Annotated in this window: 45 protein-coding genes, 6 pseudogenes and 1 riboswitch (2 of these 52 running past the window's edge); of the genes and pseudogenes, 23 read left to right on the top strand and 28 right to left on the bottom strand. The window is 68.1% G+C overall.

The window, feature by feature from the left end:
• The 4 genes and pseudogenes from ABR738_RS34650 to ABR738_RS34635 all read right to left on the bottom strand — a co-directional run.
• On the bottom strand, positions 1-658 hold the 5' portion of the coding sequence (locus ABR738_RS34650) for an ornithine cyclodeaminase family protein (RefSeq protein ID WP_350233918.1). It extends 332 nt beyond the left edge of the window; the window shows 658 of its 990 coding nt (coding positions 1-658); its start codon is at positions 656-658; its stop codon lies beyond the left edge, outside the window.
• A 303-nt stretch (positions 659-961) separates the two neighbouring features.
• Positions 962-1,519, bottom strand: a complete 558-nt coding sequence (locus ABR738_RS34645) for an RlpA-like double-psi beta-barrel domain-containing protein (RefSeq protein ID WP_350233917.1) — start codon at positions 1,517-1,519, stop codon at positions 962-964.
• Between the two features lie 140 nt (positions 1,520-1,659).
• Positions 1,660-2,355 carry a DUF4232 domain-containing protein gene (locus tag ABR738_RS34640; protein WP_350233916.1) on the bottom strand — a complete coding sequence of 232 codons (696 nt, stop codon included), beginning with the start codon at positions 2,353-2,355 and terminating at the stop codon, positions 1,660-1,662.
• 288 nt (positions 2,356-2,643) lie between these two features.
• Positions 2,644-2,874: pseudogene (locus ABR738_RS34635) on the bottom strand (zinc-binding dehydrogenase); the annotation flags it as partial.
• A gap of 891 nt (positions 2,875-3,765) precedes the next feature.
• Between ABR738_RS34635 and ABR738_RS34630 the strand changes: the two are divergent.
• Together ABR738_RS34630 and ABR738_RS34625 are read left to right on the top strand one after the other, a co-directional pair.
• Positions 3,766-5,985 carry a hypothetical protein gene (locus ABR738_RS34630; protein WP_350233915.1) on the top strand — a complete coding sequence of 740 codons (2,220 nt, stop codon included), beginning with the start codon at positions 3,766-3,768 and terminating at the stop codon, positions 5,983-5,985.
• Positions 5,986-6,267: 282 nt separating this feature from the next.
• The gene (locus tag ABR738_RS34625; RefSeq protein ID WP_350233914.1) at positions 6,268-7,041 is read left to right on the top strand and encodes a hypothetical protein; all 774 of its coding nucleotides are present in this window, start codon (positions 6,268-6,270) and stop codon (positions 7,039-7,041) included.
• Here ABR738_RS34625 and ABR738_RS34620 read toward each other — a convergent pair.
• The 4 genes from ABR738_RS34620 to ABR738_RS34605 form a co-directional block, all read right to left on the bottom strand.
• Positions 7,005-7,820 carry an alpha/beta fold hydrolase gene (locus ABR738_RS34620; protein ID WP_350233913.1) on the bottom strand — a complete coding sequence of 272 codons (816 nt, stop codon included), beginning with the start codon at positions 7,818-7,820 and terminating at the stop codon, positions 7,005-7,007. The genes ABR738_RS34625 and ABR738_RS34620 overlap by 37 nt on opposite strands.
• Positions 7,821-8,024: 204 nt before the next feature.
• Complete coding sequence (locus tag ABR738_RS34615) at positions 8,025-8,924, bottom strand: aldo/keto reductase (protein WP_350233912.1); 900 nt, start codon at positions 8,922-8,924, stop codon at positions 8,025-8,027.
• Positions 8,921-9,832, bottom strand: a complete 912-nt coding sequence (locus ABR738_RS34610) for a helix-turn-helix domain-containing protein (protein ID WP_350233911.1) — start codon at positions 9,830-9,832, stop codon at positions 8,921-8,923. Before ABR738_RS34610 ends, ABR738_RS34615 begins: the two co-directional genes overlap by 4 nt.
• 629 nt (positions 9,833-10,461) lie before the next feature.
• Positions 10,462-10,779, bottom strand: coding sequence for an ArsR/SmtB family transcription factor (locus tag ABR738_RS34605; RefSeq protein WP_350233910.1), 318 nt, complete (start codon positions 10,777-10,779; stop codon positions 10,462-10,464).
• Positions 10,780-10,877: 98 nt separating this feature from the next.
• Between ABR738_RS34605 and ABR738_RS34600 the strand changes: the two genes are divergently transcribed.
• Entirely contained in the window at positions 10,878-11,222 is a 345-nt protein-coding gene (locus ABR738_RS34600) for a putative quinol monooxygenase (RefSeq protein ID WP_350233909.1), read from the top strand.
• A 295-nt stretch (positions 11,223-11,517) separates the two neighbouring features.
• Positions 11,518-11,754 (top strand): DUF8825 domain-containing protein, encoded by a 237-nt coding sequence (locus ABR738_RS34595; RefSeq protein WP_350233908.1) that lies wholly within the window; start codon positions 11,518-11,520, stop codon positions 11,752-11,754.
• 61 nt (positions 11,755-11,815) lie between these two features.
• On the opposite strand, the pseudogene ABR738_RS37815 reads toward ABR738_RS34595, so the two are convergent.
• From ABR738_RS37815 to ABR738_RS34580, 4 genes and pseudogenes are all read right to left on the bottom strand, one after another.
• Positions 11,816-12,103, bottom strand: a pseudogene (locus ABR738_RS37815) (WapI family immunity protein); the annotation flags it as partial.
• Between the two features lie 32 nt (positions 12,104-12,135).
• Entirely contained in the window at positions 12,136-12,396 is a 261-nt protein-coding gene (locus tag ABR738_RS34590) for a hypothetical protein (protein ID WP_350233907.1), read from the bottom strand.
• Between the two features lie 351 nt (positions 12,397-12,747).
• Positions 12,748-13,815 (bottom strand): S1 family peptidase, encoded by a 1,068-nt coding sequence (locus tag ABR738_RS34585; RefSeq protein WP_502964192.1) that lies wholly within the window; start codon positions 13,813-13,815, stop codon positions 12,748-12,750.
• A 570-nt stretch (positions 13,816-14,385) separates the two neighbouring features.
• Positions 14,386-14,730 carry a hypothetical protein gene (locus ABR738_RS34580; protein ID WP_350233906.1) on the bottom strand — a complete coding sequence of 115 codons (345 nt, stop codon included), beginning with the start codon at positions 14,728-14,730 and terminating at the stop codon, positions 14,386-14,388.
• A 594-nt stretch (positions 14,731-15,324) separates the two neighbouring features.
• Between ABR738_RS34580 and ABR738_RS34575 the strand changes: the two genes are divergently transcribed.
• Both ABR738_RS34575 and ABR738_RS34570 read left to right on the top strand, forming a co-directional pair.
• Complete coding sequence (locus tag ABR738_RS34575; protein WP_350233905.1) at positions 15,325-16,335, top strand: hypothetical protein; 1,011 nt, start codon at positions 15,325-15,327, stop codon at positions 16,333-16,335.
• 579 nt (positions 16,336-16,914) lie between these two features.
• A complete protein-coding gene (locus ABR738_RS34570) occupies positions 16,915-17,304 on the top strand; it encodes a hypothetical protein (RefSeq protein ID WP_350233904.1) in 390 nt (129 codons plus the stop codon).
• A 118-nt stretch (positions 17,305-17,422) separates the two neighbouring features.
• Here ABR738_RS34570 and ABR738_RS34565 read toward each other — a convergent pair.
• Positions 17,423-17,638: pseudogene (locus ABR738_RS34565) on the bottom strand (IS5/IS1182 family transposase); the annotation flags it as partial.
• A gap of 858 nt (positions 17,639-18,496) precedes the next feature.
• Positions 18,497-18,669: riboswitch (M-box (ykoK) riboswitch) on the top strand.
• A gap of 343 nt (positions 18,670-19,012) precedes the next feature.
• Between ABR738_RS34565 and ABR738_RS34560 the strand changes: the two are divergent.
• Entirely contained in the window at positions 19,013-20,359 is a 1,347-nt protein-coding gene (locus ABR738_RS34560; RefSeq protein ID WP_350233903.1) for a magnesium transporter MgtE N-terminal domain-containing protein, read from the top strand.
• The gene (locus ABR738_RS34555; RefSeq protein WP_350233902.1) at positions 20,356-21,687 is read left to right on the top strand and encodes an NRAMP family divalent metal transporter; all 1,332 of its coding nucleotides are present in this window, start codon (positions 20,356-20,358) and stop codon (positions 21,685-21,687) included. Before ABR738_RS34560 ends, ABR738_RS34555 begins: the two co-directional genes overlap by 4 nt.
• Before the next feature lie 199 nt (positions 21,688-21,886).
• Here the strand turns inward: ABR738_RS34555 and ABR738_RS34550 are convergent, their stop codons facing one another.
• From ABR738_RS34550 to ABR738_RS34540, 3 genes and pseudogenes are all read right to left on the bottom strand, one after another.
• On the bottom strand, positions 21,887-22,816 hold the full coding sequence (locus ABR738_RS34550) for an anti-sigma factor RsbA family regulatory protein (RefSeq protein ID WP_350233901.1): 930 nt from the start codon (positions 22,814-22,816) through the stop codon (positions 21,887-21,889).
• Positions 22,813-23,109: an STAS domain-containing protein gene (locus tag ABR738_RS34545; RefSeq protein WP_350233900.1), complete on the bottom strand. Its 297-nt coding sequence runs from the start codon at positions 23,107-23,109 to the stop codon at positions 22,813-22,815. Before ABR738_RS34545 ends, ABR738_RS34550 begins: the two co-directional genes overlap by 4 nt.
• A gap of 757 nt (positions 23,110-23,866) precedes the next feature.
• Positions 23,867-24,031: pseudogene (locus tag ABR738_RS34540) on the bottom strand (pirin family protein); the annotation flags it as partial.
• A 94-nt stretch (positions 24,032-24,125) separates the two neighbouring features.
• On the opposite strand from ABR738_RS34540, the gene ABR738_RS34535 reads away from it, so the two are divergent.
• On the top strand, positions 24,126-24,311 hold the full coding sequence (locus ABR738_RS34535; protein ID WP_350233899.1) for a hypothetical protein: 186 nt from the start codon (positions 24,126-24,128) through the stop codon (positions 24,309-24,311).
• Between the two features lie 1,100 nt (positions 24,312-25,411).
• Here the strand turns inward: ABR738_RS34535 and ABR738_RS34530 are convergent.
• From ABR738_RS34530 to ABR738_RS34515, 3 genes are all read right to left on the bottom strand, one after another.
• Positions 25,412-26,220, bottom strand: a protein-coding gene (locus ABR738_RS34530) for an IS5 family transposase (RefSeq protein ID WP_502964114.1) whose coding sequence is annotated in 2 segments (ribosomal slippage) — positions 25,412-25,872 and positions 25,872-26,220 — 810 coding nt in all. Because the reading frame shifts where the segments join, the coding sequence is not laid out codon by codon here.
• Positions 26,221-26,272: 52 nt separating this feature from the next.
• A protein-coding gene (locus ABR738_RS34525) for an IS5 family transposase (protein WP_502964191.1) occupies positions 26,273-27,081 on the bottom strand; the annotation gives its coding sequence in 2 pieces (ribosomal slippage) (positions 26,273-26,733 and positions 26,733-27,081; 810 coding nt in all).
• 1,064 nt (positions 27,082-28,145) lie between these two features.
• A complete protein-coding gene (locus ABR738_RS34515; RefSeq protein WP_350233896.1) occupies positions 28,146-28,736 on the bottom strand; it encodes a TetR/AcrR family transcriptional regulator in 591 nt (196 codons plus the stop codon).
• Between the two features lie 314 nt (positions 28,737-29,050).
• Here ABR738_RS34515 and ABR738_RS34510 point away from each other — a divergent pair, with 314 nt between their 5' ends.
• From ABR738_RS34510 to ABR738_RS34475, 7 genes and pseudogenes are all read left to right on the top strand, one after another.
• A complete protein-coding gene (locus tag ABR738_RS34510) occupies positions 29,051-29,962 on the top strand; it encodes an SDR family oxidoreductase (protein ID WP_350233895.1) in 912 nt (303 codons plus the stop codon).
• A gap of 878 nt (positions 29,963-30,840) precedes the next feature.
• The gene (locus ABR738_RS34505) at positions 30,841-31,224 is read left to right on the top strand and encodes a hypothetical protein (protein WP_350233894.1); all 384 of its coding nucleotides are present in this window, start codon (positions 30,841-30,843) and stop codon (positions 31,222-31,224) included.
• Positions 31,221-35,540, top strand: coding sequence for a polymorphic toxin type 28 domain-containing protein (locus tag ABR738_RS34500; protein ID WP_350233893.1), 4,320 nt, complete (start codon positions 31,221-31,223; stop codon positions 35,538-35,540). Before ABR738_RS34505 ends, ABR738_RS34500 begins: the two co-directional genes overlap by 4 nt.
• 61 nt (positions 35,541-35,601) lie before the next feature.
• The gene (locus tag ABR738_RS34495) at positions 35,602-36,015 is read left to right on the top strand and encodes a contact-dependent growth inhibition system immunity protein (protein ID WP_350233892.1); all 414 of its coding nucleotides are present in this window, start codon (positions 35,602-35,604) and stop codon (positions 36,013-36,015) included.
• A gap of 933 nt (positions 36,016-36,948) precedes the next feature.
• Positions 36,949-38,976: pseudogene (locus ABR738_RS34485) on the top strand (virulence factor); the annotation flags it as partial.
• A 112-nt stretch (positions 38,977-39,088) separates the two neighbouring features.
• A complete protein-coding gene (locus ABR738_RS34480) occupies positions 39,089-39,355 on the top strand; it encodes a hypothetical protein (protein ID WP_350233890.1) in 267 nt (88 codons plus the stop codon).
• Entirely contained in the window at positions 39,348-39,737 is a 390-nt protein-coding gene (locus tag ABR738_RS34475; RefSeq protein ID WP_350233888.1) for a hypothetical protein, read from the top strand. Before ABR738_RS34480 ends, ABR738_RS34475 begins: the two co-directional genes overlap by 8 nt.
• A gap of 286 nt (positions 39,738-40,023) precedes the next feature.
• Here the strand turns inward: ABR738_RS34475 and ABR738_RS34470 are convergent.
• The 5 genes and pseudogenes from ABR738_RS34470 to ABR738_RS34450 form a co-directional block, all read right to left on the bottom strand.
• A pseudogene (locus ABR738_RS34470) lies at positions 40,024-40,854 on the bottom strand (IS5 family transposase).
• A 59-nt stretch (positions 40,855-40,913) separates the two neighbouring features.
• A protein-coding gene (locus tag ABR738_RS34465) for an IS5 family transposase (protein WP_502964114.1) occupies positions 40,914-41,722 on the bottom strand; the annotation gives its coding sequence in 2 pieces (ribosomal slippage) (positions 40,914-41,374 and positions 41,374-41,722; 810 coding nt in all).
• Between the two features lie 104 nt (positions 41,723-41,826).
• The gene (locus ABR738_RS34460; RefSeq protein WP_350233887.1) at positions 41,827-42,510 is read right to left on the bottom strand and encodes a DUF6308 family protein; all 684 of its coding nucleotides are present in this window, start codon (positions 42,508-42,510) and stop codon (positions 41,827-41,829) included.
• Positions 42,511-42,853: 343 nt separating this feature from the next.
• Positions 42,854-43,057 (bottom strand): hypothetical protein, encoded by a 204-nt coding sequence (locus tag ABR738_RS34455; protein WP_350233885.1) that lies wholly within the window; start codon positions 43,055-43,057, stop codon positions 42,854-42,856.
• Between the two features lie 1,461 nt (positions 43,058-44,518).
• The gene (locus ABR738_RS34450) at positions 44,519-45,484 is read right to left on the bottom strand and encodes a pirin family protein (RefSeq protein WP_350233883.1); all 966 of its coding nucleotides are present in this window, start codon (positions 45,482-45,484) and stop codon (positions 44,519-44,521) included.
• Between the two features lie 135 nt (positions 45,485-45,619).
• On the opposite strand from ABR738_RS34450, the gene ABR738_RS34445 reads away from it, so the two are divergent.
• Both ABR738_RS34445 and ABR738_RS34440 read left to right on the top strand, forming a co-directional pair.
• Entirely contained in the window at positions 45,620-45,994 is a 375-nt protein-coding gene (locus ABR738_RS34445; RefSeq protein ID WP_350233881.1) for a tetratricopeptide repeat protein, read from the top strand.
• Positions 45,995-46,162: 168 nt separating this feature from the next.
• Positions 46,163-47,212 carry a M4 family metallopeptidase gene (locus ABR738_RS34440; protein WP_350233880.1) on the top strand — a complete coding sequence of 350 codons (1,050 nt, stop codon included), beginning with the start codon at positions 46,163-46,165 and terminating at the stop codon, positions 47,210-47,212.
• Positions 47,213-47,350: 138 nt separating this feature from the next.
• On the opposite strand, the gene ABR738_RS34435 is transcribed toward ABR738_RS34440, so the two are convergent.
• The 3 genes from ABR738_RS34435 to ABR738_RS34425 all read right to left on the bottom strand — a co-directional run bounded on the left by ABR738_RS34435 (position 47,351) and on the right by ABR738_RS34425 (position 50,662).
• Positions 47,351-48,406, bottom strand: a complete 1,056-nt coding sequence (locus tag ABR738_RS34435) for a phosphodiester glycosidase family protein (RefSeq protein ID WP_350233878.1) — start codon at positions 48,404-48,406, stop codon at positions 47,351-47,353.
• A 594-nt stretch (positions 48,407-49,000) separates the two neighbouring features.
• Positions 49,001-49,528 carry a GNAT family N-acetyltransferase gene (locus ABR738_RS34430; protein ID WP_350233876.1) on the bottom strand — a complete coding sequence of 176 codons (528 nt, stop codon included), beginning with the start codon at positions 49,526-49,528 and terminating at the stop codon, positions 49,001-49,003.
• Between the two features lie 165 nt (positions 49,529-49,693).
• A complete protein-coding gene (locus tag ABR738_RS34425) occupies positions 49,694-50,662 on the bottom strand; it encodes an ArsR/SmtB family transcription factor (RefSeq protein WP_350233874.1) in 969 nt (322 codons plus the stop codon).
• Positions 50,663-50,722: 60 nt separating this feature from the next.
• Here ABR738_RS34425 and ABR738_RS34420 point away from each other — a divergent pair, with 60 nt between their 5' ends.
• Positions 50,723-51,904, top strand: a complete 1,182-nt coding sequence (locus ABR738_RS34420; protein ID WP_350233872.1) for an MFS transporter — start codon at positions 50,723-50,725, stop codon at positions 51,902-51,904.
• Between the two features lie 74 nt (positions 51,905-51,978).
• Here the strand turns inward: ABR738_RS34420 and ABR738_RS34415 are convergent, their stop codons facing one another.
• The gene (locus ABR738_RS34415) at positions 51,979-53,418 is read right to left on the bottom strand and encodes a dihydrolipoyl dehydrogenase family protein (RefSeq protein ID WP_350233870.1); all 1,440 of its coding nucleotides are present in this window, start codon (positions 53,416-53,418) and stop codon (positions 51,979-51,981) included.
• 126 nt (positions 53,419-53,544) lie between these two features.
• On the opposite strand from ABR738_RS34415, the gene trxA reads away from it, so the two are divergent.
• From trxA to pelF, 4 genes are all read left to right on the top strand, one after another.
• Positions 53,545-53,910, top strand: coding sequence for a thioredoxin (gene trxA / locus ABR738_RS34410; protein WP_350233868.1), 366 nt, complete (start codon positions 53,545-53,547; stop codon positions 53,908-53,910).
• A 294-nt stretch (positions 53,911-54,204) separates the two neighbouring features.
• On the top strand, positions 54,205-54,735 hold the full coding sequence (locus ABR738_RS34405) for a hypothetical protein (RefSeq protein WP_350233867.1): 531 nt from the start codon (positions 54,205-54,207) through the stop codon (positions 54,733-54,735).
• A gap of 562 nt (positions 54,736-55,297) precedes the next feature.
• Positions 55,298-57,409: a hypothetical protein gene (locus tag ABR738_RS34400; protein WP_350234871.1), complete on the top strand. Its 2,112-nt coding sequence runs from the start codon at positions 55,298-55,300 to the stop codon at positions 57,407-57,409.
• A gap of 99 nt (positions 57,410-57,508) precedes the next feature.
• A protein-coding gene (gene pelF, locus ABR738_RS34395) for a GT4 family glycosyltransferase PelF (protein ID WP_350233866.1) crosses the window boundary here: on the top strand, positions 57,509-57,671 show its beginning. Its footprint extends 1,385 nt past the window's final position; 163 of the gene's 1,548 nt are visible here — the first part of the coding sequence; its start codon is at positions 57,509-57,511; the stop codon falls past the right edge of the window.

The following is a 57,671-nucleotide window of genomic DNA, read 5'->3' as shown; positions in this document are numbered from 1 at the left end:
ACGTGATGTGCACCCCGGGTGTCAGCCATGGGCGCCGGATGACGGGTTCGATGGCGTGTGTCGTCGCCGCGGCGATGTCCGCGCCGTCCAGCGCCTCCGCGTAGCTTCCGGCGGCTTGGACGTCGGCCTCGATGACGGAGGCGAGCTCTTCGGCCAGGGCGGCGGCTCTCGCCGGGTCCCGGCCGGCCACACGGATCTGCCGGATCGGGCGGACCCGGCAGATCGCGCGAGCGTGGGACCGGGCCTGTACGCCAGTGCCCAGCACGGCCAGTACCGACGCGTCCTCGCGGGCCAGCAGCCGTGCCGACAACGCGGAACAGGCGCCGGTCCGCGCCGCGGTGATGGCCGTGCCGTCCAGCAGGGCAGCGGGCTCGCCCGTGTCCGGATCGAACGCCACGATCAGCGCCTGATGGGTCGGCAGCCGAATCCCGTCGTTGTGAGGAAAGAGTGACACCAGCTTGGTCATGAGCGTCCCGGCCGATGCCAGGAAACCCGGCATGGCCGCCAGAAATCCATCACGTTCGGGCACCAGGGCGGCGACGCGGTCCGGCACCGAGGCACGGCCCGCACTGAGGTCTGCCATCGCCGGGGCCAGGGAATCGATCAGCGAGTCCATGTCGAGCAGGTCCTCGACCTGCGAACGACTCAGCACGAGCATGCGTCTCAACTCCTATTGCCGGTCAGCGGATCAGCGGGTCAGGCGACCGCACGACCAAAGCGTCAAGCATCGGCCCTCTTCGCCTCAGCCACGACACGCCCGACTGCCGGAGCAGGTTCAGCCGTACGCGGCTGAGCACGTTCAGCCGCACGCGACTGAGCACCCGGCGTGTACGCCGACACCAGGTGCCCTCGCGGCAGCAGAGGCTCAAGCCGGGCCCACTCGCCATTCGTCACCCCCCGCCCGAACCCGGCCCCCGGACTCGGGAGCCGCCGGTCCCGGCGGGCCCCGGGCCGACCGTCCCTACTTCGCGAAGTGCCAGGTGACCTTGATGTCGCCGTCGTCCCGGGAGGCGAGCGCCGAGAACGCGCCCGGCGTCAGGTCGAGGCCGTTCTTCGGCGTGGTGGGAGACGCGTCGACGACCCGCAAGGTCACTGACTTCCCCTTGTACGTGACGACGACCTTCATTCCGCAGAAGGCACTGCGTCCGGCTCCCCCGGATTCGTACATCCTGTAGTCGAGGGCGACGGACATGTCGTTGTCCCCGATGCGCTCCCCGCACGCCCCCACGACGCCGTTCGAGGTGAACCAGCTCGCCATCCCGGTGAAGGTGCCCTTCGGCGGCTTCACCGGCTTGCCCGGGGCGGGCGGGGTCGTCGTCATGCTGGGCTTTGGAGTGGCGGTGGAATGGGGCGGCGGGGTGGAGGTGGGCTCGATGGGCTGCCCGGTGGAGGTCGGCACGGTGGCGACGGTGCTGGTGTGCTCCGCGGCGGAGGCGGTGGCGGCGGCCGCGGTGATCGTGGCTACGGAACTCACGGCCAGGGCGGCCGTTGCCGCGGTGATGGCGATTCTTGCTCTCATCGCGCCACGATGTCGAACATCGCTAACGGCGGGCTAACGTCCGGTCAGCATGCAACGCGTCACCGGGGCATCTCGCGAGGGCGGCGGGTGCGCACGGAAACCCACATTCCGCGCGCGGTTGCCACGGGCCAGCCGCTGGGTTACTTGCCGGAGCCGACGTGGTAGCCGACGGGGTCGACGACGACGTCCGGAACGGTGCTGCTCGTGGCGGCGACGGTGATGGTCACATGGCTGAGATTCACGATCTTCCCGACCGTCTCATTGGGCGGGGTGACCAGGAGGCGAGTGTAGGTCTTCCCGGAGCCGCTGGTGTCCGGGCTCACGTGCAGCAGGAAGCGGCTCTCCTCGCCGGGGCCGACGGTGACGGTGGACGCGGTGGCATCCGAGCGGGCGGCGTCGGGCCTGTTGTCGCCCAGACCGTCAGGGCCCACGAGTTGGACACCCGGGAAGCCGTGCATGCTGCACTTGCCGGCGCCAGTGTTCTTCATGTTGACGACTATCTCGTCCTTGACCCCACTCGCGGTGGCACTGAGGGCGAGATGTTCGGTCTTGCACGCGGAGCCCGACGTCGAGGACTCGGCCCGGCCAGTGGATCCGCTGCCCTTGCCGGAACCTGAGCCCCCGGTGGAAGTGGAGGAGGAACTTGAGGCCGCCCCCTGGCCACCGGTGGAGGTACCGGCAGTTGAGGCGCTGCTCGCGCCGCTGGAACTGTTCGCGTGGGCGGACGCGCTGGTGTCGGCGGAAGCACTCGATCCGTCGCTGCCGTTGCACGCGGTCAGCGAGAGGCCGGCAGCAGCGACGGTGAGGACGAGAGCAGACATCTTCTTGACGCGCATCAGTACTCCTGGAAGCGGTATGGCATCGGTCGCTCATTCCGGCTGAGCGGCCCCGGTTGTTTCATAGGAGGCCCGGGACCGGCCGATCCGTTGCGGGAGGAGTCACGCCGAGACACCGCTGTGACATGCGAGTCGACGCCCCGTTACGGAAAGCCACAGAAACTCGGACAGGACGGGCCCACGTCGGAGTGCCCGGGATCACGGGGTCCCCGGTGTTACTGGGGAAGGTCACCGAGGCGACGCCCTTATGTCCGGGACCGCTCACACCAGAGGGGCCTGAGCCATCCATCAGACGGTGAGGACGCGCTTGCCCTGGAGGTGACGGCCGTCGAGCAGCCGGCGCGCGTCGTGAACGCGCTCGAACGGAAACGTCTGCTGCGCGTGAACCCGGAGCTTGCCCTGGTCGACGAGTTCGACGAGTTCGACGAGTCCTCATAGGGCGACCGCCTCGGGGTCGACCGCGATGCCGCTGAAGCACGTGCCGGCCGCCTCGCCCTTCGCGCCGAGTTCCGCGTCCTCCCGAACTGCCAGCGCGGGCGAAGCAGTCGGCCACCGAGACCAACAGGCCACCGAGCGCCATGCCACCTGTTGTGCGGAGTTCCGGGCTGGTGGACGGACGCCCCCTACCGCGTACAGTCACCTGCGGGCGTGGTGAGGTGCGGCGGGCCGCATTCGGTGTGGACGCCCAGTAGACGTTCGAGACGGCGGCATCGGGCCGATGGCCGTATCCACGGCGAGACGTGCCCAGCGCCAACGTGCCGTTGATCTGTCAACGTGCCGTTGTTCTGCTCGGTGACCACCACCGCCTGGACGGCTGCGGGACGAAGCCCTTGGCCCGAGTCGTCCGGGCTGCGGGCGGACAACCTCGGCGGCGATATGCGTCAGAAGTTTCCGTCCGATTCCGCCAGCCCGCTGGGCGCGTCATCCTGCCCCGGACAGCTCCTGGTGATCGCCGTCACGTCCACCGGAAATTTACTCAACTCCTGTGTCTGTGAAGCAAGTTGGGAAATCCGCGTTCCCCTCGATTTTGCCGGAAGGACGGGTTGTCGGGAGTAGTGCGGATGGTTACGTTCATGGCTACGTTCGGGGATCGTCAGTCAGGAGCAATGTTGTGTGCCTCGGGGGAGGCCAAGGGCGCCGGCACACCATGGCCGCCTTCGTCTGTTCCTCCTGGGCCCACCCGTTCGCACGGCTGCGTGCGTCTCACGGCCGTGCCTTGCGAGGAGACACATGAAACGCAGACGTTTACACGGCTCAACACGACTACGCGGGGCCATAGCCCTGGGAGCCGGGCTCTCGCTCGTGTTCGGTGGCACCGCCGCAGCGAGCATCCCCGCCGGTCAGGAGGTCGGCAACGCCAAGCCGGCGGCGCCCAAGTGCACCTTCGCGCAAGGAGAATGGGCCCGTTGCGTGCGCGTGGTCACGAGGCTGGACCACGCGCCCGCAGTCGGCGGGACAGCGAAGATCTCCATCGACGTCACCGCGCAGACCGCCCTGTCCGACGCCGGCATCGAGGCGGACCTGCCCGGCACGCTGAGCTGGGCCACCGCCCCGGAAGGGTTGTCGGTGCGGCGCCTTGACTCGGCGGCCCCGCTGCCGATCGGCCCGCTGGACAGCGCGCAGGGCTCCGTCACTCTCGCCCGCGGTGCGACCCGGCACTTCGAGGGCACCGTACGCGCCAAGGCGGCCGGAGCGGCCCCGATTGACGTACGGGTGAGCGGCGCCAAGCGGGACGGCACGGACTCCGGTGCCACCCGCACGTTCGTCACGGTCGGCCGCACCTCGTCACAGTCCCTGCTCGGCTACCAGGCACCCGCCAAGGGCATATCGGGCTCCACGACGGTGCCCGTCGGGGGCACTCCGCGACGAGCTACCCCCGAACTGCCGTACAAAAAAGTGGAGTTGGCTAAAAAGGACCAGATCTCCGACGCATCCCGGCACGCCGCGGAGAAGAGCAAGAGCAAAGCCGTCCACGCGGACGCGCTGACCTGCTTCAAGGGCAGCTACAACTACGACTTTCCTGCGGGAACCTCGCACCCGTCCATCAACCTCCAGGTACAGCTGCGCGCCAAGCACTGGTACGGCGACGAGACCCTCGGTACCACGATCACCGACAGCACCGGCCACTACCAGGTCTGCTCCTCCGACGCGGGAGGCGAGGACGACTACATCTGGTTCGTGGCCGAGAACGGACAGTGGTCCGTCCGCGACACGGACGACGACGTGTACCGGTTCGTGAGCCAGACCTTCAAGAACGTCGGCGACGGAACGACCACCGACGTCGGCTTCCTACAGCCGGCCGACGCCAACCTGATGCCGTCGCTGCACATCTTCGACGAGGCGAACGACGCCAAGTCCTGGACACCGGGCGCCTGTTGGAGCGCCCACGACCACGGCTGCCGACAGATCCCCTACAACTGGAGCCCCACCTCGACCAAGGGCACCTTCTACAGCACGGACGACAAGCACATCTACCTGACCGGACCCGACCCCGACTCGCGCTCCGTGGTCGTCCACGAAACCGGGCACGCCGTGATGGACGACGTCTACGGCGACCACTTCCCGGCCGCCCCCAACTGCAGCCCGCACTACCTCACGTCCACCTCCTCCGCCGGCTGCGCCTGGACCGAGGGCTTCGCCGACTGGTACCAGGCGGCCGTCTACCACGACCCGGAGTATGTGGACACGCACAACAAGATCACCCTCGATCTGGAGAACCAGACGTGGGGCACTGCCAATTGGCAGGACGGTGACACCGTGGAGGGCCGGGTCGCGGGCGCACTGAACGACATCGCCGACAACGGCTACGAGAAGTACTGGGACGACTACGGCGAGGGCGCGCCCGGCCACATCTGGGACACCCTCCTGGCCGGCGTCTCCCCCACCTTCCACGACTTCTGGAACCTGCGCGGCCAGAAGGGCTACAACGTCTCCGACCCGGTGCAGGGAAGCCTCTACCAGAACACGATCGACTACGGCTTCCGCAACCCCCTCGCCGACAACCAGACGCTGACCCGGCCGGCACCGAACCCGGCGCAGCAGAACTACCACTACGCGACGAACGTCGTCTTCTGGTCGGTGACCGCGGTACGGCCGCCCGCGGGCGGATCGCTCTCCCTGGAGATGTACGGCGACCACGACCAGAAGCAGCTTCTGGCCAAGAGCGCGGACGGCCAGGACGTCGTCGACTTCGTGGCCGTCGATTCCAACCACCGGCCACTCGGTGAGATCTATCCCCGCGTGGACACGACGGGCAGCAACGGCGAGTACAGGATCCAGCTTTCCCAGGGGGCCCGCCAGACGCAGAGCAGCGAAGCCATCACCATGTCCGCCCCCGACAACATCGTGACGGTCCGCGACCTGTGCGTTCCGGCGAACACGAAGGCGACGATCACGGCGACCCCGTCGGACCCGAGCCAGGACGCCGAACTGTTCCTGATGGCGTCGGACCCGGCCCAGCCGAGCACCTGGGTGCAGCCGCGCGCCTTCGCGGCGGCCAAGGCGGGTGGACAGGGCCCGGGCAAGGCCGAGTCGTTCACCTACACCGCATCGGCCGCCGGCTGCTACGGCGTGGTCCTGGTCAACAAGGCGGGCATCGGGACCTACACCCTCACCCTGGCCACGTCATAGGTCCGGGGCTACAGCTGACTCGTTGATCCGGTCAGTGTGATCGATGTCGGTGCGTACGGAGCGCGAAGCAATCGGTGCGTACGGAGCGAGAGGCAACGGGAGGCGATCGCTCCGTACACACCGCAGTCCCACTCGCACGCACTACGAGAACAGAACAGACCAGAGCGGAACACAAGAGAAGAGAGGCGAGGAAACGTGGGAACCGGATCACGGCGTGGCACGTCCGAACCAGTGTCCCCGCGTTTGCGTACCGCACCCCGTCTCCTGAGCCTGGCTGTGCCGTTGGCTTTACTGCTCACCGGCTGCGGCACGGGCGCCGCGCGAACCGCCGACACCCCCGTGCCACGCGGCGCCGAGACTCTGGTCCTGCGGGCCCAGCACTACCCCAGCTCACCGGCCGGCCCCGGCGCCCCACTGCCGGACTTCGCACTGTACGGGGACCGCAGAATCTACACACCCGGGACAACCGCCGGAGCTCTGACGGGAGTTGAGGTCCAGCTTCTCACCGATGGGGCCGTCGAGCGGCTGTACCGGAGTGCTCTCCAGGCGGGCCTCGAACAGCCGCACACCTACGACAGGGCCGCGCCCGACGCACCAGGTCTTGTCGTCGTCCTCGGCGTCGCGGGACGGAACGTGGCAACCAAGGTCGTCCTGCCAGACACGGGCGAGAAGGGGCGCCGGGGCGACATCGCCCGCCTCGCCGCCTTCACTCCGGACCAGCTCCCGGCCGCCGACCGCACGGGCGGTTCCGCCCCGTACGCGTACTCCGGACTGGCCGTGACCGCGGCGGTCTGGGGAACCGGGAGAGCATCCGGCGCCCAGCCGTGGCCACTCGGTCCACTGGCCGCCGGGGAGCACGTCAACGGTGGCTCCTGCACGGTGCTCCGCGGCGCCGACCTCGACCGCGCCCGCCAACTGCTGGCCTCCGCCCGGCCGGACGCCCTGTGGACGAGCGAAGGCTCGACGTTCCGGCTGCGCTTCCGGCCGCTCCTACCCGGCGAACACAACTGCCAGGAACCTCAAGCTTCCCGGCTGATCCGAGCCGGCCGCGAGTGACACGTCGAATGCGGGAGACGGCGGATGAAGTCCAGGAGCAGGGTGCAGAACGCGGAGGGTTGTTCCAACGGCGCGAGGTGCCCTGCGCCGGGGATGACCACGGTCTGCTCGGCGTCGAGGTCACGGGCCAGTCCTTCGCCTCCCTCGAAGAAGTCGGGCATGTCGTGTTCGCCGACGCCGACCAGGGCGGGAACGCTCAGTGTGCGCAGCGCTGCCGTTCCCTCGCCCAGCGGGTCCGCCGCCAATGTCGGCTCGCCATGGGCGAGTTGTTCGATGAGCCGGCCGCGAAGCATCCGGGCCGCGTGAGCGCGTACTTCGTCGGTCGCGCCGGCCGAGGTCCACGCCTCGACGCCGGCCGCCACCGCCGCGTCCAGGTCTCCGGCGGCCAGCGCCGTCCTTTCGGCGTCCCAGGCGGCTCGCAGACGTGGGGAGGCGAGCTGGTCGTGGGGCCGGTACCCGACGAGCACCAGGCCCTCGATCCGCTCGGGTGCCGTGACAGCGGCCTGGAGCGCCACCAGGGCGCCGAGGGAGTTCCCGGCCAGGACGAAGCGGTCAGCCCCGAGGTGGTCGAGCGTGTCGAGTACGTCCGTCCAGGGGGCGACTTCACGGCCTTCGGGCACGACCGCGTCGCCGTGGCCTGGCAGGTCCAGGGCGATGGCCCGCACGCCCGCATCGGCGAGCAGCGGAAGGTGGGCGCCCCACATCGTGCGGTCGGTAGGACGGGCGTGCAGCAGGACCACGGGGCGGCCTCGGCCACTCTCGTCGGAGGGCAACAGCATGGCAAGCATCTTTCTTCGTCGGGAACAGGCGGTGAAACAGCGAGGGGAAAGGAGCGAGGGGAAAGGGGGGTGGGGAAAGGGGGGTGGGAGACGGAAACGGGAAGACGGGCGACTCACGGTGCGAAGGCGCGGACACACACGAAGACCTGTCTTTGCGCCTCCCTGCCCACCTCTTGCCGCTTGCCTGTCTTCCTGGGGCTGGTGTCACACCGCGGCGGTCAGTTCGTCGGTTTCCGCGTCGCTCAGTTGCAGGGCCGCCGCAGCCAGGTTCTCCTCCAGGTGCGCGACCTTGGAGGTGCCGGGGATGGGCAGGACGACCTCGCAGCGGGCGAGCAGCCAGGCCAACGCCACCTGCGACGGGCAGGCGTGGTGAGTGGTCGCGATCCGGTCGACCGGGCCACCGGGGCGGGCCAGCGCACCGGCGGCCACCGGCGCCCAGGGGATGAAGCCGATGCCGTGACGGGTGCAGTACTCCAGGACGTCGGCGGAGCCGCGGTCGGTGAGGTTGTAACGGTTCTGGACAGTGGCGATCTCCACGACCGCGCGAGCCTGCTCGATCTGACCGACGGTGACCTGGGACAGTCCGACCGCGACGATCTTTCCCTCGTCCTGGAGCCTCTTCAGCTCGCCAACCTGGTCCTCCAAAGGGACCTTCGGATCGACCCGGTGCAACTGGAACAGGTCGATGTGATCCACGCCGAGCCGGCGCAGACTCATCAGGGCCTGCTGCCGCAGGTACTCCGGACGCCCGACGGGCGGCCACGCCGCCGGACCCAGGCGCACCATTCCCTCGTCGGTCCTGATCACATCGGGTCCGTTGCGGGTGAGCCCGGCCTTGGTCGCGATCAGCACGTCGTCGCGGTAGGGATGGATCGCCTCCCGGATGATCTCCTCGCTCACATACGGTCCGTAGGAGTCCGCGGTGTCGATCAGCTGCACGCCGAGTTCGACGGCGCGGCGCAGCACGCGGACGCACTCCTGACGGTCGTCGGGTTCACCCCACACCCCGAGTCCGGTCAGGCGCATGGCCCCGAAACCGAGACGGGCGACTTTCTTGCCGGCTATCTCAAAAGTGCCGACGGCGTCGCCCAGCGACGTGATCATGATCGAGATTCTCCTTCTTCCACGGGATCGGTCCGGTCCGTCAGGGCCGTCAGGTCTGTCCGGTCCGTCAGGTCTGTCCGGTCCGTCAGGGCCGCCTCCTGCTCGGACAGCCGGCCAAGCAGGACCAGGGCGTCGGCGCTGGCGCTGCCGGGTTCCGCGCTGTAGACGGACAGGTGCTGTCCGGGGGCGCTGGTGACGGCAAGCGCCTCGAAGTGCAGCCGCATCTCCCCAACTCGCGGGTGCCGGAAGTGCTTGTCCTCGTGCGTACGAGGACGGACCTCGTAGCGCGCCCACAGGCCCGTGAAGGCGGGGCTGCGCACGCTCAGCTCGCCGACGACCCGCTCGATCCGCTCGTCCTGCGGGAACTGTGAGGAGGACGCCCGCAGGTTGCCCACCGCGATCCTTGCCGCGCGGTCCCAGTCGGCGTAGAACTCGCGCGCGAAGGGATCCAGGAAGATCATCCGCAGCAGGTTGTCGTACCGGGCGAAGCCGCGGTACAGCTCCCGCGCCATCGCGTTGGCCGCCAGCACGTCCTGCGCCGCCCCGACCACGAAGGCCGGCGCGTCACGCATGCTGTCCATCAACCGCAGCAACTCAGGCGCGACGGTCGTCGGGGCAGCCTGCGTCCCGACGACAGACAGGGCCAACCGGAAGAGATGGGTGGTCGCCGCGGCGTCCAGCCGCAGTGTCCCGGCGATCGCGCGCAGCACCTGCTCGGACGGGTGCCGCTCGCGGCCCTGTTCCAGCCGGATGTAGTAGTCCGTGCTCATCCCGGCCAGCAGTGCCACTTCATCGCGCCGCAGCCCCGGCACCCGTCGGGGCCCGTCGTCGGGCAGGCCGACATCCGCCGGTGCGACCGCCGCGCGACGGGCGCGCAGGTAATCACCGAGTTCGTTCTTGCTTTCCATGCGGGCCACGCTATTCGCCGACGGTCGCAGGGGCGTGGGTGCACTGCACCCACCCGGGAAGGGCCGCTCGACGCGGGCCGGGCCCGTGACCTGCTGCCCGGCCTGCCGCTACCGCGCTCGAGAGGCGGAACGCACCGGCCAAACCCCTTCATCGCGGGCCTGTCGCCGGCCGGGTCGTCGTGGTCGGCGGCGCTGGACATGGTCCGGCCTGGGCGGCACCAACCGACGCACGCAGCCCCAGTGCGAGGGCTCGATGGCTCGAGGGTCGATGGCTGTGACTGGGCGAGATGGTTGACACCGAGGTGGGTCGGTGAGTTGGCGCCGAGCGCGGCCTCACCGCCCCCTCTGCACGCAGCCGCAGCCGGCCCATGAGCCCTGCTCCGAGGCACGCAGTCACTGGTTCCAACTCTCGTGACCAGGTTCCAACTAACGTGGCGCGGTGTCCTGTCGCAACGCATGTGACACGTGAAAGCGTTTGACTTGCGGCGTTGCCAGATGGTTTGAGAAGCCGGGCTCCTGACGTTCTCCATCGACCTGGCTTTGGCGGAGGTCGCGTCTGCCGTGGACGCGGCGTTGACGCGCGCGTGAGTCAGGGTGCCGATGTGAAGGGGACTGTCCCGCTCCTGAGCTCACTCCTCCGGCTCGGCTGCCACGATGCCCAGCAGTCCAGGAAACCGCTGTTCGATGTCGCCCCGGCGCAGGCTGGCCATCCGGCTGTTGCCCCGGTCGACCTGCTGGATCAACCCGGCCTCGCGCAGTGCACGGAAGTGGTGCGTGACGGTCGCCTTGGAGACCGGCAGCCCGAAGGAGCTGCAAGTCCGCGCCGCGCCGTCGGGTTCGGCTGCCAGCTCACGCACCACTCGGCGGCGCAGCGGATCTGCCAGCGCGGAGAGTACCGGGCCGAGTTCGATCTCCTCGAGGCTCGGGTGGCCTTCATCGTCGGGCATTCGGGACACCTCCCTTCAGGTATGGATTGCATCGTACCTACGAGTTCGGTAGCGTCCAGGAGGTACGAGATTGATTGTACCTATCGGAGAGAACCCGCATGCCTCAGCCATTCGCACTCGTCGGCATTGCTCGCCCCAAACCCGAACACGCCGAGGAGTTGAAGCAGCTTCTGCTCTCGTTCGTCGAGCCGACCCGGCAGGAGTCCGGCTGCCTGGAGTACCACTTCCACGAAGATCGCAATGCCCCCGGCATCTTCGTCTTCTACGAGGCCTGGCGCTCCCAGGCCGATCTCGACGCCCACCTCGCCCTCCCCCACATGCAAGCCTTCTGGGAGCGGCGCATGGACTACCTGGAGACCGACCTCGACGTCCGCTTCCTCGCCATGCACAGCCCCTACCAGCCGGCCGGCCGGACTGGGGCGCGGTCTCCGGCGCCCCAGTGACGCCGCGCCGATCCTGAACGTCCAACCGACCTCACCCCTTGCAGCGCGGGCCGCACACATCCAGTGCGGCGCCGCCCTGCGCGATGACGGGAGAATCCGCCAGCACGGCCGAGACCCCGCGAGGATGCGCCAACCCGGATGCGACGGGACACACGGCTCACGACCTCACGGAAGAGCGCCCTCCCGAGGTGACAGTACGTCGCCCGGGTGACAGCCATCTCGCCCAGCCACCGAGGATCAAGGGGCTCGCGAGCCGAAGATGCGCAGTAATTCGAACACCTGGTCTAATTGAGCCATGGCGCGAACCTTTCCCCCCGACCTCGTACAGACCCAGCGCGACTGGATGCGGACCTACGATGCGCTCGCCCGCACTCCATTCCGTACCGTGCTGCGGCGCCGCCTACAGCTGCTGTCCTGCCGCATCGCCAGCCATCCCTACTGGACCACCGGAACCGGCCGGTCGACGGCGGCCCGCACCGAGCTGCGCCGCCAGGCCCGCAGCGAGGAACTGCGGGAAGGAAGAATTGCCTGACCACGCACATAAGTGGAGTCCGTGCGGGTTCGTGATCACGTTGCAGCGTCGGCGCGAGGCTCACGGCAAGGACCGGTTCGAGGAACCATGTGTCCGGAGACAGCCAGCGCTCGGCATCGGCCCCCGTCACCGCCACCGTCCCGGCGGCCACCGCCCGCAGCCACGCGGATACCTGGCAGGCTTCATGAGCCAGCAGACATGGATCAGCAAGGGACCAACTTCCTTGGGGAGTGGCCACCGACCCACCAATGACCAGCCAGTTGTCGTCGTAGGAGTCGCCCCGGACCACGGCGAACTGATAGCGCAGCGGACAGAGCTCGACACTGCTCGCGTGATCACCCAGAAGCACAGCCGCAGGATGCCACGGCCCAAATGCGTGATTCAGGAGCCTACGGAGGACTGCCGGACATCGTGCTCGGCCTTGTCCAGCCAGTCGGTCAACCAGCCGTTGAAGGTGGCGGGCCTGCCCTCCGCGTCGATGAGGGGCCCAAGGTCCGCATCGTCTGCCCGTGGATCGGACCACACAGTGCCGCAGTGGGAGCCGCTGAGGACCAGCCAGTCGCGCTGAGCACAGCCGTGGCGGCAGATCGCGATGGCACCGACGGTGCGCTCGGGAGCGAATGACGGCTTCCCATCGTTCATCCCACGCCTCGATGGCGGTGTCGAAGTCCTCGGTTTCCTCGCAGTCGAAGTCCTCGGTTTCCTCGCAGTCCTCCACTTCGGGGCGCTCGGCCAACAGTCGTTCGAGCCTGAAGCGAGTCAACGCCCGCCGAGACGTCGACTTGTGCACCGAACCTACGCGTCGCAGGGACAGTTCGGCGTGACAGCCGCGGGTTCCGGCGTCCGCACGCACAGGCTTCTCAGAACTCGCGCGCTTTTGCGCCCGGCAGGTGCTTCATCGCTGAGAAAATCACTCGTGCCACATGGTCACGCATGACACGTCATGCCGCTTGGTTCAGCGGCATGACGTGTCCGCCGGGACGACCCCGATGTTCAGCCGATCTGTGCGCCGTACGCCGCGAGCGCGTCCGGGACCGGCTGGAAGAACGTCTCGCCACCCGAGGTGCAGTCACCGCTGCCGCCCGAGGTGAGGCCCAGTGCCGTACTGCCGTCGAAGAGCGAGCCTCCGCTGTCGCCGGGTTCCGCGCAGACAGTGGTGTCGATGAGGCCGTTCACCTGGCCCTCCTCGTATGTCACGGTGGCGTCGAGGCCGGTGACCTGGCCGCCGTTGACTCCGGTGGTGGAGCCACTGCGCTGGACCTGCTCGCCGACGGTGGCATTCGCGGCGGAGTCGATCTGCCGGGAGGTCCCGTCGTACAGATCCACGGCGCTGGGATGGTCGATGTCACTCGTATAACGCACGAGCGCGTAGTCGTGTCCCGGGAAGGTGGAGGCCTCGGTGACGGCGATCTCCGAACCGCCCTGCTGGTCAGACCAGTTGGAGACCACGTTGCCGCAGTGCCCGGCGGTCAGGAAGTATGGCTGGCCGCCGACGGTGACGTTGAAACCGAGCGAGCAGCGCGCATCGCTGCCCCAGATCGCGTCGCCGCCCGCGATGAGCGGCTGGAAGCGTCCGGCCGTTCTTTTCAATGTGGCCCTGTCACCGAGGCTCCGGACCGCCTGGCTCAGCTTGGTGAGCCGGTCGCCGCTGACGGTTCGGTCGGCCTTCACGACGATCTTGTTGCTGACCGGGTCCATCGACCACGCTGTTCCCGGTATGGAAGCCTGCTCTTTCAGCACCTCTCGCGCCGAGTTGAGCTGTGCCATCGAATGCTTGACGGTTCGAGGCTCGGCACCCGACTTCCGCACGCTGTCGGCAGTTGCCGCGTCGAGCACGTTCACGATCAACTGCTTGCTTTTGGCGTCGTAGTACGAGCCCGCCGTGCGACCTGCGAGGGTGGTGTCAATCCGGTGGGCCAGTCGCCCGGCCCAGGCGGCGGACCGGGCGGGAGTGGGCGTAGCGGCCTCGGCGGCGTTCTGCATCGTCAACGCCGCACCGAGCGCCAGGGCCGCCGATACGGCGGTCGCCGTACGTCGGCCGAGTATCCATCGCTGTTTCAACTCGAAACCTCCTGTGGGGGGTGAGCCCAGACTCGGGGTTCGCCGGGCTCGGCAGGCGCGACGGTTTGCCCGTGGGCCACCTGTGACCCTGGAGCAGCTTGTCGCGTACATGCCATCGCGCCGGGTCGAGTATCCCACTATTGCCTCATTGCGCAAGTGGTGAACTCTGAGCCATGCGTGCGCCGTTGGGGCCGGCCGAGCGCAGGCGACGGGAGAGGCGGAATGTGGAACGTAGCCGCTCCCGCCGGCGCCACACCGCCACCGAGCAGGCAGTCTCCGGGGGGGTGCGGGAGTCCGACGTCATTCAGGTCGATATTGCGGCCACGGGACCTGGCCGCTGCCCGGCAATCGTGGCCGGGCCGGGCCGGGCAGGGCAGGGCAGGGCCTTCAAGCACGCGATGAAGGGCCCCTCACGGCGACCGCGAGATACTGCGGAACATGAGCGAGCAGCGGTTGGCTTTTGCCATGGCCGGTCAACAATTCGCGTGCCCTGGGCCTGGGAGAACCTGCGAGGGTGGCGCGTGACTTGGTTCCTGCGGCGTCCGCCGAATCGAACGCGGATGGCGATAACTACCGGACGAGAACCACGGAGTTGATGGGCGTCATGTCGTACGGGTCATACTCCCCCGTATCGCGGGAAACTCCGGAACAGCTCACGCCGTTGTATCCCCAGCAGACTTCGAAGCCCGCTCCGCCGGTCTGGCTGTTGACCAGTACTCGATTGCCGGTGACGTTCGACAGGTTGTGCGCGCCGTAGCTGTAGAAAATGTTCCGGCTCAGGATGTCGCCGTTTGTCTCACGAATGCAGAATGCTCCGCTCGGGCAGGGCGTTGCCGCTTGGGCGTTGGGGGCTACGGCGAAACCAGCCCCCACGGCGAGGGACAGTGCTGCGGCGGTCGTCATGATCTTGCGCATTTTTTCCTCCCTTGACCTGACTCTGCTTGCAGACCGCACCAAGAGTCCTGCGGCCTTGGCTGCGCCGCCAGCAGCACTTCCGCCAATCCCGACCCGAATCAGCCGATTCGACGCGGGCTCAGCCCGCAAACGCCTTACATTTCCGGGGTGGTTGTCCACCTTCCCCGCAAGCACCTGGCCACCTGGGGGGCGTCAAAGGCGACAGTCTCTACCGAGTCGCCCAGGATGTCGGCGACTGCGATATCGAACCTGCGGGGAGGGCGCGGTGTCGCCCTTGTAGCCCTTGTAGCCGCGACGGTGCCCTCCAGCAGATTCGTAGCGATCGCAGAGGATCGAATCGAAAGCTCCAAAACGCTTGCCCAACAGGAACCGCGCGTCGATGGAGCGGATGACGTCTACGAGGAACTGCACCCCCTGGACCCCGGGGGGTGTTCTCCCCCACCCCAACGGGAACAAGCAGGCCCACACGCGCATCATCGCGGCATCGGACGTGCCCGTCCGGTCATCGCATGCTGCCCACTAGCACCTTGAGCCAACGGCCCCTCGCCACGTATCCAGGGAAGTTGAGGATTTCGCGCAAGAAAAGGGACCCCCGTGCACGATCACGAGAAGGCCGGCTCCCACACCGGGACGGGCAACAGCCGTATCCCTGCCCGGGGGCCCGCATCCGCCCCGCCCGCGCAGCATGGACTGCTCGGCCTACAGGCCGCCGCAGGCAACGCCGCGGTCGTCCAGATGCTCCGCAGCGCCGGAAAGCCCATCGGCGAGCCGGTGTGCGAAGAACAAGAACCGGAGGCGCGGCTCGGCGCCGATCCTTCCCGGGTGCGCGTCGCGGAGGTCAACGCGCAGGACAACGCACAGCGCGTCATGCAGGCACCGCTCGATGTGCAACGTGCCGTGGAGCCACGGACTGCCCCCGCCGCCGGCGCCGCAAACGAGGGTCGCGGCGGCCCGGTCGCCGTACAGACCGCGCCCGCCGACGGGAAAAGGCCGCCGCCCGTACCGAACAAGCCCGACAACCTGAGGCTCGGCGGCGCCGCGCAGACCTCCAACGCCAACCAGGCCACCTCAGCCGGGCAGACGTCGGCCGCCGCGGAGCCCGAGCAGACGCAGGCCGAGACGCCCGCGCACGGATACACGCTCGCCGAATCGGCAAGCCTGGTCTTCTTCCGAGCCGATGGGCGCTCCCCCGAGACCATCCGCCAGGCGAACGGGATGAGGTCCCGCAACAGCACGTCCGTCGCGTCCGAACTCGCCGCGTTCCTCGAGGACCCGATCGCCTACGCCCGGGCCCATGTCAGCAGCCCCAAGCCGACCTTGGTCTCCACGGCGCTGGACGAGGACTGCGGCGGGTACGCCAGCAACGACCGGCACCTCTACCAGATCCAGGTCAGCGGCTGGCATAGATTCGCCGCGCCGCCCGCGCGGAGCAGGATCCTGACCAAGCCGACGGTCTACGCGAACAGCACGTCGCTGGAGACCGCGACCGCGGCCGTCATCGGTCCCGTCGGCCCCACCCAGGAAATGGATTTCATCGGGGGAATCCCCCTGGCGGCCATCACTGGCTGCCGCCGACCGGGCGAGAGCGGCTTCAGCGCGCTCTGACGCCCGCGACGGGGAGCGGTGCCTGCTCGGCGCGGGCCGACACCACCCCCGTCATGCCCCTGCCACCCACAGCAGCCGGGCAGTCCCGGGCCGACCCGGGCCGACCCGGGCGCTGGCGGTCCGGGCCCAGCAGACGTACGTTCCGCACTCGTGGAGCCGACGCGCGAGATGGGCGGTGCGGTTCCCGGCGCCAGGTGAAGTGCCGCGTCGGGTCGGTCGTGGGCGGGGGCTCCTGCACGAGATCGCGCACCGAGCGCGACGCCTCGTCCCCACCGGCCCACTACGAGACTGCCCGCGCTCTCCTCCCGGCGCCGAAATGTCGATGAACGTCACATTACGGGTATCAGCGCCTCAGGTCACGGTGATCCTCCACCTCCCGCGACGACACGTGCGCAGGTCGAAGAAGCAGCACAAACAATCTTGGACGGGCATGCGGGTTTCCGAACCAAGTCGAACAATCCAGATATTCGGAAAGCGGATGACTGTGAATGGAATGAGAGCCCGTTTCCGGCTCGTCGTGGATCCTTCAGACGGAAACAGGCTAATCACATTCTTCCCTGCCGAAAGGAGCTTTACCTATTGATCAACTTCAGATTCTGCGTGCGGCCGGGGCAAGGCACCCCCAGCGGGTTTGACCTGGGCGACCTGGTCTGCGAGGGCGACCTTGGGGAAGCCTCCAGCGTCGGTCATGTCCCGGATCAGGGCATGATGATCTACCTGTCCGTGACGCAGCTGCTCGACGACCTCGGGGATTCCCTTACCGGCGCAGGGAAAGAGCTGACCTTCACAGGAGTCGACACCTCCTTCGAGTTGGTGTTCCGGCAAGAGAAGAAGGAAATCTCTGTGGCACGTAAAGAAGGGGTGATTGCCAGGGTCAGCCGCGACGACCTGGCGGAGTCCGTGGCCGAGGCCGCGTCGGAACTGGCGGATTCGGGGCTCGCGCTGCTTCCCTGGCAGGATGCGGTATAGGTCGACTATTTTGCTGCACTGCACAATTTCCTAACGACGGCCGTCAGCCCATGATGAACTCGTCGTCAACGGATATTTCGATGCCTACTGGCACTGAGGCTTTTCCATCATCGGCCTGAGCCGCCAAACGCAGGGTGAGGACAGCCTGGACGAGGCAGGTGATCCGGGTGGTCGCGCACCGGAGCTTGCGAAGGAGCCGTCAGGCCTTGAGGGTGGCCATGGCCTGCTCGACGAGGGCGCGGATCTTCGAGTGGGACCGGTTCACCGCGTGCTGGCCCGTGGAAAGAGTCTCCTACCGCCCCCAGCACGGGGTTCGGACCATACCGTCCGCACCGGACGCTGCCGGAGGTGTGGGAGCTGTTTGGGGTGAAAGTGGTGCCATACGGTCCGGAGGTAAGCGTGCAAGCTTCCCGTACGGGCTGTAGAACGTAGTGGCCGGCGATGGAATGTCGGCAACTCGCGGCGGCAGCCGGGGTGGAGGTGGTCCCGGCGAAGGTGGAGACGGCGAGCAGGAGTTAGAGGGTGTCCACCAGCATGTGCCGCTTGCGGCCGTTCACCTGACTCCCGCCGTCGACATCCCCTAATCACGGCCGGCACCGATGCGGCCCTCACCGACTGTGCACCGATGACGGCCGCCGTCGGTTCCGGGGCGTTGCCCGCGGCCTCGTGGAGCCGGCCGTGGAACTCGGCGGCAAGACCCTTGTTCCGCCGGCGCCGGAAGAAGAGGGGCAAACGCGGTCCCACGCGGGCCGGTCCGCAGGGCATCGCTTGCCGGGTGATGCACCCGCGCCCAGGTAGCGCACCGCGTCCAACACCCGCCGGTGGCAATACCTTTCCGCTTGACGGCCGCAGTCCTCCAGCCAGCCGGGACCGGCATCGCATCGCGTACGACCACCGCGTCGCTCATCCCGGCGACGAATATCTCGGTTGCCTGTACGCGGTGGTGACGCCAACCCCAGCCAGGGCAGTTCCGGTCCTAGACACCGCTCCGCGCCGCAAGCCGCCCCGGGCGTCCAAGTTTGTCACGCACGAGCCGACTGGCGCTCTTCGCCAAGTCGCGGCTGACGCAAACTTCGGACTCGATGGTCTCGGACCGAGTGCTTCTGGACGACTGATCGACGTTTTCACGCCGAGCCAGCGAAACCGGGTTGGCCAGGTGGCTGAGAGCAGGCGTAGTATTCGCCCGTTGTCATAGGCACCTCGTTCGGTGAGGCGTCTTCACGGACACAGGCCACTGATCCCACCCGTCGAGAGACGCTCCGGATCAGGACAGGTCTCCCCGACCTAAGGGGTGACCCCAAGTGGCTTCCCCCGCGCGGGGATTACGCCGTGGAGTGCCAAAGCTCTGACGAGTTGGGGTGAGCCGGGAATGCGCCCGGTCCGCTCTTTGCCGAGTCGCTGCGACGCCCCGCGGGGGTGTCCCCGGCCGCAAGGAGGCGAGATGGACAGTAGTCCGGGCCATAGTCGGCCCCTTCCCGTGTTGTCCTCGCCGTCCTTCCGCGGTCCGGGGCAGCCGCTTCTTCCCTGACTGTCGTCCGGCCCTTGCCGGTCGCCGTCCCTGACGCCTGCCCGGCCGTACTCCGGGTGCGGCGCCGCGGCCCGGCGTCCGCGGGTTGCCGGGCCGGGGAAGCAGGTGCTGCCGTCGGCCGCCCGTGCCCCGCCTGCTCGGGGCAAGGGGGTGTTCATCTTGTCCGCCAACACTCTGTTCATGACCGCATCTGACCGTCTGCGAGGCCGCAGGGTTCATCTGGAACGCCGCGCGACCGCTACCAAGGCTGTGCGGGCCTCGCTGGTGTCGCTGGCTGGTCTGATCGGTTGCCCAGTCACCAACCAGGCCGACGAAGAGGTCGGCCGCGTCGTGGACGTGGTCGCCCGTCTCTACGGCGCCGACCCCTACCCTCCGGTCGCCGGTCTGGTCGTCCGGGTCGGTCGCCGCCAAGCGTTCCTCACCGCGAACGCGGTCGCGAAGATCCACACAGCGGGGGTGTCGTTGTCCACCGCCCGGGTGGACCTGCGCGAGTACGAACGCCGCCCCGGCGAGGTGTTGCTCGCCCGGGACGTGCTGGACCACCAACTCGTCGACGTCGACGGCGTCCAGGTCACCCGCGCCGCCGACCTCTACCTCGCGCCGCTGGTCGGCCGGGTCGTGCTGGTCGGGGTGGACGTTTCCCTGCCCACCCTCCTGCGTCGCCTGGGCCCCCGCCGTTGGCGGGCCCGCCCGACTCCGGAGCGGGTGCTGGACTGGCAGGCCGTCGCGCCATTCGCCGAGCACGCAACCGACGGTCCGGCCGAGGTCCGGCTGCGGGCCTCGAGGTCCGCGCTGCACCGGTTGCGGCCCGCTGACCTCGCCGATGTCCTGGAAGATCTCGGCCGCAGCGAGCGCCAGCAGTTGCTGGGCTGGCTGGACCCCGCCCAGGCGGCTGACGCGCTGGAGGAGATGGAACCGGCCGAGCTTGAGAATCTGCTGCGCGAGGCGCCGCCTGAGCACGCCGCGCGTCTGGTGGAGGAGATGGAGCCGGACGAGGCCGTCGACGCCCTGCGCGACCTGCACGCCGACGAACGCGAACGGTTGCTGGCCCGGATGCCGCACGACGACGCCGCCGGACTGCGCGGGCTGCTGGCCCACCGGGAGGGCACGGCCGGAGGCGCGATGACCACCACGGTGGTCATCGCCCGACGCGAGCAGACCGTCGGGCACGTGCGCGCGGAACTGGCCGGGCAGGCCGAGCACCGCACCGAGATCGACGCCGTCGCCGTGGTGGACACCGACGGACGTCTGGTCGCCGACATTGCCCTGTTCGACCTGGCGGTCGCCGAGGACACCACCGCAGTGGGCGACCTGACCGACTGGCTCGCCCAGTTCGGTCCACCGGTGACCGTCCGCCCCGACACCCGCATCAACCAGGCCGCCGAACTGCTGGTGGCCGCCCGCTTCTCCTCCCTGCTCGTGATCGACGACTTGGGCCGGCCGCTCGGGCGGATCCTGGCCGACGATGTACTGGACGCTTTGCTGCCCGAGCGCGGGCGCCTGCACTTTCGGAGGTTCCTGCAGTGACCCGCGACCTCGATCCCACCACCGCCACCACACCGACGGCCCCGGACACCGTCGCCGTGGGCACGGCCCCGACGACGCGGCCACGGGGGCTGCGCGGCCGATGGCAGCGCCTGGCGCTCGTGGCGACGGTCGCCGGCCCCGGCCTTGTCGCCGCGAACGCCGGCAACGACGCCGCCGGCATCGCCACCTACGCCAGCGCCGGCTCCCAGTACACCTACGGCACCCTGTTCTTCATGGTCCTGGTCACCGTCGCCCTGGTGATGGTCCAGGAGATGGCCGTACGCCTGGGCGCGTACACCGGCAAGGGTCTGGGCGCACTGATCCGCGAGCAGTTCAGCCTGCGTCTGACGGCGCTGGCGCTGGGCTGCCTACTGCTGGCCAACACCGGCCTGGTGGTCTCCGAGTTCGCCGGGATCGGCGCCGCCTTCGAACTCCTCGGCGCCCCCAAATGGGCTGTGATCCCGCCTGCGGCACTGCTGCTGTGGTCCTTGGTACTGTTCGGCTCCTACCGCTACGCCGAGCGGATCTTCCTGCTGATGTCGTTGGTGTTCTTCGCCTACCCCATCGCCATGATTCTCGGCCACCCGCAGTGGGGCCAGGTCGGATCCCATCTGGTCATCCCGCACTTCGAGCCCAGCAAGGCGTTCATCCTGCTCGGCGTCGCCCTCATCGGCACCACTGTCAGCCCCTACATGCAGTTCTACGCCGCAGCCGGCGTCGTCGACCGCGGCACCAAGCCCGGGGACTACCGCCTCATCAGGGCCGACGCGATCTTCGGCGCGGTATTCGCCTGCGTGATCAGTCTGACCATCATCATCGCCACGGCCGCCGCCATCGGTGGCACCGGTCCGCTGGAGTCCGCCGCCCAGGCCGCCTCCGCGCTCAAGCCGGTCGCCGGACAGGACGCCGAACTGCTCTTCGCCTTCGGTCTGGTCGGCGCCTCCGCGCTCGCCGGCGCCGTCGTGCCGCTGTCGGCCAGCTACGCGATCGGCGAGGCCGCCGGGGTGGAACGTTCGGTCTCCCGCAGCTTCCGCGACGCACCCCTGTTCCTCGGCCTGTTCACCGCGCAGATCGTGCTCGGCGCGGCCGTCGCGATGACCCCGGTCGACGTCATCCAGTTGCTGATCGGCACCCAGGTCCTGCAAGGGCTGATCAGCCCCATCGTGCTGGTCTACCTGCTCATTCTCACCAACCGCCGCAGCCTGCTCGGCGACGCGGCCAATTCCCCCCGGTACCGGATCGCCGCCACCGTAGTGGTCGTCGGTGTCGGCGGCATGTCCACCATCCTCCTGGTCCAGACCGTCCTGGGCTGGTTCGGCCTCGGCTGAACCAGGCTCTGGCGACCCCGGCCCACTTCGACTGGACCCCGGTTCGGGCCACATCGGGAGCGGACCGGTGCTCCTGCCTCCCACGTATCGCCGACGGCCACCGCAACGGCCGGGCAGCTCGCGCTCGCGGGTTCTCAGCTCCCGGCACGCGGTGCGCGAACCGCTCTTGTGCGGGGTGGCCGGCAGGCCCGAGGCGGGATCAACAACGGTTGATGTAGCAGCGGATGGCCGTACCCTCGGGGCCCGTGTGGATGCGCACGAGGTCGGCGAGGTAGTGCACCATCAGCAGGCCCCGGCCGCCCAGTTGGTCCCGGGCGGGCGGGCGACGGCCGACCAGCGGATCGTCCAGGTGCCCGCTGTCCTGCACCTCACACACCACCTGGCCACCGTCGGTCCACATCCGCAGGCTGCCGGAACCTCCTCCGTGCCGCACACTGTTGGTGGTCAGCTCGGCCACGATCAGAGCCACGTCCTCCAGGCGGGTGCCGGAGAGGCCGAACCGCGCGGCCTGATCCACTGCGAAGTGCCGGACGTCTGGCAACAGGCCGGCGTGGAAGGCGAGTTCCTCGGCCGCCCCCGGCTGCTCCAGGGGCTGGTTGTAACGCGCGACCACATGCTCGGGGGCGTAGGCGGTGCTCAGCCGCTCCTCGCCGCCGGAGATGACGAGGGGGTGGGTCGCGTAGGCGTCGGCGAGTGCCTGTTCGTCGAGGCGTTCGGCGTCGTAGGGGCACAGGATGGTCACGTCCCGGCCCTGGAACGCGGGGTTGATCAGCGCCTCGTGCTGGACGCAGGCCGGGTACTCCACGCTGCTGCGACCGGCCCAGATCGGCTCGCCGATGATCCGCACCCGCGTATGGCGGTGGGCGTCCGCGAAGGCGCGCAGCACTTTGGGGATGATGCGTCCGGGGTTGCGCCCCGCTTCGGTCATGTCGAGGAAACGCACGTGTGCAGCGTCCTCGCCCAGAGCCGCCTTGAGGATGGCCAGGTTCGGCCCGGGCACGGCCACCGCCACCGGTTCCCCGGCCTTCAGGCCGTCGCGGACGAACGGCACCGTGCCGTGCAGGTACTCATCCTGCCCTCGGTAGAACAGAGCGGGGTGAACGAACGGTTCGGTGGTGACTGTCGTCATCGCTCCATCACCTCGACGGTGCACAGGTCCGGCCAGAACAAGTCCAGCACGCGCCGCAGGGTATTGGGAGGCTCTTCGAGCACGATACGTCGCCCCTGTGGAAGCCCCTGGGCGGTCACCGCCAGTGCCGAAGCGCCGGCGACGTCGACGAAGGTGACCGCGGAAAGTTGCAAGTGGCACGCCTCTTCATCGCTCAGGGCAAGGTGGTGCAGCGTCCGCTCCCAGGCGGGGCGGGTCAGCAGATTGACCTCACCCGCCACCTGCCAGCCCGGCCGGTCCGTCAGCGGATGCACGCACAGAGCAACCGGGGACGGGGCACGCTCCGTCGGCGACGCATCCGCCTTCCCTGAACTCTCCACCCCGACACTCCCCTACATTGCCGACTCCCGCACGTCCCGCCATCTCCCCCGGTGCAGTGCAGGCGGGAGCATATCGGATGCGACGTCTGCCTCAGTATGGACGACGGAGTTTCACAGGTCCGATCTCCCGCACCGTGGAGGGTCAAGGGTCTCACGCGCGAGCGACGGGCCGTTCGCTGTATGGCATGGGACTGTGCGTTCGGCCTGTGGCTCTCTCCGACGCCCTGCGCCTGCCGCAGAACGGCGAGTCCCGGGGGGCACCGCACCGCGCATAATGCGCATCGACAACCTCAGGTCAGGTGGCCTTTGCGACCGGCTCACCGAAGCGGCCGTCCTGAGTGGCGGCTTATGAGCCCTTGCCTTTCCCCAGTCGATGCTGCGGCAGCGCCCCTCCGACCCGGCCGAGCACTGGCCTGGTGATTGTTCGATTCCCACAAATGCTCTGCGCAGGCGTGACGGCATCCGCTCGTGCAGCGCGCAGGCGCCCTGACCCGGACTCCATAGGCGCCCGAGGTTGGCAATGCGGTTCCCGCTCTTTCACCGGCGGCCCCAACCGCGCGCTTCTGATCTGCGTCGCCATCCCCTCCTGTCGACATGACGCCCCGTCAGAAAGTCAGCACTGGGTAAGCATTGGGATTGCTGAACCCGCCCACCTCAATCACGCGGGCAGCTGTCCCAACGTCCCCGCAGCTCAGCGCACACGACCCCGGGGTTTCAGCGGTACCGCCGGCAGCTCGGGGGCCGGGATCGGAGGGCCGTCGTAGCCCTTCACCTCGCCGAAGCGATCACCATTCATCCACTCCGAACGGGCCTGCTGGATCTCGTCGTTGGTGCGGCCGACGAAGTTCCACCACATACCAGACGCATCGCTGCTCTTTGCAGGTCAGACGTGCCCTGGTCCGTCAGCTGTCAGCAAACCGTCAGCATCGGACCCGGGAGTCAGCAGCACCATGGCCGCCAAACCCCTCGCCCATGGCATGGGCACCTTCTTCAAGGACTGTGACCACCCGAAGAGCAAGTGGCCCAAGTGCCCGCACACGTACAAGATCCAGTTCCGCGATGCAGCTGGTAAGCAACGCGTCGAGTCCGGCTTCGGCACCGACACAGCAGCGATCGTGCGTTTGTCGGAGGTGTAATGGCAAGCTCTTGTGTTGCGTACCCTGACTCCTGAACTTGCCTCCCGTGAGCGGCGCGATACCTAATCGTGTATCGATGTGAGCACCTGGACCACTGCTGAGCCGAATGCCCGCAATTCTTGAAGAGGCTCCCCATGCCTCGTGCAAGTTTCGCTGCCAAAACTCTTAATTCCCATCCATGAAAATGCAGAATTCGTCAGTCAATTGATGCAACGAGACAGCTACCTACCAGGATTCCCCCACCTCTTTGCGCTGCTTGATCCATGCCTCAACGTCAGACTGCTTGAAATGGAGCTTCGCATTTCGACCGACGCCGAATCGATATGCAAGCAAGCCCACCCGGGGGCCATTCCTATAGAGCCATGAGGGTGACATGTTTATAGACTGTGCCGTCTCTCGGACCCCCATGAATCGCTCGGCCACCATGATCTCCAATCGTTCTAAGAAGCGCCGCTCGACCGAATAGCGGTGTACTCGCTCTAGGCACAAGCGTTCTCACCACCTCCCCCCATGGTCATGAGGAAACACGGTTTGGTTAACCGGGGATCGTCGTCTATATTGCGCGCTCGCACCCAGCAGTCGCGTCAGGCGCCACGACACGATGGCCCGCAGGCATACTCCGGCTGCGGAGCCGTCTGCTTCCGGGTGCGCGCTGGGACTCGACACACTGGCTTCGAGCCCTTACGGCTGCGCCGAGTGCGCCAAAGGGCCTCTTCGAACAACACCGGTGACAATTCGGGCCGTTACTGTTTCGGCTCACTGACAACGGGGCTCGTGCCTCGGAGTGGCGGGACGGGTCGGCCGCTAACCCCGCACCCACAACAGCGCGACCCGCGCAAGGGGAGCGGCTGGCGGCACGGCGTGCAGGGCGCCTTCAGGAAGCCGTCATCAGCTTCGCGGCGGCCGCACGCATGAGAGGGGAGGCCCTCGAATCAGCCTCCGTCGCGTTCAGCGACGGTGCCGCAGCTGCCAGCGTGGGCGGGTTCGGCGCCACGGGCCGCAGTGGGAGCTGCGGCAGGTCGGGCGAATGTCGACGCCGGTGAGGATGTGACCGAGTCCCCGACGGTCTCGATGGCGAGGCCGTCCCCTTAGAAGCCATCTCATTTGGCGAGTCGGCGGTAGCAGATGAGGGTGCAGGCGAGGCTGGTGAAGGCTAGGAAGTGGTCGGCCTTGCGTTCGTAGCGTCGGTGGAGGCGGCGGCAGCCGGCGAGCCAGGCCATGGTCCGCTCCACGGTCCAGCGATGGCGGCCCAGCCTCTGTGAGGACTCGACTCCCTTGCGGGCGATGCGGTGGGTGATGCCGCGTTCGCGTAACCATTGCCGCAGGTGGGCGTAGTCATATCCCTTGTCGGCGTGGAGTTTGCCGGGCTTGCGCCGTCGCGGGCCGCGGCGCGAGCGGATCGGCGGGATGCCCTTCACGAGCGGGATCAGGGCTTGGCTGTCATGCAGGTTGGCCCCGGAGATGCCGACGGATATGGGCAGACCGGACCGTTCGGTGATCAGGTGGATCTTCGAGCCGTACTTGCCCCGGTCGACAGGATTCGGACCTGTCAGGTCCCCCTTTTCAGGGCCCGCATGTTCACCGAGTCGATCGCGCACCTCGACCAGTCCAACTCGCCGCGGGCGCCGAGTTCGTCGAGGACCAGGCGGTGGAGCTTGGCCCACACTCTGGCCTTCGACCACTCCGAGAACCGCCGGTGGGCGGTCGCTCCGGACGGGCCGAACGACGCCGAAGTCAGCTGCTGCCAGGTACAACCCGACGTAGCCACGAAGACGATCGCGGCCAGCACTTCCCGGTCGCCGTGCCGACGCCGACCACCGCCCTGCGGCCGCGACGGCGCCTCCGGCACCACCCGCTGGAACAACTCCCACAACTCGTCCGGCACCAGCCGCTCAACGATCCCCACCATGACTCACAGAATACCGAGTCACCCAAATGAGATGGCTTCTTAAGAAGTCATCTCATTTGGCGAGTCGGCGGTAGCAGATGAGGGTGCAGGCGAGGCTGGTGAAGGCTAGGAAGTGGTCGGCCTTGCGTTCGTAGCGTCGGTGGAGGCGGCGGCAGCCGGCGAGCCAGGCCATGGTCCGCTCCACGGTCCAGCGATGGCGGCCCAGCCTCTGTGAGGACTCGACTCCCTTGCGGGCGATGCGGTGGGTGATGCCGCGTTCGCGTAACCATTGCCGCAGGTGGGCGTAGTCATATCCCTTGTCGGCGTGGAGTTTGCCGGGCTTGCGCCGTCGCGGGCCGCGGCGCGAGCGGATCGGCGGGATGCCCTTCACGAGCGGGATCAGGGCTTGGCTGTCATGCAGGTTGGCCCCGGAGATGCCGACGGATATGGGCAGACCGGACCGTTCGGTGATCAGGTGGATCTTCGAGCCGTACTTGCCCCGGTCGACAGGATTCGGACCTGTCAGGTCCCCCTTTTCAGGGCCCGCATGTTCACCGAGTCGATCGCGCACCTCGACCAGTCCAACTCGCCGCGGGCGCCGAGTTCGTCGAGGACCAGGCGGTGGAGCTTGGCCCACACTCTGGCCTTCGACCACTCCGAGAACCGCCGGTGGGCGGTCGCTCCGGACGGGCCGAACGACGCCGAAGGCAGCTGCTGCCAGGTACAACCCGACGTAGCCACGAAGACGATCGCGGCCAGCACTTCCCGGTCGCCGTGCCGACGCCGACCACCGCCCTGCGGCCGAGACGGCGCCTCCGGCACCACCCGCTGGAACAACTCCCACAACTCTTCCGGCGCCAGCCGCTCAACGATCCCCACCATGACTCACAGAATACCGAGTCACCCAAATGAGATGGCTTCTAAAGGACGGCTCTCCACCAGTTGCGCAGGACGAATTGGAACGAAGAAGTCACAGGGCTGGAGGGAAAGACCTAGTCGCGCCGCGGAGCAGCACAAGGGGTCTGTACGGGAGCGACCCTCCGGGGTCACATCGGATTCGGGGCGTTCTCCAGCATCCGCCCAATAGCACGGGGCCAGCATTTGCTCGGCCCAGGTGGCCTGCCGGACTTGGCCACGTGGCCCCATCTGCTTGAAATAGGGCATTACGTCGATGACGGGAGCGCCCTCCACGGCATCAAAGTCCGACCATCCACGTCGAGCAGCCGCGGCATGCTGATCGCGAGCTGGTTGGACCCAGGGTGATTGCGGTGACGAAGGTGCTGCGCCGGCCCATTGCGGATTCCCCGCCAACGTCGAATCTGGCGGACGCCGACAGCCAGCCTTCTGATGCAAACTTGCACCCCGCCTCTGTAATGGCATCGGCTGAGGTTTGCTGGGAGTTGTATCCGGCAGCCAGGCGGGCGGCCTTGAGTCTGGTTTTGCCTACGGGACGAGACATTGATCCAGCGAGCTCTCGCCTGAGCGTGCCACGCAATGTCCTTGTGGGCGGCGCAAAATCCAACGTCCCTCTCCATAAGGCCCTGTGAAAGCCCCCTTGACGGCCTATCGGATCCCTTGGGCAGGCCCTTCTCGCGCAGCAAGATGTCATCACGACGCCACGCCCCAACCACCCTGCTCTACATCCCGAACAGGGGTTGGCGCCAAAGAGGACCGAGCTAAAGTGGTCGGCTCCGGAAGTCCTGCGCGGGTTGACTCCGGAGCCGTTGTCGCGAGGAGCGATTGGTCAGATTCAGGCATGGCGAGGTAGCGGCTGTAGGCGCAGCCCAGGGATTCCTGCCCGTGGGCAGGATGGTGTCTTCGTACCTGTCGCTGCTGGCGAGGTAGAGGGCGAAGCCTCAGGTGATGGTGGGCTCGGCTTCCACTTTCGTCGAGGGTCTTGGAACCCGCTTGCTTCGCGGCGATAGGTGGTCGCGGGCGGAGCGGTATCAGCTTTCAGGCCGCGTCTGCTCCGGTGGGACGGTCGCAGAGAGGGCGTGCAGATCGTCGAAGGCTTCAAGGAGATGTGTGTCCAAGCCCTGTGAGGGGTCGTCGATCCAGGCTTGGACGGCGTGGTGGAAGGTGGCCCAGCCGGTATGTGCGGCCAGGCTGGCCAGCCGGCCGGGGACATCGCGCTGGCGTAGCGCCTCCGCTAGGGCTTCGGTGAGGGCTGCGGCCTTGGCCAAGTCACGTTCTCGCAGGGCTGGCGTCTTGGCGATGACCGCCAGCCGTGGCTCGGCAAACGGGCGGTTGTCCTCAAGGATTCGTCCGGCTTTCCGGAAGGCGCACAGCAGAATGCCGAGTGGCTGCAGGCCATCGGGGGCGTCAGCGACCTCCTGCGTCAGCGCGGCGCGCAGGTCGGCCTCGCCGCCGAAGAGCACCTCGCGCTTGTCCGGGAAGTGCCGGAAGAACGTGCGCTCGTTGACGCCTGCCCGGGCGGCGATCTCAGCCGTAGTGGTCTGATCGAACCCGCGCTCCCGGTACAGCTCCAGAGCCGCCTGTTGAAGGCGGCGGCGCGCTTCTGCTCCGCTTCGTGGCACCCCTCGAAGATACCGCATACGCCAGCGGCTGGCACTACTTGACGTCAGTGACTGACGCTACCTAATGTCAGTCACTGGCACTACTTAGCGCCAGTAGCCGACATTAAGTGGGAGGTTTTCGTCGCTGGTGGCAGCGACCCCGACCTTTCGGTCCGAACGCCGTCGAGGCGATCAAGGTCTCCGTTCCGCCTCGCAGGCGCTGGCAGGGCGCATGCGACACGTGGCTGCGCTCCCGTCCTCGAAGGCCACTCCCGCCTCACCCACACCGGAACCGTTCAGCGGCCCGGTGGACACACCCGCAGAGGAAGCGTTTCGTGCATATCTTTGTCACTGGTGGTTCTGGCCAGACCGGCCCCGCCGTCGTCGCCGAGCTCGTCGCGGCCGGCCACAACGTCACTGGTCTGGCGCGCTCGGATGCCGCAGCCACCCGGCTGGAGTCGCTGGGCGCCACACCACACCGCGGTTCCCTGGACGACCACGACAGCCTGCGCCGCGGCGCCGAGGCCGCTGACGGTGTCCTGCACATGGCCTACGGCGGCGACTTCTCCGACCTCGACGACATGATGAGGCGCGACCGGACCGCGATCGAGACTCTCGGCCAGCCGTTGGAACACTCGGGCAAACCGCTCGTCATCACTTCGGGCACGCTGGTCATGCCCGCCGGCCGGGAGACCACCGAGAAGGACGAACCCGACGCGGCCGGGATCGCCGCCTTCCGTATCGCGGGCGAGCGAGCCTGTCTGGGCTTCGCCGCCCGGGGAGTACGCGCGAGCGTGGTCCGCCTCGCTCCTACCGTCCACGGCCCTGAAGACCACGGCTTCATCCCCATGCTCATCGCCACCGCGCGAAAGACCGGCGTCTCGGCCTACGTCGGCGACGGCACCAACCGGTGGCCCGCAGTGCACCGGATCGACGCCGCGGTCCTGTTCCGCCTGGCCCTGGAGAAGGCTCCTGCGGGCAGTGTGCTGCACGGAGTAGCCGAAAGCGGCGTCACCATGAAGAGCATCGCGCAGACCATCGCCCGGGGCCTGGACCTGCCCGCGGTCTCGCTGACCCCCGACGAGGCTGCCAGGCACTACGTCAGCCCGTTCATGGCCAGGGTCTACGGCTTCGACGCGCCCGTCTCCAGTGCTCACACACAGGATCTGCTCGGCTGGTCTCCCACCCATCCGACACTTCTCCATGACCTGGAGCACGGCGACTACTTGGCCACGCCGGCCTCATGACCCCCTCACACCCATCCGAACTCCCGTCGTCGGTTTCCTCGGGAGCGTCCGGGTCGTGCACAGGCTGCAGTCCCTGGCGGAGACCGCCGCTCTGTCCGTCAGCCAGTTCGCCGTCGACATAGGCGAACTGCCGAGGTGACGGACGTCCAGACCCGCAAGCTGGGGCCAGGAGGCGCAGGCGCGGGCGGTCAGCTTCTGGGCGAGGGAGGGATTTGGTCGACTCCGGCACGGTGAGCATGCGTCCATCCCGCCCGGTCGTCGTGACGGGGGCGCTGCAAACTCCCGCAGGGAAGATCCACTTCTGCTGATCGGCTTGCCTGCCTTGCCCATTGCCGCTGCCTGCCCGATATCCCTGACCGCCTCGCAAAGGCAGCACCTGAAGAAGGCGGCCTTCGGTCACAAGACCCCTCACCAGCCCCGGATCCGGGCGCAGGTGGTGCTGCAAGCGGCGTGGGGACACTCCAACGCCCGGATCGCCCGGGAGGCGGGCCTGCACCTGGACACGGTGCGTCATCGAAAAGGTGTCGACTTGAACAGCGTCTGGAAAACTGCAGGTCAGAGCTCCCTTCCGCCCCATCTCCCTTCCCTCGGGCGCCGCGAGCGTCAAATGAGCGTCACGGCTCATGTCTCTACTCGGGGCCGAGGGGCCGCCATGCCCAGCACACCTAGTGGGTAGATGCCTTCTCCAACTCGCCTACACCTGCGGGCACTCGTAGTCGACACGCTTGGCTTTGCACGCAGTTCCCAGCGGATGCGATCGCACCGATACAACGCCTTGCGGCTGTCCAGATTGCCAACGCATGGCATCGACTTGACCCTCCATTGGGGTCGAGGCTCTAGGGTCGCTGTCGCATGTGCGTGCGACGGGGAGGGTTTGCGTGGGCGAGGGCAGCGGTGGCGGCAAGGTCCCCGAGATGGTGCTGCAGATCAGGACCGCGGACATCAAGAGCGCCGCGCCGGTGTTCCAGGAGCAGGCCAAGAATCTGGGCAAGGCGTTGACCACGCTGATCTCGACGCTGGACGGTCTGGGCAAGCCCTGGGGTGAGGACAAGCAGGGCAAGGAGTTCGAGGACGTCTACGCGCCGGTGCAGAAGAAGATCGAGAGCGCGACAGGCATCCTTGTCCTGGGTCTCACGAGCATCCATGAGGCGTTGGTCGACCTGTCCGACGGCCATGTCGACGACGACAAACTGATCGAGGGCATGTTCACCAAGGTGAAAGTTCCCCACCAGGGCAGCGGCGACAGTGCGGGGGAACGTTGAGCGTCGAGGACACAGCCAAGCACATCCTCCTGAAGATGGGCCTGTGGTGGCCCGACGCCAACTCCGGGACACTGCGCACCGCGGCATCGGCCTGGCGGACATTCGCCGACTCGGTCGACGACGTACGCGGTCCGACGAACACGACGGCGCGCTCGCTCATCCACCACAACAAGGGCGAATCGATCGAGGCGTTCGACACGTTCTGGTCCCGGTACGCCAAAGACAAGGACGCCGGCTGGCTGGGCGATCTGGCTGTCTCGGCCCGGGCAATGGCCAAGTTTCTGGACAAGTTCGCCGATGCCATCGACGACGCGATTCACAAGCTGTGGGAACACATCGCCATCGACGCGGTCGTGATCGCCGCCGGCGTCACCGCCGCCATCCTCACCGCCGGCATCGCCTCCGGAGCGGCCACGGTGGCTGCGGATGCCGTCATCGAACTCGGCGCCACGCTCGGTGTCGCGGTGTCCGCCACGGTGGCCGAGATCGTCGCGGAGACCGTGATCACGGCCGCCTTCGCAGGCGTCGAGAACGTGACCATCGACGCCGCGGTGGCCCAGCCCTTGAACATGGCGGCGGGTTTCCAGCACGGCTTCAACCTGGACGAGGTCAACCGGGCCGCCGAGGACGGCATGCTCTACGGTGGCGCGCTCGGCGCGGGCAGCGGCGTGCTGCGGGCCGGGGCGAGCGCGTCCATGGCGGATCAGCTGATGCGCGTGCCTTCGCTACGCCCCGACCTGGTCGATCTGGGCCCGGCGGCACGCAATGGCGAGCGCATCCCCTGTGTGGGCGAGCCGATCGATGTGGCCACGGGCGCGATGCTGATGACGGCCACCGACCTCACCCTGCCCGCCTCCCTGCCGCTCATTTTCCAGCGCACTCACCTGTCCTCCTACCGGGGCGGCGTCTGTTTCGGACCCACCTGGATATCGACGCTGGACGAATGCGTCCAGATCGATGGCGAGGGCGTAGTGTTCGCCGCTGCCGACGGCATGCGCCTGGTCTACCCCGTCCCCAAACCGGGCGTGCCCACCCTGCCGGTGACCGGCCCGCGCTGGCCTCTCGAATGGGACGGCAAGCCGGACGGCGTCATGACCGTCACCGATCCGGACACCGGCATCACCCGCACCTTCACCACTCCCTTCCCGTCCGGTTCCTTCGGCACCTTCCATCTCCCGGTAGACGCCTGGTCCGACCGCAACGGCATGCGCATCGACGTCGAACGCACCACCGACGGCATCCCTACGGGCCTGCGCCACTCGGGCGGCTACTACGTCGCCGTCGACACCGAAGGCCCCCGCATCACCGCCCTGCGCCTGCTCGACCAGATGCCCGACGCCTACACCTCTGATGCCAGTCGTGAGGGCGGCACCGTCGCCATACGCTACGGCTACGACGCGGCGGGCAACCTGAGCGAAGTCACCAACTCCAGTGGTCGACCGCTCACTTTCACCTACGACGACGCCGGCCGGATGACCAAGTGGACCGACCGGAACGGCACTTGGTTTTCCTACACCTATGACGGCCAAGGGCGCGTCACACACACCGAGGGCGTCGACGGAATCCTTTCTGGAAGCCTTGCCTACGACGACTTCACATGCACAACCACATATACCGACTCCCTCGGGCACTCCACCGTCCACCGGCACAACTCCCAGGGGCTGGTGGTAGAAGAGACCGACCAGCTCGGCAACATCACCCTTACCGAATGGGACGAACGCGGCACGAAGCCACTCGCTGTTACTGATCCACTCGGCCGCACCACTCGCTATACCTACGATGATGCCGGACATCTCACGCGGGTCACCCTGCCCGACGACGCAACAGTGCAGGCGTCCTACAACGAACTGGGCCTGCCGGTCGAGGTCATCGAGCCCGGAGGGGCTCGCTGGCTGCACACCTATGACGAGCACGGCAACCTCCTCATCACCACCGATCCCCTCGGTGCCGAGACCAGGCACTCGTATGACGCTTCAGGTCACCCGGTGACCGTCACGGACGCCCTGGGCCACACTCGCGGCATGAGGGTGAACCCGGCCGGACTCCCCCTGTCCATCACGGATGAGTTGGGGCGCACGACGATCGTGCACAGGGATTCGTTCGGGCGGATCGCAAAGATCATCGATCCGCTCGGCCACAGCACTCGCCTGTCCTGGTCCGTCGAGGGAAAGCCGCAGCACGTCCAACATCCCGACGGAAGCATGGAGTTGTGGTCTTGGGACGGCGAGGGGAACCTCCAGTCACATACCAACCAAGCAGGTGAAGTCGTCCGCCACACATCCGGCGCGTTCGACGTACCCGCCACCCGCACCGACCCTGACGGTGCGACATACTCCTTCACCCACGACACGGAGCTACGCCTCACGCGTGTCACCAATCCGCAAGGACTGACCTGGTCGTACACCTACGACCCGGCCGGACGGCTCACCGCGGAGAGGGACTTCAATGGCCGGACCCTCCGCTACGATCATGACGCTTCGGGCGCTCTGCGTTCACGTACGAACGGAGCGGGAGAAACCTCGCGTTTCGCTCGCGATGCGCGGGGGCGCGTCACCGAACAGGTCGATGATGCGGGCCGTGCCACGACCTACGCATACGGACCGGACGGCGGCCTGACCCACGCCGTGAGCTCTGATGCGCTGCTTGCCATTGCCTACGACGACCTGGGCCGAGTTCTGACAGAGTCCGTCAACGATCACACCGTCACGTACGCCTACGACGAGCTCGGTCGCCGTACGAGGCGCGTCACGCCGTCGGGGTCGAGCACACATTGGATCTATGACGCGGCAGGTCAGCCTGTTGAACTGCGCACGGATCACGGTCAGTTGCGGTTCACGTACGACGCTTCGGGGCGCGAAACGGAACGTCGCGTCGGCGCTGACATCGTTCTTGCCCAGGTCTGGGACAACACCGACCGCCTCACCCTGCAAACCCTGGCGGCATCAGGCAACTCAGAGAGTGGCCGACTCCTACAACACCGCAGCTACACATACCGGGCCGACGGATACCTCACCGAAGTCCGCGACCTCACCACTGGCACTCGGACGTTCGACCTCGACCCAATTGGCCGGGTGACACGTGTTCGCGCCCACGGCTGGTCCGAGACCTACGCATACGACACCGCGGGAAACCTCACCCAGACCGCAGCCCCGCACGCCAAGCACGCCGAGGACTCCGAAGAGCGGATGCTCGAGGGAACACTGATCCGCCGTGCGGGACGAACACGGTACGAATACGACGCCCAAGGCCGTATGGCCCGCAGGATTCGCAAGCTCCTCAATGGGCGGAGTCTGACCTGGGCGTACACATGGAACGCCCAGGACAGGCTGACCGGACTGACGACGCCGACAGGCGAGCAGTGGCACTACGCGTACGACCCATGTGGCCGTCGCATCGCGAAATACCGAGTCGCGGACGATGGATCGGAAGCCGATCGCACAGATTTCGTCTGGGACGATTCGCGTCTCTGCGAACAACTCGCCTCAGACGGTCGGGCCACATCCTGGGACTACGCCCCAGGGACGCACGTTCCACTCACGCAGATCACCCACCAACGCCGTGTTCCCGGCACATCCTTCCTGGCTCAACTCGCGCATGACAGCGGCGAAGACCACCAGGCCCCACAATTCCACGCCGTCATCACGGACACCGCCGGAAGCCCGACAGAACTTGTCACCAAGGATGGCCGAGTGCCATGGCAACAACGGACCACACTCTGGGGAAACCGCCTCTCCGCCCCGACGGACAGTGACTCCGCAGTGGATTGCCCGCTTCGCTTCGCCGGGCAGTATTTCGACGCTGAGACCGGAAACCACTACAACTATTTTCGCTACTACGACCCTGAGACCGCCCGTTACCTCAGCCTGGATCCTCTTGGCCTGACCCCTGCACCCAACCCCTCCACCTACGTCCATAACCCACTCACGTGGGGGGACCCTTTGGGGCTCAACCCCTGCGAGCTGGGGCTGAGCACCGGCGCACAGCGCGCACTCGAGAAACTCGAGAACATCAAGCAGGACCCTGTCGGCGAGATCAACTCGCAGCCGAACCACAATCACTACAACGCCGCACGCCGCGAGGCGAACGGTGAGGTGGTCGCAAGGAAGGCGGACGGCACCCCCTTCGACCACATCGCGGACCTCACACAGGCTCGCAACGGCCTGGACAAAGTCCGTAGAGTCCTCGACTCCGAGATCCAGAACCCTCCGGACACACTCACCTCGCGTGGCATCGACGTCCTGGTGAGCAAACGCAAGGAAACGGTTCGGCTGCTCGACCGCCTCAACGGATTCCTCGCCTCCATCGGCCACCGATAGAGTCCGCAAGGAACCTCACCATCCCCGGACTGTCACTACAGCACTTCAAGAAGAGCCGCTCATGAACCTGTCTTTCGATCGAAGCCGCTCCATCGAGGACCTCGAAGGGGTTCGGTGGCCCAATCCGCCCAGCGATGCCACGACTCTTGTACTAGCGGTGCACGCTCTACGGAAGAGCCCGATCAGCAACTTGACGGTGGAACAATTGGCCAGGCTCATCACACAGGATGTCGGACTGCCGTGGCTGCTTCCCGTAGGCGTGGAGATCCTTCAGGGCGAGGCGGCAGAAGGGGCCGCCGGCGGCTGGTTCGACGATGATTTGCTGACCGCGGTGCTCACGCGCAACTCCAGCGCGTGGCTCGAAACGCCAGAGCTCGCTGAAGCCATCAAAAATGTGCTCGACATGCTTGGTAATGAGCTTTCTCCCTACCTGAGAGACGACGCCGATAGATTTCGCGCACAGCTACGGAGCTAAGACGGTGTCTCACGTGGCGATTTCGTCCCCTGCGGGGCATAGGGGCTGAGAGCGGGTGGAGCCGTCAGGACGGCCAGCTGAGCCGGCCGTGCATGACGGTCGGGAGAGACGTGGGCATCTCGTCGGTGACCCAGGCGAACTCCAAGGCCGCGAGCGTGGCTCCCCGGTCCGTCCATACGAGGATCTCGCCGACGTAGGCGCCGGACGGGTCATGGACGTGCGCGTCATCGGAAAGATCTCGGCCTGAATCGGCCGAGAAAAGGCCCAGGTCAGAGCCATTTTTGCAGCTTGTCTCTCTGTATGAAGTTGTCACGAGCGTCAAATGAGCGTCACGGCCCAGCCCCCTCTATCCACGTCTCGTCTCAGCAACCTGGTCTGCGCGCGGCCGGGCCACCTGTGGCGACCAGACGGATGGAGACGCCGGGCTGCTTCTTCTGGCCTGACACAAACGCCAGCCGCCCCGGTGGCCCACTGCCGGGCAGCGGGCCTGGATCTCAGCGGCATCCAGCCTCAGTTCGGCACCTTCGGCCTGGGCGTGGGCGGACACGTCTTCCGGTGCGCGAAGCCGCTGACCGGTCGGGCGCAGGCGCGGTCGACGCCACGTGCGTGCATCGCTGACCTGCATAGACGGGCGGTGAGCCGAAACTACCCGTGCTCGGATACGTCGATCCCTCGACGACACCGCGTTCAACCGTTCGCAGCTCAGAGTCGTCATCCCCGAACTCCGCGCCGGCCTCGTCTTCGGTGCCGTGCGACTCGAGGCCAGGGAGACTGTCCGGCCGCCAGTCGTCCCTCGTGGGCGGTGAGATCACGCCACTTCACGAGACAGTCCCAGCGCACGGGGTCTCTGGGCAGCTCATTCCGTTTCACAGCCGCATCACAGGTACGCCCTGGTGTGTACATGCCCTGACTCGTTGGAACCACCCGGCCCCGGCGACCGCTGACGCGCATGCCAAGCGCCTGGCGGCGGAGGCCGAGTCGGCCACGGCAAAGGCGGAGAAGGAAAATGCCCAGGCTCAGCAGGCCGAGGCCGCCCAGCACAAGCAGAACGCGCAGACCGAGGCGGGCAATGCCAAAACCGCCAAGGACAAGGCCGAAGTCTCCGAAGCAACCGCGGTAGACAAGAAGAACGCCGCGGTCACAGCACGGAACAATGCAAAAACCAAGCGCGACGACGCTTGGGACGCCCAGCAGAAGGCTGACGCAGCGCGCGCCAAGGCTGACGCACTGGACGCCTATGCTCAGGCCGCCGAGTCCGACGACGCCGCCAAGGCATCGAGAGCGGCAGCTGACGAGGCGGCCAAGCACGCGGATGAGGCTGAAGCCGCCGCAAGCCGCGCGCGTGGTGAAGCCGACGCCGCCTCCACCGCTGCTGCGGAAGCGGATGCCGCGGCCACCCGGGCTGAGGCTGCCGCCAAGCGAGCCCGCTCCGACGCCGACGGAGCCCAGGCCGCGAAGGTGAAGGCGGACGCCGCAGTCTCCACAGCGACCAGCGCCGAAGCCGACGCGATCGCGGCATCCCAGCACGCCGCCGCCGAAGCCAACACCGCGGTCAAACTCGCCGACGAGGCGGAGGAGAAGGCGAAGACCGCCAAGACCGAGGCAGACGCGGCCAGCAAGGAAGTCCCCAAAGCCTTCGAAGCGGCGGCAAAATCGGCCGGCTACGCACACATCACCGCACAAGCAGCAGAGGACGCCAGCAACGCCGCCGTGCAGGTAGCGAAGCCGGCCAACGACGCGATCGAGCTCGGCTCGCCGTACATCACCACCGACTCAGCAGCCGGCCTGGTCGTCCTGGCCGGCCAAGGCTCAAAGACCATCGCCGAACAGCAGAAAGCCGTCGCCGAAGCCCACGCCAAGAACGCCCAGGAAGAAGCAGCCACCGCCCAAGCACTTGCGGAACGGGCTCAGGCGGACACCAAGGAGGCGTACCAGCACGCGGCCAACGCGGCCCGCTACGCATCCGACGCCCGCGGCTACGCCACCGAAGCACTCGGTTACGCGTCCGACGCAGCCAATGCCGCGTCCAAGGCAGCCGATTCACTGTCCCGAGCCATCGAGTACGACCGCCAGGCCGCCGACGACGCGGCAGCCGCCAACACCGCAGCCGGCACAGCAGAGAGCTACGCCAAGGACGCCCGTACCGCGGCCGACCAGGCAGCCCTCGACGCCACCGCCGCACACGCGGCAGCAGACCAGGCCACCCAGGACGCCAAGGACGCCCGAGCCGCAGCCGACCGCGCCAACACCGCGGCAACCGAAGCCGAACAAGCTGCCAAGGACGCCGACAAACTCGCTCAGGACGCGCAGACAGCCGCCGACCAGGCTGAACAGGAGAAGGCCAACAAGGAGGCATCTGGAGGATCCGGCACCGGCATTCCTGGCGTGTTCGCCGTTCCGGATGAGTCGACCGTCGAAATTGTCAGCTCGAAGCAAATCGGCAAATGCCCGGGCATGCCGGATGCCGCAATCCTGGGCTGCGATGCGGTGTACGACCTGGTCGTCACATACCAGGCTGACTTCTACCTGTGCACTGACGCCCAAGCCCAGGCCACATTTAACGGCTGCCCGAAGTCGGCATGGCAGTTCCTCCAGCGAGCAACGCTGAAGGACATTAAAATCGACGGGTGGTCGCACCACTTCTCTGGCAAGGACATCGTCCGTGCGGGGTGGCAAAGCCTCTTCGGCGATGCGCCCGGAGCAATCCTGTTCTCCTTCTTCGCAGCAGACCTGATGGACTGTTGGCACGGCAGCAAGACCGCCTGTGCCTGGAGCCTCGCCACGTATGTCCCAGTCGAAGGTCTGCTGGGACCGATCGCGCGTGCCGTCACCACAGTGGACGCATCGGCCCGGACCGGCATCGGCTTCACTGACGCTTGGAGGGCCCTGCGCGCGCTCCCCGTGTCCGAGGAAGCCATCGCCGGGATAGGAGCCAAGGCGCTCGAGGCCCTCAGCAAGGCGCGGAAGTTGTGCTACGGCGTGAGCTAAGGAGATCCAAGGCGGCTATACCTTCAACGGCGACGCTTTCGCGGCGGTAGTCGGTAGGTCAAACGGGAAGCCGATTGCCCTGTGGATGACCGAGGTGTCGAACGTCCTCCGCAACAACGGCAAGGTCGCAGTCAGCCTGAAGGGTTTTGACGGAGAGACAGCAGCTGAGCAGTACGCTCTCGCGTACAAGAAGTGGCGCTCGGGTGACTGGGCGGCCACCCAGTGGGAGATGGGCCAGATCGGTCTGCACATCCAAATGGGAAACTTTGAATGGCGCAACATTACGTTCTACAGCAAAGAAGGCAAGGTAGTGGACATACCCGAACCGAACTGGGACATGCTGAATGGGTGAGGTGACGCCGGAGTCGGCTGGCTCTGAAATTTTCCGATCCGACAGGAATTTCAAGGTCTGGCAGTACGCCGTAGGGCATCGTCGGCTGCTCCTCCGCAGCAGCCGGGACATGCCGCCGGATACCCGGATCGACATCTACTTCGCCAACGTCGACCTCATGCTCCTCCGTCCTGGCTACGACGGATTGGTCATCCGACAGGCTGACGTCGGGCAATGCGAGAAGGTCGGCCTGGACCACGGCGTAGAAGTGACGCCCGGGCGCCTGTTCTTGCTGGGCGCTGACCTACGGAGCTTCGTCGTGTCGGCGCCTCCACAGTGGCATGAGGATGAAGGCGCCATGGACGACCCATCGTGGTTCGGCCCACTGCGAGGAACGCACTGAGAACTGGTCGGGAGGGTACCCGGTCTATCGCTTAGGTTGCGGGCCACCCTCCAATAGGGAACCAGTCCCGGGCGCGCCCGGGGCAAGGCCCTAAAAGTAATAGCGCTGCGTCCGGCCCGGTAGGCCGGACGCAGTGCTATCGCAGGCCCCCCAATATCAGGCTTGCTCTAATTGCCCTATTTGAAGTCGAGGACCGCATGCTTCGACCCACAGCATGCTGGCCAACATATGAGCCACAGGGATCAACGTCACCTTCACGCCGCAGCCACTAGCGGCCCCCTTTCACTTAGAGGATGTCTCGCGTGGTGAGTTTGGCGAGTTTCTTGTAGCAGGTGAGGGCTGCGGCGAGGCCGAGGAAGGCAAGGAAGTGGCTGCCTTTTCGTTCATATCGGACGGTGAGGCGGCGGTAGCCGAAGAGCCAGGAGATCGACCGCTCGATCTTCCAGCGGTGCCGGCCGAGGCGCTCGCCGGACTCGATGCCGGGCCGGGCGATCCACGGGACAAGGTTCAGGCTGCGGAGCCAGCGCAGATGCTCGGCGGAGTAATACGCCTTGTCCGCACGGATCTTCACCGGCCGCCGTCGACGGGGTCCGCGCCGGGAACGAACAGCGGGTCTGCCCAGGATGAGCGGCTTGAACGCCTGGCTGTCGTGCACATTCGCACCGGACACCGCGACGACCAGCGGCAGGCCCTGGGCCTCGGACAGCACATGCAGTTCGCTGCCCTTCTTGCCCCGATCGACCGGATTCGGACCGGTCAACGAGCCCCCCTTTTCGCCCGCACCGACGCGGCATCGACGATCGCGGACGTCCAGTCCAACTCGCCCCTGGCACCCAGCTCGGCCAGCACCGCCCGGTGCAGCCGCCGCCACAGTCCGGCCTTGGTCCACACAGTGAACCGGCGGTGCGCAGTGGCCGGCGAGACACCGAAGGACTCCGGCAGATACCGCCAGGCGCACCCGCTCGTCAGTACGTACACCACAGCCGCGAACACCGCCCGCTCGTTCCACCGGAGCAGTGCCCCCGCCCTGCGGACGGAAGGCGAACTTCGGCAACAACGGAGCCGTCAGCTCCCACAGTTCATCCGGAACCAGCCGACGCGACAGATCAACCCTCACGGGACAGCATCATGCCGCACCATCAACTCACCACGTGAGACATCCTCTTAGAAGCCATCTCATTTGGCGAGTCGGCGGTAGCAGATGAGGGTGCAGGCGAGGCTGGTGAAGGCTAGGAAGTGGTCGGCCTTGCGTTCGTAGCGTCGGTGGAGGCGGCGGCAGCCGGCGAGCCAGGCCATGGTCCGCTCCACGGTCCAGCGATGGCGGCCCAGCCTCTGTGAGGACTCGACTCCCTTGCGGGCGATGCGGTGGGTGATGCCGCGTTCGCGTAACCATTGCCGCAGGTGGGCGTAGTCATATCCCTTGTCGGCGTGGAGTTTGCCGGGCTTGCGCCGTCGCGGGCCGCGGCGCGAGCGGATCGGCGGGATGCCCTTCACGAGCGGGATCAGGGCTTGGCTGTCATGCAGGTTGGCCCCGGAGATGCCGACGGATATGGGCAGACCGGACCGTTCGGTGATCAGGTGGATCTTCGAGCCGTACTTGCCCCGGTCGACAGGATTCGGACCTGTCAGGTCCCCCTTTTCAGGGCCCGCATGTTCACCGAGTCGATCGCGCACCTCGACCAGTCCAACTCGCCGCGGGCGCCGAGTTCGTCGAGGACCAGGCGGTGGAGCTTGGCCCACACTCTGGCCTTCGACCACTCCGAGAACCGCCGGTGGGCGGTCGCTCCGGACGGGCCGAACGACGCCGAAGTCAGCTGCTGCCAGGTACAACCCGACGTAGCCACGAAGACGATCGCGGCCAGCACTTCCCGGTCGCCGTGCCGACGCCGACCACCGCCCTGCGGCCGCGACGGCGCCTCCGGCACCACCCGCTGGAACAACTCCCACAACTCGTCCGGCACCAGCCGCTCAACGATCCCCACCATGACTCACAGAATACCGAGTCACCCAAATGAGATGGCTTCTTAGCCTCGCCCGCCCTCGGTGCACCATCGGCCTCCGCATGCGCCTTCCCACCACTCCACCTGGCTCAGCTCGTCGCGACCTGACCCTGCCGACCTTGGAGCATCCACGCGATGACGTCGAACACACGCAGGACGCCGATGTCCTCACCGATGCCCGCTTTGCCGCGGAGATGGATCAACTGATCGAGGAAGGCACCGTTGTCCATCCGCAGGGCCGCAGACAGCGCGGCCCAGAAGGAGTGGTCCACCTTCGGTCGCTCGAATAGCTGCTTGATGCGGATGTCGTAGATGGGGATGAGGTGCGGCCGCTTGCGGGCCAGCAATTTACCTGCCACAACCGGGCCACTGCCGTCGGGTTTCCCTGGGTAGTGCTTGGTTCCGACTAGGCGTTCCCACAACTCCCACACGGGTCCACCCTCCTCCATGAGCGCATCGCTTCCAGGATTCTCCAGGTGCGCGTCACGAGGGATTAGCGACAGCAGGCGCGCCCAGTGCCCCTGGGGGTCGGTCAGCAAGTTGATCGCCCCATGCGGTTCCATAGAGACGTTGAGCATGGTGATGGCTAACAGGTCGTTGCTGTCGAAGCGGTCTGCGAGATGCTCGGCGTCGCCGCCCCCGCCCAGGCGCTCGAAGTGCGCGCCGGAATAGAACAGGTCACCGCTTGACCGTCGTCGGGTGAAGTACTCGACCAGCAGACTCACGGCGCTCTCGTCGTCCCAGTAGATCTCCGGGATATGCAATCCGATCACTAGAGGCCCCAGCTCCCTCGCGCACAGTGATACGTCGGCGGACTGTACAGCAGTGAGATCAAACGGTGGCTTGGGAGGAGTGCCCCCCCGACACGCGTGCCTGCGCTACACCGTTTTGAGGTGTGGGATGGTTCTTGCACCGATCCCACCCACGCGGCGGCGGCGATAGCCGGCCACGAATAGGCTCGCATGCGGATGGCCCTTGCCGACCGAGTGTGTGAGCAGCGGGGTTTGGATACCAATGACCGCATCCTCGGCGTCATCGACGCGGGCTTTCCACCGGTGAGAGAGTCGCCTGATGGCCGGCAAGCAGACCACGAAAGGCCGGGACCCTGCGACTCACTCACTTCGGCACCTCCGGCAGCGCCGGCACCGTCGAGATGGACTGGATGGTGGATTCCCACTCCCCGGTCCGCGTGTTCTTGATCCGAAGGTGCAGCACCTCGAACTCGTCCGGCACCCAGTCGAACTCGCCGACCTCGTCCTGGTCGGAGATCTGGTGCTCCGCGAATAGCTTGGCGAGCTCAATGTCCGTGGACGCCTGCATGATGAACTTTCCAACCTTAACGACGTGCATCACCGGACGACCCTGCGCCTCCGCCACCCGGACGCTCTCCCAAAACGGCTCGTACCTCTTGGCGGACTTGGTCACACCAACCCACTCGTCGCGCCTGATCTCGCCCACTTCGACCCCTCCAGCTTGCTCGTCGTCACCGGCGTCAGCTCTGCATATACTCCACCTTCGGCGCTTTCACGAACCGCCAGGCGGTTGGGCCTCCTGCACGGACTCCGCTTCCGCCTCCACGCGCAGCGCCGCTTGACCGTGCAGAGCCACCGAGTGTCTCGCGAAGTCTTCTGCGGCCCGTCGTCGCCTCTCGAAGCGGTGCCGAAGCCGTCATCGTCGCAAAAGCGCAACATGCGAGCAGCGCTCATCACCACGAACCTTCGAACCAAGGTCTGGACTGTGCCGGGAACAGCCGTCCGCAGATCGTGGCGATCAGAGGTGTTTTCGCCGGTCAAACTCTATCTGAGCCGTGTATCACCAGCAGACCAAAAACCTGCTGGGCGCTCTGCCGATGCGGCTGAGCATGACTGTTTGACACCAGAAATCTCCGGCACCCCTGCCTCGCGGACTTCCCCATCAGGCCAGCTGACCAGCGACGCAACACACCTGGCAGCCCATCAGAACGAGCGTCACGAGCGTCATTTCAGCGTCAAGATATCGCCCGTAACGCCCACACCGCGCATAATGCGCACGGGAAAAACAGCAGGTCAGGAGCCCTTCGCGGCCGGTTCAAGGATGGCGACGCGCTCCACGTGGTGGGTCATAGAGAACAGGTCGGGTCGCAGAGGAGAAGGCTCGCTCACGCTCCGAGGCAGGGCCACACCGAAGATGGGCCGCGCTGACTGAAGCGCCAGCAGCTGCCGACCGCACCATTGCCATGCGGGAGCGCGCAACCAGTCGGACGACTGGTACACGCCGTTACGCCTCTCAGGTACGACAGAAAGGCCGAGGTGCCGTGAAGAAGGTCAGCTCGGTCGAAGCGGCCATCCCGAGTCGTGACTCACGGCCCTTACCTTCCCTCTCTGCATGCTGCGGCAGCACGCCTGCGACCCGACCGACCACTCGCCTGGTGGTTGTTCGGTCCCCACAAAAGCTCTGCGCAGGCATGACGGCATCCGCTCGTGCAGCGCGCGGGCGCCCTCGATCCGGACTCGGTAGGCGCCCGAAGTCAGCAATGCCGTTTTAGCTCTGTCACCGCCGGCACCAACCACGCGCTCCTGATCTGCGTCGCCGCCCTTCCCCACCTACATGACGCACCGTCAGAAAGGTCAGCATTGGGTCAGCATTGGGATTGTTAAACCCGCCCACACAAGCTCGCACTATCCGCAGCACACGCCCTCATCCCGACGCCGAAGGAGAGAGCTCCGGACTGAGAGGAGAGGGCACCTCCAGCCTTGTCGCCCGCCTCAACCAGGCGGGCGGCTGCCCCAACATCCCCGCAGCTCAGCGCACACGACCCCGGGGTTTCAGCGGCACCGCCGGCAGCTCGGGGGCCGGGATCGGAGGGCCGTCGTAGCCCTTCACCTCGCCGAAGCGATCACCATTCATCCACTCCGAACGGGCCTGCTGGATCTCGTCGTTGGTGCGGCCGACGAAGTTCCACCACATCACGATCTCCTCCTCGAACGGCTCGCCGCCGAGCAGCATCACCGCCGCGTCGGAGGTGGCGCGCAGGGGGAGTTCGGTGCGGCCGCAGCCGAGGTAGAGCATCGAGCCGGGGAGTACGGGCACATTGTCCACGTGGGCCTCGCCGGACATCGCGAGGACGGCGTACTCGAAGTCCGGGTTCAGCGGGAGACTCGCCTCGGCGCCCGCCGTGAGGGCGAGGTCGGCGCCGACGATCGGGGTGTAGGTGGATCCGGGTGACACCGCGCCGTCCAGTTCACCCAGGATGACCGTGGCGTCGACGCCGGGCGCGGTGGCGTGCGGCAGGTCGGCGTGGTGCTGGAAGTGCGGCTCGATGTCACGGTGCGCGTCGGGCAGGGCGACCCACAGCTGGGCCCCGTGCAGGAACCGGCTGTGCGACCTCGGGGTCTCCTCGGAGTGGCTGATGGCGCGGCCGGACGTCATCAGGCCGAGTTCCCGGGGGCGTACGGTCTGGAGGCTGCCCAGGCTGTCGCGGTGCAGCACCTCGCCCTGGTGCAGCCAGCTGACCGTCTGGAGGCCCATGTGGGGATGCGGCGCCACCTGCATGCCGGGCTCGTCGGCGATGTCGTCGGGGCCGTAGTGGTCGACGAAGGCCCAGGCGCCGACCATTCTGCGGCCGAGGTTCGGCAGCAGCCGCCGCACCTCTGTGGACTCGCCCAGCCGCACGGTGCGGGGTGACAGGAGTTCGCGTACCGGCTCTGCCACGACGAAGCCGCGGCCGCCGCAGACGGAGAGCGTGGGCCGGCGATCGAGATTGCTCATGCGGTCAACCTATTCCCTCGCGGGGGCGCGGGACCCCCGCCTCCTGTCACCACCACACTAGTGGAATTTTCAATCACATTCCCCTGTTGACCGAACCGAACGGCCCCGGCGCAGGGGCCCTCGGCAAGGAGTGGCATGAGCGCGGTCCGCAGTGAACTGGCCCACGGCTACTACGAGTTCGGGTCGGCCGCCGAGCGGTGGGAGAGGGCGCGGCTGTTCTTCGACGCCAAGGAGTACGTCACCGCCGCGGGCATCCTGGCCGGACTGGTCGCCGAGGTGCCCGAGCAGGTGGCGCCGCGCCTGCTGCTGGCACGCGCCTATTACCACTCGGCGCGATTGGAGAAGGCGGAGGCCGAGTTGCGCGCGGTGCTCGACCGCGACCCGGTCGAGGGGTACGCCGCGCTCATGCTGGGCCGCACGCTGGAGCGCCAGGGCCGCCCCGCGCAGGCCGCCCCGTACCTGCGCCTGGCCGCCGCGCTCGCGGGTGACTTCCCCGGCCTTTCGGCCTGACCCCGGCGCCCGGACCACCCGGGCGGGGCGCGCACCGAACCCGCGCGCCCACCCGGCCTCTACCACGCGCCCCCTTCAGTTGACGAGAGGCACCCTTCGGGCAACGGTTTCCAGCCAACTCGACTGCGCACGGTGACAGTTACCTCACGCTGTGCCACATTTCTTCGCATGAACAAACCCGCCGTTTTCTGCACCGTCGTACCTCCCCACATCCTCGACCGGCTGGCCCAGCACGAGGATCCCGCCGTGTACGAACCCGCGCGCCGCACCCTGGAGCACGACGCCCAGCTGCGCACCCAGCGCCGGATCACCACCGTCCGTGGCGCCGCCGCCCCCACCGGCACCCCGTCCGACAAGCCCGACCGCACCATCTACGACGCCGGGCACCAGGAGACGCTGCCCGGCCGGAAGGTGCACGCGGAGAGTGACCAGCCCTCCACCGACGCCACCGTCAACCGCGCGCACGCCGGCCTCGGTGCCACGTTCGAGCTGTATCTGAAGGCGTACGGGCGCCACTCCATCGACGACTCCGGGCTGCCGCTGCTCGCATCGGTGCACTACGGCGAGCGTTACGACAACGCGTTCTGGAACGGCGAGCAGATGGTGTTCGGTGACGGCGACGGAGACCTCTTCCTCGACTTCACGCTGCCGGTCGACGTCATCGGCCACGAGCTGACACACGGCGTCACGCAGTACACCGCGAACCTGGACTACTTCGGCCAGTCGGGCGCGCTCAACGAGTCCGTTTCCGACGTGTTCGGCTCGCTCATCAAGCAGTACGCGCTCGGCCAGAGCGCCGAGAACGCGGACTGGCTCATCGGCGCCGGCCTGCTCGGGCCGGGCATCCACGGCGAGGCGTTGCGCTCGATGAAGGCGCCCGGCACCGCGTACGACGATCCCCGGCTCGGCAAGGACCCGCAGCCGGCCAAGATGGACGACTACGTGAGGACGAGCCGGGACAACGGCGGGGTGCACATCAACTCGGGCATCCCCAACCACGCCTTCTACCTCGTGGCCACCGCGCTCGGCGGCAACGCCTGGGAGCGGGCCGGGAAGATCTGGTACGCCACGCTCACCGGCGGCGAGCTCGACGCGGAGGCCCAGTTCGCCGACTTCGCCCGGCTGTCCGCGAAGACCGCGCGCGATCTGTACGGGGACGGCGACGAGATCCAGGCGGTACTCAAGGCCTGGTCCCAGGTCGGGGTGCCGGCCGCCTGACCCGCACGAGCAGCCCTTGAGGCGCCCCGCGTGCTCCGGACGCCCACCCGGACGCCGGCCCACCCGGCCCGCTCACCCGGACGCCCGTCCACCCGGGCGTCCGGGCCCCGGCGCCGGCCGCCTCGCGCGCGGGTCCGGTCACCTCGCGTACACGGCGACGAAGTCCCTGGTCGCCTGGTTGTAGTAGCGCTCCGGCGGGTTCTCGAAGTCGAGGATGTTGGTGGGCTTCGGGTTGGCGGGGTCACGGGTGGGGTCGTAGCTCATGAAGGAGGGCCAGGCCCGGTTCATGTCGAGCGGCATCGCCCGCACGGCGCCCGCCTGTCGCATCAGTTCGGCCAGGGTGCGGGCGGTCAGAGCCTGACCGACGACCATGATGACGTCGCCCTGCGCGGTCACGCCCACACCCGAGCGCTCGACGAACATCCGGCTCTGGTCGGTGGCGCCCCACTTGGAATCCACGTCGATGTCCGGCACGACCTCGCCGTGATCGACCATGAGCCCCAGACACTGGCGCACGCCGACCACATCCGGCGTCATCCCCATGTCGCGCCCCCACTGGCCGATCCTGATCGAACCGTCCTTGTAGAAGACCTCGGACGCGGCGCCCTCGCGCAGGCGCCCCGCGGTCTCCCCGTTGAGGTAGAAGCCGCCGCGCGAACCCCCGTCGGTGACCTTGAAACCGCCGTTCCAGGTGGCGAGCAGACCGGTGCGGCTGCCGCGCGGGATGGTCGGCGGCACGGAGAAGGTGCCGCCCGGCTCACGCAGGCCCGGGTGCAGTTCGAAGCGGGCCTTCTTCCCGCTGATCCACGCGATGGCCGCCTGGTAGGAGGTGTGATCGCTGTCGGGACGCACATAGGTGCCCTGCACCACGGGCTCGCCGTGGGGCGCGCTCAGCACGCGCCACACCCCCTCGCCGGGCAGCGCCGGGGTGACCGGCGGCCGCATCGGGGAACGCAGCGGCACCTCCCGGTTGAGCACCGGAACCGTGGGGGCCGTCGCCCTCATGCGGGCCAGCGCCTCACTCGGCGGGGAGCCGCCGACCCTCGGCGGGTCGAGCTCGTAGCGCAGGTTCTCCAGCTTGTCGACGACCGCGCCCAGCTCGTGTTCGCGGGCCCAGCCGGCGAGCCGGGCGGCCGTGCTGTCGTCGCCGGGGTAGGTCATCGCCTCCCCCACCGAGTACCCGACCGTGCCCACGCACAGGAGGCAGGCGGCGAGCGCGCCACGGGTGGCCAGTTTTCGCCGCTTTAGCTGATCTCGTGTCAGCTCGCTCCGGGGTTTCCATGGCGCCGGGCGTCGGCGACGCGCGGTGGGAGTCCGGGCGAGATCTTGCACGTGGCGGACTCCCGCGTCGTGCACTCCCGCGTCGCGATTTTCCGCGTGGCGATTTTCCGCGTCGCGATCTTGTGCGTGGCGACCTTGTGCGTGACGATCTTGTGCGTGACGGGCTTCCGCGTGGCGGTCTACCGCGTCCGGTTCGTCTGGGTACTCGCTCGGGTACTCCCCCGTGCCGTCGTCCGCCGGCCGTCCCGCCCTGCGCGCCATGTCGCCTTCTTTCGGCCTCCGGGGTCTCGCGGCCCCATCGCGCGGGGGTGCCTCGCCTCCGCGGGCGGCGGCCAGGGGCGGCCCGCCATGCCGATTGCCAACCTAAGCGCGCTTGTCCCACCTATCGACCGGAGTGGAGCGACCGGATGATCCGCCCCGGCCCGGGCGGCGGTCGCCAGGACCCACGAGAACCCATGAGCGGCTTCAACTTCCCGCCGCATTCAGGGAGTTGCCCCAACCTCACGCCTAATCCTCACGCGTGGAGAGTTCGAGCACCGGCCGGTCCCACATCACGACGGGCGGACGGGCCCGCTCGGTGCCCACCCGCTCGGCCCCCACGGCGCGGTAGAAACCCTCGGCCGGCGGATGCGAGACGATTTTCACGCTAGGGATCCCGGCAGCGCGTGCCCGCTGTTTCACATCGGCCATCAGAAGACGCCCGACGCCGAGTCCCTGCGCGTCGTCCGCGACGAACATCAGGTCGAGTTCAGGTGGGCTCAGAACGAGCGCGTAGAAACCGAGCACGCGTCCGTCGGCGCCGGCCGCGACGAAGACCTGGTGGGACTCGATGTAATCGGGGCCGACACGGTATCCGGCGACCATCGGCGCGTACGGGCCCTCGTACGCGCTCGACGTGCGCACCAGGTGCGTCAGACGTTTGGCGTCGCGGGCGACCGCACGGCGTACGCGCACCGCGTCGCGTGCCTCGCCAGGCGTCCCGCCGAGCACCTTGCCGGGTCGGCCGCCACCCCGGGTCGTAACATGTGAAGTCATGGGGAGAGTATTACGCATGCGGGCGCGGCCGTCACCGTTCCCTCTGTGCACAACACCGTTCCGCTTCGAACGACACCGTTCCTTTTGTGAACGTCACCGTCCCCGTTGAGAAGGGGTGCCCCCCGCCCCGGCCGCCGCCGGACCGCCCCTGCCGGGGCGCCTCGACTACTGCCGGGGCGCCTCGACGAGGGCATCGCCCGCCGGGGTCCGGTAGTAGAGGACCGAGCGCCCCGACCGGCGCCGCCCCACCAGGCCGGCGTCCAGCAGGACCCTGAGGTGGCGGCCCACCGAACCGAGGCCCTGACCGGTCATGGCCACCAGATGGGTGGTGCTCTTGGGGGTGGCGAGCAGGACCAGCACGCCCGCGCGGGCCGGCCCGAGCAGCGCGCCCAGGGCCCGGGGCGACGCCGCCCGGCCTGCGTCCGCCAGCGCGCCCGCGCACGGGTACACCACGGCGTAGTGACCGGCGTCGTCCCAGGTGACCCAGGCGTGCCCCGGGGTGACCGGCATGAACAGCAGCTGAGCCGCCGAGATGTCCTGAGGCGCGTGCTCGGCCACGTTGATCTGGAGCCGGCTCTCGCCGAGCCAGCGCATTCCGGGCCGCATGTCGTCGAGCACCGCGGCCCAGCCGCCCCGGCTCAACTGTGCGGTGCGCGCGATGATGTCGCCCTCGATGACCTGCCGTCGGCGCGGCCAGTCCGGCAGGACCGCGCGCTCCCACAGCCAGGCCAGCAGGTCCGCCGTGCGGTCCGCCAGATCGGGACGGCGCAGCGCGGCGGGCAGGGGGCCGCCGATCGTCTCGGCCAGGTCGGCGTGGACGGTCGACGCCGCAGTGGCGCGGATCTCCGCCAGCTCCTCGTGGAAGGAGCGCTCGCCGTCACCCGTGGGCGTGGGCACCAGATAGTCGGCGGTCCAACGGGCGCTGCGTACGGCGGTCATGAGCCGTGCGGTGACCGGATCGGCCGCCAACCGCGCCCGGAACGCGGGCAGATGGACGTCGAGCCAGGCCCGCTCGGCGCGGTGGGCTGCGGCCGGGGCGAGCAGCGCGAAGAGGGTCGCGGTGGTCTCGGCCAGGGGTGAGACGACGAACCGGCTGCCCGCGAGCGTGTCCGCCCCGACCTGCCACCACCCCATGGTTTCGCCTCCGCGCGAAACAATAACGTCCGCGTGCGACAGCCCCCGAGACTCCCCGGCATGCCCACCTACCAAGCGCTGCGGCGCACACCGGAGTTCACGCCCTTCCTGCTCGTCGCCGTCCTCCAGGTCACCGCGGCGACGGTGAGCGGCCTGGCCCTCGCCTCGCTGGTGTACGCGGCGACCGCCTCACCGCTGCTGGCCGCGCTCAGCATGTTCGGCTCCTCCTTCACGCAGGTGGCCGGTGCGGTCCTGTTGATGTCGGCGGCCGACCGGCTGCCGCCGCGCGCCGCGACCACCGCGCTCGCGCTGACCTTCGCCCTGAGCACCGCGCTGCTCGCCGCTCCCGGGCTGCCGGTCGGCGCCGACTTCGCCGTGCTGTTCTGCCAGGGTCTGGCCGCTTCGGTGGGCGGCGGGGTGCGCTACGGGCTGCTCGGCGAGATCCTGCCGAGGGAGCTCTATCTGCTGGGCCGTTCGGTGCTCAACATGAGTGCGGGGGGTGTGCAGATCGGGGGCTTCGCGGTTGGTGGCGTCCTGGTGGACGCGCTGGGCCCGCGCGGCACACTGCTGGCCGGCGCGGGCCTGTACGGGGTGACCGCCGCCCTGGCTCTACTCGGACTTGGCAGCCGGGCGCCGCGTGCGTCGGGCCGGCCCTCCATCGCCGCCACTTGGCACGTCAACTCCCTTCTGTGGGCGTCCCGTTCGCGTCGACTGCTCTACCTGGGCCTGTGGGTGCCCAACGGTCTGATCGTGGGGTGCGAATCCCTCTTCGTGCCGTACGCGCCCGGCCGTGCGGGGCTGCTCTTCGCGGCCGGCGCCATAGGGATGCTGGCCGGGGACACCGTCAGCGGCCGTTTCCTGAGCGCGCGTTGGCGCCGCCGGCTCCCGCTGCCCCTGCTGCTGGTGCTCGCCGCGCCCTATCCGTTGCTCGCCCGGCACCCGCCGCTGACGGTGGCCGCGGTGGCCGTGTCGCTGGGGTCCATCGGGTACGGAGCGAGCCTGCTCCAGCAGGAGCAACTGCTGGAGCAGGTCCCCGACGAGCTCACCGGACAGGCGCTCGGGCTGCACTCGTGCGGCATGCTCACCTGCCAGGGCGTCGGCGCGGCGCTCGCCGGCGTGGTCGCGCAACGTACCTCGCCCGGGACCGCGATGGCCGTGACGGCGACGGCCTCGGCGTGCGTGACCCTCGCGCTCGCCCGTGCGCATGCCCGTACGCATGCCCGTGTCAGCCGGCGCCCGTGACCGCCCGGCCGCCGGTGGGGGCTGTCCGCCGCGCTCACCGGGGGCCCGGCCGTTCGTCGTGTGGCGCGGGGTCCTCAGCCCCGGTACGTCTCCAGCAGGCGCAGCCACACCTCGCTGATCGTCGGATAGGAGGGCACGGCGTGCCACAGGCGCTCCAGGGGGACCTCGCCCGCGATGGCGACCGTCGCCGAGTGGATGAGCTCGCCCACGCCGGGTCCGACGAAGGTGGCGCCCAGCAGGACGCGCCGGTCCTCGTCGACGACCATGCGGGCCCGGCCCCGGTATCCGTCGGCGTACAGACCCGCGCCCGCGACGCCGCTCATGTCGTAGTCGACGGCCCGCACCCGGTGGCCCGCCGCCTCGGCGTCGGCGAGGGTGAGGCCGGCCGACGCGGCTTCCGGGTCGGTGAAGACGACCTGGGGCACGGCCGCGTGGTCGGCGGTCGCCGCGTGCGCGCCCCAGGGGTCGCTCTCCAGGACCGGAGTGCCGGCCGCGCGGGCGGCGATGGCCGCGCCGGCGATCCTGGCCTGGTACTTGCCCTGGTGGGTCAGGAGCGCGCGGTGGTTGACGTCGCCGACCGCGTACAGCCACTCGCTGCCCTCGACACGGCAGGAGTCGTCGACGGGCAGCCAGGAGCCGGGGTCGAGTCCGATGGTGTCCAGGCCAATGTCGTCCGTGCGGGGCGCGCGGCCGGTGGCGAAGAGGATTTCGTCGGCCTCCAGGCGTCCCTCTCCCTCGGGACCGCGCAGCGACACCGTCACGGCGCCGCTCGCCGCGTCCCGTACGGCACCCGTGACCGAGGTGTGGGTCCGGATCTCGGCGCCCGCCTCGCGCAGCGCGTCCGCGACCAGCTCTCCCGCGAAAGGCTCCATCTTCTCCAGCAGCCCCCCGCCGCGCACCAGGACGGTGACCCGCGCGCCGAGGGCCTGCCAGGCGGTGGCCATCTCGACGGCCACCACTCCCCCGCCGACCACCACGAGACGGCCCGGGACCTGCTTGGCGCTGGTGGCCTCGCGGCTGGTCCAGGGGCCCACATCGGCCAGGCCCGGCAGGTCCGGCAGCCGGGCGCGGCTGCCGGTGCACACGGCGACGGCGTGGCGGGCGGTCAGGACGTGGTGCTCGCCCTCGGGGCTGGTGACGCCGACCTTGCGGGTGCCGTAGAGGCGCCCGTGGCCCCGGTAGAGGTGGACGCCGATGCCGTCGAGCCATTCGACCTGGCCGTCGTCCTTCCAGTGCGACGCGTACTCGTCGCGGTGGGCGAGCACGGCCTCGGCGTCCAGCGGGCCCTTCACCGACTGGCGCAGCCCCGGCACCCTGCGCGCCTCGGCCCGGGCGACCACCGGGCGCAGCAGCGCCTTGCTCGGCATGCAGGCCCAGTACGAGCACTCGCCCCCGACCAGTTCGCTCTCCACCACGGCACAGCTCAGGCCGGCCGCACGGACCCGGTCGGCCACGTTCTCGCCGACCGGCCCCGCGCCCAGCACCACTACGTCGTATTCCTCGGCTTCCGTCATGGGCCCAGTCTGGTCTGCCGTGTACTCCGTGGCCACAGGGGCACGCGCCGGGGAAGGAATACCGCGGCGGCGCACGCGGTTGTGCGAGGCGGCTCCATCCCCGGGGCCGGGAACGAGGTGTACATAATGGCGACTGTCGAGCTGACCAAGGACAACTTCGACTCGGTCGTGTCCGGCAACGGATTCGTGCTGATCGACTTCTGGGCCTCCTGGTGCGGCCCGTGCCGGCAGTTCGCGCCCGTGTACGAGGCCGCGTCCGAGCGCCACGACGACCTGGTCTTCGCGAAGGTGGACACGGAGGCCCAGCAGGAGCTTGCGCAGGCCTTCGACATCCGCTCGATCCCGACGCTGATGATCGTCCGCGACAATGTGGCGGTCTTCGCGCAGCCCGGCGCGCTTCCCCAGGCGGCTCTTGAGGACGTCATCGGCCAGGCCCGCGCGCTCGACATGGACGAGGTGCGCAAGTCGGTCGAGGCACAGCAGCAGAACTGACCTCTCTCGCTCTCCCGAGTCCCCTGCGGCCCCCTTCCCATCCCGGGAAGGGGGCCGCGGTGGCGTTCGGGCGGAACGCGCCAATGCTGGGGGGCGCGGGGAGCGTCGGTTATCGGTCAGCGGCCCCGCGCGGCGCGGCGGGCAGCGGCCCGCGGTCTGCGGCGGGCTTGCGGTCAAGAGGTCAACGAGCGCCAATCCACGACCAGTTGACGCCCGTACGGTTCGAGCCAGCGCGTCTCCACAGTGTGGCGATCCAGCGGACGTTGCGTGGTGTTCCTCCTACTCTCCGTCCTCATGCGAACCACACACCTGAGGCGTTTCAGCCTCGCCGCGGCCCTCGCTTCTTCCCTCGCCCTGTTCGGCGTGAGCCAGTCCGCCGACGCGGCCACTCCCGATGTGAGCTTCAGCGCCGACCAGACGGCGGCGACGCCGGGCGGCACGGTCAATCTGAGCATGACGTTCACGAACAACCAGACCACCGACGTGTGGTTCGTCTACCAGTCGGTTCAGCCGACGTGGGCGACCACCCAGCGTCCCGACCTGAAGTACTCCCTCGCCTCGTGTTCCGGTACGGGCGTGACCTGCACCGGGACCGGCACCACCACACTCGGCGTGAACTACTCCGTGCCGGTCGCCCCGGGCACGAGCCGCACCGTCACCATCCCGGTGCGGGTGGCGGCGGACTCCGGCTGCAACGGCAACATCGCGTTCTACTCGTACGTCTACTACGAGTACAACGACAGCCAGAGCCACAAGGACGGCGTCTTCAACTCCCCGACGATGCGGGTCAACTGCGCCACTCCCGCCCCAGCGGGCACTCGGTAGCGCGCGGCCGGCCGCCGACGTCGGCGGCCCACGATCACCGGTCGGCCCATCCCCCCGGGTCGGCCGGTTTCGTATGGCCGAAACACCTCGGTCGGGGCGCGGATTCGCTCACACGTTTCGCTCGCGTGGCCGAAAACCGGATACGTCCCGGATCGACTGGTTGTCTGGACCTTTGGTGGTGTGCGCCCGCGTGCGCCCCCCACGCCGAAAGCGTTTGCCGCGCCGGGCCGCTCCGGTTTTCCGGGCCCGGCGCGGCCCGGCGCGATCACCCGTCGGCGGGCCCGGGGGGCCGCGCACGGCTCTGCGCCCCATCATGACGGCCACATTTTTTCGTCATGTTTCACAGTAGCCACTCGAAAACTCCTCGAAGCCCCGCACTATGTGACCCATCAGAGCGGAACGGCGGGCCCTCCTCATCGGGGCACGGCCGTTGTGCGGTGGGCGGGGTCCGGGCAGGCAGGGGAGCCGAACGGACCTCCAGGGGAGGGGACTTCACCGCGTGAAGCGGAACACACAACGCAGACACACCATCGGTCTCGCGGTGGGCACTGTGCTGCTCGCCATGGGATTACCGGCCGCGCCGGCGTACGCGGCGGCGCCCGCGCCCCGCGTGGACCTGAAGGTCCTCGTGGTCTCGGACGGCGGCCCCGCCACCGGGGCCATCACGGCGGAGCTGGACGGCGAGGGCACTCCGTACACCCTGGTCGACCTCCAGAAGGCCGGGCGTCCGGTCATCGACGCGGCGTTCCTGGCGGACACCGTGAGCGGCGGCCCCCGGGCCAAGTACCAGGCCGTGGTGCTGCCCAACGACAACCCCTTCCCGGCCGGTTCGGCCGAAATGGCCGCGCTCGTGGCGTACGAGAAGACGTACGCGATACCCCAGGTGGACGCCTACACCTACGCGCGCCCCCAGGTCGGTCTTCAGACGCCGGTCACCGGCGGCTACAGCGGCTCGGCGGACGGCTTCAAGGCCCAGGTGACGGCGGTCGGGCGCACCACGGGACCGTTCGGTTACCTCAACGGCCAGGTGCCCTTCGAGGACAACTCACCGTCTGTGAGCGAGAGTTACGCCTTCCTGGCCCAGCCGGCCCCGGGCGCGGACTTCACGAGCTATGTCGAGGCCCCGATCCCCGGCAGGACCACCAGCGGCTCGCTCGTCGGCGAGTACCGCCACGACGGCCGGCGCGAACTGGTCGTCACCTTCGCGTACAACCAGTACCAGGAGCAGTTCAAGCTGCTGGCCCGCGGCATCGTCGACTGGATGACGCAGAACGTGCGGCTCGGCGCCTCGCGGAACTACTTCGCGGTCCACGTGGACGACGTGTTCGCCGGGGACGACCGCTGGGACCCCGCCCTCAACTGCACACCCGGCGACGTGGACTGCCCGCCTGGGCAGGGCGTCGAGGACTCGATCCGGATGTCCCCTGCGGATGTGCGGAACGCCGTCGCCTGGGAGAAGTCCCGTGGCTTCACGCTCGACCTGGCCTACAACGGCGGCGGCAGCGTGGAGTACCGCGAGAATCACAACGGCGCCGACGAGCTCGCCGATCAGTTCGCCGCCGACAAGGGCGACTTCCGCTGGATCAACCACACCTACGACCACGCCTTCCTCGGCTGCGAGCAAAACGTCTCGGCCGTCCCGTGGAAGTGCGCGACCAATCCGGACGGCTCCACGAAGTATGTGAGCCAGTCCGAGATATCCAAGGAGATATCGGACAACCAGCAGTGGGCCCAGGGGGTCGGACTGCCCACCGAGCCCGACGAGCTGATCACCGGTGAGCACTCGGGGATGCGGCTCCTGCCGCAGCAGCCGCAGGACAACCCCTACCTCGCTCCGGCGCTGAGCACCAACCACATCAGCTGGCTCGGCGCCGACATGTCGCGCGACCCCGAGCAGCGCCAGGTCGGCCCCGCCCAGACCGTCGCCCGCTACCCCATCAACATCTTCTACAACGCGGGGCACGTCTCGGAGCAGGTCGACGAGTACAACTGGATCTACACCAGCCGCGCCCAGGGCGGCAGCGGCCTGTGCGACGACCTGCCCAACACCACCTGCCTGCCCGCGGCCCTGGACGCGGCCACCGGCTACACGGGATACATCGTGCCCCAGGAGACGCGGACCGCCCTTGGTCACGTCCTGGGCAACGACCCCAGACCGCACTTCATCCACCAGTCCAACCTGGCCGAGGACCGCATCGGCTACCCCGTCCTTGACGGGGTGCTCGACCAGTACAAGGCGCTGTACGCGGCCAGCGCCCCGCTGGTGAACCTGCGGATGAAGGACATCGGCGCCGAGCTGCGCGACCGGGGCGCCTGGAACACCGCGGTCAAGGCGGGCCAGGTCACCGCGTACCGGATCGGCGACAGCGTGACCGTGCAGGCTCCGGCGGGCGTGGCCGTCACCGCGACGATGCCGGGCGGCACCACTCAGGTCCTGGGCAGCGCCACCACCGCGTTCGGCCAGGCCTACGCCGGGAGTGTGTCGGGCTGGGCCACCGCCCAGCCGGGGCAGAGCAGCGTCGCTCTGGCGCTCCCGACGACGGCCGCCGCGGCACTGGCGCCGCGCGCACACGACGCATCGCCGGCCGGCCGCGCGCCGACGTCGAGCGCGCCCCGCACACCGGTCCCCGCCGGCGTCGCCAAGCCGGTTCCGTACGGCGTCGAGCCGCGCTGACCCGGTCGAGCACAACCCCGGAGCCCGCCGCCCGCGCGGCGGCGGGCCGACCGGGCCGATGTCACCACTCACCGCTCTCTTCAGCCGCGGAGCGCACGCATGCACGTACCACACCGCGCGCCGCGCTCCGGCGCTGCGCGGGTCACTCTGCTCACCGAGGGCACCTATCCGCACAGCCACGGCGGGGTGAGCGTCTGGTGCGACCAGCTCGTCACCGGAATGCCCGACATCGACTTCGACATCATCGCGGTGACCGGCACCG

The sequence above is a fragment of the Streptomyces sp. Edi4 genome, assembly GCF_040253615.1.
In the GTDB taxonomy this organism is placed as follows: Bacteria; Actinomycetota; Actinomycetes; order Streptomycetales; family Streptomycetaceae; genus Streptomyces.
The sequence above is the reverse complement of the archived record's forward strand: the minus strand, read 5'-3'. Positions and strand labels throughout refer to the sequence as shown.

Excerpts from the sequence above, each read along its gene's own strand:
- ABR738_RS34645 (WP_350233917.1), bottom strand. The coding sequence starts at position 1,519 with ATGAGAGCAAGAATCGCCATCACCGCGGCAACGGCCGCCCTGGCCGTG.
- ABR738_RS34640 (WP_350233916.1), bottom strand. The coding sequence starts at position 2,355 with ATGCGCGTCAAGAAGATGTCTGCTCTCGTCCTCACCGTCGCTGCTGCC.
- ABR738_RS34620 (WP_350233913.1), bottom strand. The coding sequence starts at position 7,820 with ATGCTGTTGCCCTCCGACGAGAGTGGCCGAGGCCGCCCCGTGGTCCTG.
- ABR738_RS34615 (WP_350233912.1), bottom strand. The coding sequence starts at position 8,924 with ATGATCACGTCGCTGGGCGACGCCGTCGGCACTTTTGAGATAGCCGGC.
- ABR738_RS34610 (WP_350233911.1), bottom strand. The coding sequence starts at position 9,832 with ATGGAAAGCAAGAACGAACTCGGTGATTACCTGCGCGCCCGTCGCGCG.
- ABR738_RS34605 (WP_350233910.1), bottom strand. The coding sequence starts at position 10,779 with ATGCCCGACGATGAAGGCCACCCGAGCCTCGAGGAGATCGAACTCGGC.
- ABR738_RS34600 (WP_350233909.1), top strand. The coding sequence starts at position 10,878 with ATGCCTCAGCCATTCGCACTCGTCGGCATTGCTCGCCCCAAACCCGAA.
- ABR738_RS34595 (WP_350233908.1), top strand. The coding sequence starts at position 11,518 with ATGGCGCGAACCTTTCCCCCCGACCTCGTACAGACCCAGCGCGACTGG.
- ABR738_RS34590 (WP_350233907.1), bottom strand. The coding sequence starts at position 12,396 with ATGAACGATGGGAAGCCGTCATTCGCTCCCGAGCGCACCGTCGGTGCC.
- ABR738_RS34580 (WP_350233906.1), bottom strand. The coding sequence starts at position 14,730 with ATGCGCAAGATCATGACGACCGCCGCAGCACTGTCCCTCGCCGTGGGG.
- ABR738_RS34560 (WP_350233903.1), top strand. The coding sequence starts at position 19,013 with ATGACCGCATCTGACCGTCTGCGAGGCCGCAGGGTTCATCTGGAACGC.
- ABR738_RS34550 (WP_350233901.1), bottom strand. The coding sequence starts at position 22,816 with ATGACGACAGTCACCACCGAACCGTTCGTTCACCCCGCTCTGTTCTAC.
- ABR738_RS34535 (WP_350233899.1), top strand. The coding sequence starts at position 24,126 with ATGGCCGCCAAACCCCTCGCCCATGGCATGGGCACCTTCTTCAAGGAC.
- ABR738_RS34495 (WP_350233892.1), top strand. The coding sequence starts at position 35,602 with ATGAACCTGTCTTTCGATCGAAGCCGCTCCATCGAGGACCTCGAAGGG.
- ABR738_RS34480 (WP_350233890.1), top strand. The coding sequence starts at position 39,089 with ATGACCGAGGTGTCGAACGTCCTCCGCAACAACGGCAAGGTCGCAGTC.
- ABR738_RS34475 (WP_350233888.1), top strand. The coding sequence starts at position 39,348 with ATGGGTGAGGTGACGCCGGAGTCGGCTGGCTCTGAAATTTTCCGATCC.
- ABR738_RS34455 (WP_350233885.1), bottom strand. The coding sequence starts at position 43,057 with ATGCAGGCGTCCACGGACATTGAGCTCGCCAAGCTATTCGCGGAGCAC.
- ABR738_RS34450 (WP_350233883.1), bottom strand. The coding sequence starts at position 45,484 with ATGAGCAATCTCGATCGCCGGCCCACGCTCTCCGTCTGCGGCGGCCGC.
- ABR738_RS34445 (WP_350233881.1), top strand. The coding sequence starts at position 45,620 with ATGAGCGCGGTCCGCAGTGAACTGGCCCACGGCTACTACGAGTTCGGG.
- ABR738_RS34440 (WP_350233880.1), top strand. The coding sequence starts at position 46,163 with ATGAACAAACCCGCCGTTTTCTGCACCGTCGTACCTCCCCACATCCTC.
- ABR738_RS34430 (WP_350233876.1), bottom strand. The coding sequence starts at position 49,528 with ATGACTTCACATGTTACGACCCGGGGTGGCGGCCGACCCGGCAAGGTG.
- ABR738_RS34425 (WP_350233874.1), bottom strand. The coding sequence starts at position 50,662 with ATGGGGTGGTGGCAGGTCGGGGCGGACACGCTCGCGGGCAGCCGGTTC.
- ABR738_RS34420 (WP_350233872.1), top strand. The coding sequence starts at position 50,723 with ATGCCCACCTACCAAGCGCTGCGGCGCACACCGGAGTTCACGCCCTTC.
- ABR738_RS34415 (WP_350233870.1), bottom strand. The coding sequence starts at position 53,418 with ATGACGGAAGCCGAGGAATACGACGTAGTGGTGCTGGGCGCGGGGCCG.
- trxA (WP_350233868.1), top strand. The coding sequence starts at position 53,545 with ATGGCGACTGTCGAGCTGACCAAGGACAACTTCGACTCGGTCGTGTCC.
- ABR738_RS34405 (WP_350233867.1), top strand. The coding sequence starts at position 54,205 with ATGCGAACCACACACCTGAGGCGTTTCAGCCTCGCCGCGGCCCTCGCT.
- ABR738_RS34400 (WP_350234871.1), top strand. The coding sequence starts at position 55,298 with ATGGGATTACCGGCCGCGCCGGCGTACGCGGCGGCGCCCGCGCCCCGC.